Consider the following 57671-nt stretch of genomic DNA (forward strand, 5'->3'; position numbering starts at 1 on the left):
TGCCACAACGGCAAGACCGCGCAGGGCATGACCACGCCGCCGCACATCCCGACCGGGACGCTGCAGTGCTCGAACTGCCATAGCAACACCGCGGCGAGCTTCGCCACCTACACCATGAACCACGCCGCGGTATCGACCGCGCGCTGCGACAGCTGTCACAACGGCAGCTACACCGGCCAGGGCACCAAGGGGGCCATGGGCACCGCGTCGTACCCGAACCACGTCGCCACCGGCGGTGCCGACTGCGTCAGTTGTCACGCCAAGGCGGCCTCGGGCGGCTTCACCAGCTGGGGCGGTGCGGCGTTCAAGCACGCCGCGACCGACACCAATTGCGCGACCTGCCACAACGGCAAGACCGCGATGGGGATGACCACACCGCCGCACATCCCGACCGGGACGCTGCAGTGCTCGAACTGCCACAGCAACACCGCGGCGAGCTTTGCCACCTACACCATGAACCACGCCGCGGTGGCGACCGCGCGCTGCGACAGCTGTCACAACGGCTCCTACACCGGCCAGGGCACCAAGGGCGCCATGGGCACGGCGTCGTACCCGAACCACGTCGCCACCGGTGGTGCCGACTGCGTCAGCTGTCACGCCAAGGCGGCCTCGGGCGGCTTCACCAGCTGGGGCGGTGCGGCGTTCAAGCACGCGGCGACCGACACCAACTGCGCGACCTGCCACAACGGCAAGACCGCGCAGGGCATGACCACGCCGCCGCACATCCCGACCGGGACGCTGCAGTGCTCGAACTGCCACAGCAACACCGCGGCGAGCTTCGCCACCTACACCATGAACCACGCCGCGGTGGCGACGGCGCGCTGCGACAGCTGTCACAACGGCAGCTACACCGGCCAGGGCACCAAGGGCGCCATGGGCACGGCGTCGTACCCGAACCACGTCGCCACCGGCGGCGCCGACTGCGTCAGCTGCCACGCCAAGGCGGCCTCGGGCGGCTTCACCAGCTGGGGCGGTGCGGCCTTCAAGCATGCGGCCACCGACACCAATTGCGCGACCTGCCACAACGGCAAGACCGCGCAGGGGATGACCACGCCGCCGCACATCCCGACCGGCACGCTGCAGTGCTCGAACTGCCACAGCAACACCGCGGCGAGCTTCGCCACCTACACCATGAACCATGCCGCGGTGGCGACGGCGCGCTGCGACAGCTGCCACAACGGCTCCTTCACCGGCCAGGGCACCAAGGGCGCCATGGGCACGGCGTCGTACCCGAACCACGTCGCCACCGGCGGCGCCGACTGCGTCAGCTGTCACGCCAAGGCGGCGAGCGGCGGCTTCACCAGCTGGGGCGGCGCGGCGTTCAAGCATGCGGCGACCGACACCAACTGCGCGACCTGCCACAACGGCAAGACCGCGATGGGCATGACCACGCCTCCGCACATCCCGACCGGGACGCTGCAGTGCTCGAACTGCCACAGCAACACCGCGGCGAGCTTTGCCACCTACACCATGAACCACGCCGCGGTGGCGACGGCGCGCTGCGACAGCTGCCACAACGGCTCCTTCACCGGCCAGGGCACCAAGGGCGCCATGGGCACGGCGTCATATCCGAACCACGTCGCCACCGGTGGCGCCGACTGCGTCAGCTGTCACGCCAAGGCGGCCTCGGGCGGCTTCACCAGCTGGGGCGGCGCGGCGTTCAAGCACGCGGCGACCGATACCAACTGCGCGACCTGCCACAACGGCAAGACCGCGATGGGGATGACGACGCCGCCGCACATCCCGACCGGGACGCTGCAGTGCTCGAACTGCCACAGCAACACCGCGGCGAGCTTCGCGACCTACACCATGAACCATGCCGCGGTGGCGACGGCGCGCTGCGACAGCTGCCACAACGGCTCCTTCACCGGCCAGGGCACCAAGGGCGCCATGGGCACGGCGTCGTACCCGAACCACGTCGCCACCGGCGGCGCCGACTGCGTCAGCTGTCACGCCAAGGCGGCCTCGGGCGGCTTCACCAGCTGGGGCGGCGCGGCGTTCAAGCACGCGGCGACCGACACCAATTGTGCGACCTGCCACAACGGCAAGACCGCGCAGGGCATGACCACACCGCCGCACATCCCGACCGGGACGCTGCAGTGCTCGAACTGCCACAGCAACACCGCGGCGAGCTTCGCGACCTACACCATGAACCATGCCGCGGTGGCGACGGCGCGCTGCGACAGCTGCCACAACGGCTCCTTCACCGGCCAGGGCACCAAGGGCGCCATGGGCACCGCGTCGTACCCGAACCACGTCGCCACCGGTGGCGCCGACTGCGTCAGCTGTCACAGCAAGGCGGCCAGCGGCGGATATGTGAGCTGGGGCGGCGCGGCGTTCACCCACTCTGCGGCCAACACCAATTGCTCCGCCTGCCACAATGGTTCGAGCGCGAAAGGCCTGACCACCCCGCCGCATATTCCGGTGACGGGCGTGCAGTGCTCAAACTGCCACAGCAACACGGCGGCGAGCTTCGCGACCTACACGATGAGCCATGCTGCCGTGCATGCCACGCGCTGCGACAGCTGTCACAACGGCTCGTATCGCAGCCAGGGCCGCAGAGGTGCGCAGGGGCCGGATCACAGCGCCAAGACGCAGGATTGCGGATGCTGCCACGTGCGCGCCGCCGCCAACTTCTCCACCTGGGACGACGACCCGCAGAAGCCGGCAGCAGGCTGCTCCACGACGGCGCGGTCGGTGGTTCCGGCTCAGGCCCCGGCCGTCAAGGCGGTGACGCCGGCCTCGACCGCCAACCGGACGATGACGGCAGCAACGAATCCCGATGCAGCACCCGGTACGAGCGCCGCACCGGCTGCATCTCAGGCCGCTGCTGCGGCCGGCGCTGCCGCCAAGCCCGCTGCGCCATCCAGTTCGACGCTCCTGTTCAGCAGCAAGCCGCTGGCGAACACGGCTGCGACGTCGACGGCCCCGACAGCGGGGTCCGAAGCAGGGGCCTCCGCCAGTTCGTCCGGTTCCTCCAAGCCCGACAGTTCGGTCAAAGCTGGCGGCGCGACGACGTCCGTGCCGCAACCGTTGAGCACGCCGTCCCGAATGACATCCGCGACATCACCACTCTCGCCGAACGATCCCCGCGGCAGGCTCTTGCCCCCGACCGATACTGGTAGCGACTCGCCGGAAGCAAAGAATGCCGGTCGGCTTCCGTCGCTGCTGCCGACGTTCAATCCAAGGGCAGGACTTGCCGGATCGAGCACCACGGAGGCCGGCTCCAGATTCAATCACATGACGGCGCAAGGGCCATGCGCATCCTGCCATAACGGAATGACCGCGCCTGGCAAGCCGCCGAAGCACGTCGCAACCGCTGCGCCATGTGAGACCTGTCACAAGAGCACGACGACGTTCAGCGGCGCCCGGTTCAGCCATACTGGAACGACGGCGGCCTGCGCGAGCTGTCACACCGGCATGGCCGCGACCGGCAAGCCGCCGAAGCACGTCGCAACCACTGCGCCGTGTGAGACCTGTCACAAGAGCACGACGACGTTCAGCGGCGCCCGGTTCAGCCACACCGGCACGACGGCGGCCTGCGCGAGCTGCCACAACGGCATGGCCGCGACGGGCAAGCCGCAGAAGCACGTCGCGACCAGCGCGCCGTGCGAGACCTGCCACAAGAGCACGACGACGTTCAGCGGCGCCCGGTTCAGCCACACCGGCACGATGGCGGCCTGCGCGAGCTGCCACAACGGCATGGCCGCGACGGGCAAGCCGCAGAAGCACGTCGCGACCAGCGCGCCGTGCGAGACCTGCCACAAGAGCACGACGACGTTCAGCGGCGCCCGGTTCAGCCACACCGGCACGATGGCGGCCTGCGCGAGCTGTCACAACGGCATGGCCGCGACCGGCAAGCCGCAGAAGCACGTCGCGACCAGCGCGCCATGCGAGAGCTGCCACAAGAACACCGTGTCGTTCTCGGGCGCGCGGATGGATCACACCAGCCTGACTGCGCCGTGCGCCAGCTGTCACAACGGCTCCAATGCCACCGGCAAGTCGCCGAAGCACTTCGTGACCAACGTCCCCTGCGAGAGCTGCCACCGGACGGTGAGCTGGAGCTCGGTCAATTACCGGCATATGTCGGCAAGCTATCCGAACCATAGCGCGGCCATTGGCTGCACCGCCTGCCACAGCGGCAATTCGCAAGCCGTCGTGTTCAAGTTCGCGGCCTACAAGCCCGACTGCGCCGCCTGCCACGCCAGTGATTTCCGCCCGCAGCAGCACGCCAAGCTCGTGAAGCCGGCGCCGATGGACTACACCGTCGCCGAGCTCAAGGACTGCACCGGCGCATGCCATATCTATGCTGACAAATCGCAAACCACCATCATCACCCGCCGCCAGCGGCAGCACCGGGTCAATGGAGGCGGCTGGTGATGCGCGGCTGCTTCGGACAAGCAGCGGCGGCGAGGTCGGCGGGATGGCTGATCAGTCTGCTGGCCGGCCTGCTCGCAATCCTGCTCGACGGAGCCTTTGGCGTTGCACCGGCCCAGCCGGTCATCGATCAGTTCGTCGCCAATGCAACTGCCACGACGATCGGAAACTGCAGCCTTCTGCGGGTCAACTTTCACGTTCGTGTCCGCTACACCGGGCATTTCCCGCTCGACCAGGGCAGCCAGCTCAGCGTCTCGCTGCAATTGGTCGATCGGGACGCAATCATGGCGCGCCGCCTGGTCAGGCGCGAAGGCGTGCGTGTCGACAACGCCCAGGGCTCCGGCATCCAGGACGTCTATCTGACGCTCGATCAGAACAGAGGACCAATCCTCGTCGTCCAGTTTGCCGGCGAGTTCACCTATCAGATCGTCCAATCCGGCAGCTTCGAGCAGGTGGCGATCGTGGTGGCCCGAAAGGGCCCGGTGTCGGCGTGCAAGGTGAAAGCCCTGGTGCCGAGCGTAGCCGCTCCGGATGCGCCGAAACCGGTTGCGATCCCCGGCGCGGCGGCGTCGGTCCGCAACGACAATCGCACGATGCAGCAGGCGTCCGCGGCGGACATCCGGTTTGCGGAGGCCTCGATGGACGAGGCTCGCGCGTCGATCAAGAAAGGCAATTTCAGCGCCGCGATCGATCTCCTGCGAAAGGTGCTGAAACTCCCCGAGAACGGCTCGAGCGCCGAGGCGCAGGAGCTGCTCGGCGTGGCGCGGCAGAAGGCCGGCCAGACCGCTGCCGCGCAGGCGGAGTATGAAGACTATCTGCGCCGCTATCCGAGCGGCGAGGGCGCCGAGCGGGTGAGGCAGCGGCTCGCTGCGCTTCTCACCGCGACCAGCAGTGCACCGGCGCGGCCGCGCGACATGTCTTCTGTCACGCCCGAGGGCGGAGACATGGGGACAGGCATGCCGACCAAGGCGGCAGGGCCGAACGGCGACACCCGCTGGTCGATGTCGGGCAGCCTCTCGACCACCTTCATCACGAACGACACGACCAGCGCCGTCAAGGACAGGGCGATTGCGCCGAACCCGAATGCGGATCCCGACGCGCACCGGGTGCATCAGAACACGCTGCTGACCAATTTCGACTTTCTCGGCACCGCCGACAACGATCGCATCAGGACCAAGTTCAGGCTGGCGTTCACCCATGAGCGCCAGTTCGATACCGGAAACGACAAATACGGCGTCTCGACCGCCCAGGTTGACTACACGCTGAAGGAGGCCGACGTGACGCTGCGCGTCGGACGGCAGTCCCGCAACACAGGCGGCGTGATCGGCCGCTTCGACGGCGCGGTGCTGAGCTGGCAGAAGAGCCCCGGGCTGCGCCTGAACGTGCTCGCGGGCTCGCCGAACTGGAGCCGTTTCGACGCACCGTTCAAGGATGGCAAGACGCTCTATGGCGCGAGCATCGATTTCGGCAAGATCCTCGGCGGCCTCGAGACCACGGTCTATCTGATCACGCAATACGACCGCAACATCGTCGACCGCCAGGCCATCGGAGCCGAATTCCGCTATTTCGACACCAACAAGTCGCTGCTCGGCCTGATCGACTACGACACGCATTTCCGCGCGCTCAATGCCGCCGTGTTCTCGGGAACCTATACGTTCGAGGACAAGTCGGTCGTCAACGCCTCGTTCGATTATCGAAGGGTGCCATTTCTCTCGACGTGGAATGCGCTGCAGGGGCAGCCGTTCCTCACGCTCTACGACATGATGAAGTTCAATACGGCCGGCGAGATCAGGCAGCTCGCGATCGACCGCACGCCGACGTTCCAGTCGGCGATGGTGAGCTATTCGCGGCCCCTGAACGAGACCTGGCAGGTCGCGGCCGATGCCACGGTGACCAATCTGACCGGCACGCTGCCCTCCGGGGGCGTCGACGGCACGCCGGCGAGCGGCCTCGAATATTATCTGTCGGCTCAACTGACCGGGAACGGCATCATCAAGCCGGGCGATCTGTTCATGGGCGCGCTGCGGTACGCGAGCCTGGCGGATTCGAAGTTCTACGTGCTCGATCTCGCCACGCGCTATCCGATCACGCCCGATCTCGCCATCAGCCCGCGGCTGCGGGCGGGGTACAGGTCCGGGACGAAGACCGACTTGAAGGAGTACACGATTCTGCCGTCGCTGCTGGTCAGCTATCTCTGGTCGAAGGAGATCAGCCTGGAAACGGAGATCGGCTACCGGTTCGTCGACAGCACGCTGGCCAACGTCAAGACGACGACCAAGGACTTGTTCGCGACGGTCACGTTGCGGCGCGATTTCAACGCCGACGGTGTCACGAAGTGCAACGCCTCGATTGTCAGTTGCGCCTGGGCCAGGCCTGCGGCGCTGCAGGGCGGCCAGGGGGCGGGCTCGGGCGATATGCCGCTGCGGTCGCGCGCGTCGATCCTGCCGTCCTACATGCTGGAGACCGGAGTGCGCTACTGGTTCAGCTCCGGGCAGAATCGATACCGCTATTTCGCCGATCAGGCTGCGACGCTTCAGGTCTCCCGGCTCGCCTATGGCGGCATGACCGGGCACAGCGGCGAGATGTTCTTCAGGGTCGATGCGCTCGACGGCCCGTTCACCAACATGTTTCTGAAGGGCTATTTCGGAGCGGGCAAGATCAGCTCGGGCACGCTCGTCGACGAGGACTTTGCGCCCTTCGTCAATCCGTCGTCCAAGACCGTCAGCAGCGTGGGCGGGCGGCTGCAATACGCAAATCTCGATGTCGGTTTCAACCTGCTGGAGACGGACCGCTTCCGGCTCGGCGCCTTCGTCGGCTATCAATATTGGACAGAAACGGTCGACGCGCGGGGCTGCACCCAGGTGGGTGGCAATCCGACGATCTGCAGTCCGGCGCTTGGGGCAGGCGTGAAGGTTGTGACCGAGCAGGATCGCTGGCATAGCGGACGGGCCGGTGTCTCACTCGACACGCGGCTGTCGGACCGGCTGAGCTGGCAGGCGGAGGCCGCCTATGTCTGGACTTCGCAGAATGCGATCGACACGCACTATTTCACCTTCGGGCGCGATCCCGCCTCGGGACAAGGATCCGGATTCCAGGCCGAGACCGTGCTGAACTACCAGTTGACCGACAATTTCCGCATCGGCATCGGTGGGCGCTGGTGGCATCTCAGCACCAATGCGGTCGATTCGTTCAATCAGGTGCTGCGATATACGACGGAGCGTTATGGCGTGTTTCTCCAGGGCTCCTACCAGTTCAATCGGGCAAGATAGTCTGCTGGAGTCGTCCAATCATGAACTACCAGATGCGGCCGTTCGGCCTTCTCCCTGAATATGACGCGATGTTCCGCGGTGCATTGGATCGACTGCATCAGGAACGGCGCTACCGTGTCTTTGCGGACCTCGAACGCCTGGCGGGGCGCTATCCGTATGCGATCTGGCATTCGGAGGAAGGCAAGCGTGAGGTCGTGATCTGGTGCTCCAACGACTATCTGGGCATGAGCCAGCACCCGAATGTCATAGGAGCCATGATCGATGCCGCAGCGCGCATGGGCACAGGCGCGGGCGGCACCCGTAACATCGCGGGAACGAACCATCCGCTCGTCGCCCTCGAGCAGGAGCTGGCTGATCTCCACGGCAAGGAAGCCGCGCTGGTGTTTACCTCCGGCTACGTCTCCAACGAGGCGGGGATATCGACGATCGCCAAGCTGCTGCCTGGGTGTTTGCTGCTTTCCGACGAGCTGAACCACAACTCCATGATCGAGGGGGTTCGCAAGGCCGGTGCTGAGAAGCAGATCTGGCAGCACAATGATCCTGAGCATCTCGAACGGCTGCTGCGGGCGGCAGATCCCGAAAGGCCCAAGCTCATCGTGTGCGAGAGCCTGTACTCGATGGACGGGGATGTCGCGCCTCTGCATCGAATTTGTGACTTGGCCGAGCGCTACGGCGCTCTGACCTATGTCGACGAGGTGCACGCGGTCGGGATGTATGGCCCGCGCGGCGGCGGCATAGCTGAGCGCGACGGGGTCATGGAAAGGATCGACATTGTTGAGGGCACGCTGGCAAAGGCCTATGGCTGTCTCGGCGGCTATCTTGCGGCTGGGGCGAACCTGATCGATGCGGTGCGCTCCTACGCCCCCGGTTTCATCTTCACGACGGCATTGCCGCCTCCGGTCTGCGCAGCCGCGACCGCTGCAATCCGGCATCTGAAAGCCTCGACAGCGGAGCGCGTCCGGCATCAGGATCGCGCAGCGCGATTAAAGTCGGTCCTGACGGCAGCAGACCTGCCGGTGATGCCGAGCGAGAGCCATATCGTGCCGGTGCATGTCGGCGATCCCGAGAAGTGCAGGGCGGCTTCGGACCTGCTGATGTCGGAGCATGGCATCTACATCCAGCCGATCAATTACCCCACTGTCCGGCGAGGACTGGAACGCCTGCGTCTTACCCCGACGCCCTATCACGACGACGCGCTCATGGACCAACTGGTCCATGCGATGATGAAGGTGTGGGACAGGCTCCATCTCTGTTACCGCCGGGAGAGCGGTCTCACGCGTGGGCATGAAGCGCCATAGCGCTGCCGGCGAAAGATTGGATCAGAAATCGGCGTCCGGCCGGTGTGCGGAAAGGCGGTCGTGCTTCAGCCACTGAACGAACGCACGTGTTCTCCCTCTCCGAGCGCACCATCCAACCTCTCCCTCCTTTCCAGTCCGTTTCCGATCTGTGTGCGGATGGCCGTGTCCAGCGACGAGCCCGAGCTGTCCGACGGCCCATGTCAGGCATCCGGCCGGATCAGCGCCAGGCCCGAGTCCGGATCGTGAAACTTGCGCAGATGCGCCGGCGTTTCGCTGATGATGATCTCGAGGGTCGGGCGGATGGCCCGACCTCATATAGGCGTAACCACCGAAGAAGTCCTCACCCTTGTCCTGCACGCCGATTTGATCGTGCCCGCGATGGTTGCGCTGAATTTGACTTCCACGAAGTGGTCATCGGATCGTTGTCTTCCGCGCAATTATGCTAGGGAATGCAGCCAGAATCGGAGCGGCCCTCACCACAGCCGGAGATAGAATTGCGGCTGTCAGCCTGAATGAGAATCAACTACTTTAACGACGCAACCTGGACCATATGCAGCAATGAACCGTCGCGAGCGCCGAGCTTCACCCGCTAAAGTGAAGCTCCAACCTGTCAAGCCCGATGGTGCCGCGCTCTTCTATGACGCTGCTTTGCGCGATGTCGCCGATGGCCGACATGCGGATGCCGAACGGTGTTGCCATATGGCGCTTGCGATCGACGGAGGGCATGCGCCGACCCTCAACTTGCTGGGCATCCTTGCCCTGCAGGGGCAGCAGTATGAAGCTGCATTGCAGTGGGTATCCCGCGCGCTCCAGCAGGATGTTCAGCCGCAGTACTTCCTGAGTCTTGGCACGGTGCTGCAGGTCTTGGGACGCTCGGATGAGGTGCTGAAGGTCGTCGACAAGGCGACGGCGCTCGGTCTCGAAAGCGCCGATCTGTGGATGCTGAGGGGGAATGCCCTCGTCAACCTGCAGCAGCTCGCCGACGCCGTGTCGAGCTTCCAACGTGTGCTGGAGCTGAATTCCAGGCATTGGGATGCCGCCAACCAGTGCGGCATCACGCTTCAACGGCTGGGGCGGATCGACGACGCGCTTACCTATCTCGATCTGAGCGACGTCTTGCGGCCCAACCATGTCCCGACACTCTTGATGCGTGGCGCGCTTCTGAACGGCTTGAAGCGCTTCGACGAGGCCCTGACGATCTGCCAGCGAGCTCACGCCATCGAACCGGAAAACTCCGACATCTGTGTCAAGACCGGCATCGTGTTGCGGACGATGTGCCGAGACGAGGACGCGTTGGAATGGTTCGAGCGAGCCCTGGCTCTGCAGCCGGGTTCAAGGGATGCGCTGCACGACAAGGCCTCCGTGCTGACGAAGCTCCGTCGGTTCGACGAGGCGTTCGAGATCTACAGGCAGTTGAAGGGGGCCGATCCGAGAGACGCGCTGGCCGATCTTGGAACGGCTCATTTGAACCTGTTGTTGGGAAATCTCGACGCGGGCTGGTCTGGCCGGGAGGCCCGTTGGAGCCTGCCGAGCTCTTATCCGCGCTTCCGGCGACCCATGTGGCTCGGCCAGGATGGCATCGCGGGACAAACCATCGTCATCGCCGCCGATGAAGGACTGGGCGATACGATCCAGTTTGTCCGCTACGTGCCGATGGTCGCAGCGTTGGGCGCGCGCGTCATCCTTGCCGTTCAAAAGCCGTTGCTTCCACTGTTGTCGAACATGCCAGGCATTTCGCAATGTATTCCGGTCTCGGAGGCCGCCGACCTTGCGGGGGTGGATGTCCATTGTCCGATCATGAGCCTGCCGTTTGCCTTTCGGACGACACTGGCCACGATTCCAGCGCCGGTGTCCTATTTGCCGGCGCCTGATCCGGATCGGATCCAACTCTGGCAGGAGCGCCTTGGCACGCCCGAGAAATTGCGCGTCGGCCTGGTCTGGTCAGGCAACCCCAATCATCTCGACGACCACAATCGCTCCATCCCGTTGCGCACGTTGTCCCGCCTGCTCGGCGCGGATGCGGCGTTTGTCAGCCTGCAGAAGGAGCCGAAGGCCGAAGACAAGGCCGTGCTCCAGGAGACGAGCGGGATCGTGGACCTGACGGGTCAACTTGCCGATTTCGCCGATACCGCCGCGCTGATCTCATGTCTGGATCTCGTGATCACGGTCGATACCAGTGTCGCTCATCTCTCCGGCGCGCTTGGCTGTCCGACCTGGACGCTTCTGTCGTACACGCCGGACTATCGCTGGCTGCTCGATCGTGACGACAGCGTCTGGTATCCGCGCATGCGCCTGTTCCGTCAGCGCGAAAGGCGCGATTGGGGCGAAGTCATCGATCAGGTCGGAGATGCGCTTCACGAACTGGTTGGGGCGAGGGCGCCGTCCCCGCCGGTCTCGAGCGATGCGATCGCGTGATCCGTCGCCGCTTCAATTCGACGGCTGGCGGCTTGCCGTCAGCTGCTGCCGGTAACGTTCGGCGTCCCAGTTGAGCAGCAACTGCTCGTGCTGAGACGAGAGATAGCCGATATCGGCCGATAACGGCAGGCGGCTGGTCACGAGCGCGAGGCAGCTCAGCATGGCCTCGGCGCCCGGGCTGGCGTCGCTGCGGATGAGGGCGCCGAGACCCGGCGCGAGGGCCGCGACGGGCGCGGGCAGGCGGCTCGCGTCCGCCCGTGCGAGCAGCGTGGCGAGGCCGCCGGCGCTCTCGATCGTCGGCAGGCCCGGGCCGAGAAACACGACGTGGTCCGGATACAACGAGCCGCCGGTCGCGATGGCGCGGCTGAAAGGATCGGTGGCGATGCCGTGGCTACCAGCATCGTGCGGCAGGCGATAGGCGGTGCCGGCGCACAGACGGCGCAAGGCCGCGGCGTCGGCAGCGGGCGCCGGGCGCACCGGCAGCGCCAGCCTGCGCTCGACGTCATGGACCAGCGCCTCGGCCTGATCGCAGCTTTCGGCACCGACGACGAGGCCGTGATTGCCGAGGATCAGCACGTCGATGCGGTCGCGCGCGACGATGGTGCTTACTGCGCGCGCCAGCGGCAGTCCGGGATGAAAGTAGTCGAGATGGCGCCAGGCGAGCCCATCCAGCCGCGCTGCAAATTCATCGCGCGCATCGCGCCGCGCCGCCCAGGCGATGGTGTTGACGGCATGCACGTGTAGCACGACCCGGTGCGGCAGCAGCCCATGCAGCGCGGTCTCGATCGAGGCGCGCAGGGGGCCGGGAGCGGCCAGCGGAATGCGCTCGTCATCAGCGGCGAGCGCATCGCGCGCCGCAGGCAGGAGAACAGGCACGAAGATGTCCTTCGCGTCGGCGTCGGCAAGCCAGGTGCCGGACGCCTTCACCCACAGCACATCATCCTGCTTGAGCGAGGAGTTGCCGCCGGCGCCTTGCACCAGCTCGATGTTGCGGCCGACCCGCGCCGACATCCGGCGCAAATCATCAAGCTCGGCAGGCTCGCGCATTTCGCGTCTCCTTCTCACCACACCAGGTGCTGCATCGTCCAATTCGGCATGCGGCCGGGCGAAGCTGCGAGCTTGCGCGTTGCCGCAGCGAGGTCGGGCGCACCGGCCAGCGTCGTGCGATGCACGCCATCGCCGAGCAGCAGGCTCTGCAGGCCTGCAGCGCGGGCGCCGGCGACGTCATGGTCGAGCGAGTCGCCGATCATCAGCACGCGGTGCGGGTCCGGATCGCCGAGCTGCTCCAGCGCCGCCGCGAAGATCGGCGCATGCGGCTTGCCGACGAAGCTCACCGGGCCGCCGAGCCACTCATAGGCGCGCGCCAGCGTGCCGGGCGCCGGCACGAGGCCGGCCGCACCGAACATCATCAGGTCGGGATTGGCGCAGATCATCGGCACGCCCCGCGCGGCCGCGCCGGTGAATCGATCGCGCCAGAGGTCGGGCTCGGCGAGGTCGTCATCGAGGCCGCCGAGCAGGATGAAGTCGGCGTCACGCATATCCGTCACGAGGACGAGGTCGAGCCCGTCGATCAGCGAGCAATCGCCGCCCCGGGTGATCAGGAAGCAGGCATTGCCACAATCGGTGAAGGGTTCGCGGGTGCGGTCGCGCAGGCCGGTCCAAGTCACCTCGCCCGAGGTGAGAATGCCGTCATAGGTCGAGCGCGGCAGGCCGAGCCGGGCGAGGCGCTCGGCATTGGCGCTCGCGCGCTTGCCGGAGTTCGACAGCACCAGGATGTGCTTGCCGGCCTCGCGCAGCCTGAGGACGCAGTCATGCGCGGCGGGAAGCACCGTTCTGCCGTCATGCAACGTGCCCCATTGGTCGAGCAGGACGTGATCGAACCGGTCGGCAATGGCGGACAGGCCGCTGATCTCGCACGCCGCCGCCGTCATCGCGGCGGTCCCTGCAGCGCCAGCAGCGCTGTGCCGTAGCTCGCTTCGGTCTGCGCGGCGACGCTGACGGGCACGCCGACGATGCGCCGGCGGATATCGGTCCAGGCATCATTTCGGGCGCCGCCGCCGATGCTGATCACCCGCCGCAGCGCCGGTGCGCCGAGCGCGTGAAGACGCTGATAGGCCAGCGCTTCCACGCCGGCAATTCCTTCGAGCAGCGCCTGGTAGAAGCGATGATCCTCGACCGGCCGCGGCGCGATCCGCGGCGCCAGCGCGGGATCTGCGATCGGAAAACGTTCGCCGGGTTTGGGCAGCGGATAGTAGTCGAGCCCGGTCGGCTCGTCGGGGCGGAGCAACGGTGCCATGCGGTCCATGTCGGCGGCGGTGAAATGCGCAAGCAGTGCGGCGCCACCGGAGTTCGATGCGCCGCCGGCGAGCCATTTGTCGCCGAGGCGATGCGAGTACACGCCCTGATCGGCGGCGAAGATCGGCTGCGTCGCGATCAGCTTCACCACCAGCGTGGTGCCGAGCGAGGTCACCGCATCGCCCGGCGCATCGGCGCCGGTGGCGATGAAGGCGGCGACGCCGTCGGTGGTGCCGGCGACGATGCGCGCCGACGGCGACAGACCGAGCGCGCGCGCGGTCGACGGATCGATATCGGCGAATGGCGTGCCCGGCACGAGAACGCTCGGCAGGACGTCGCGAGGAACGCCGAGCTGATCCATCCAGCGCGGCCATTCGCGCCTGACGGGGTCATAGCCAAGCTTCAGGGCGTTGTTCTCATCGCTGACGCCGTGATGGCCGGCGAGGCGTCCGGCGATCCAGTCGGCCTGGTGCACGGCTTGTCGCGCGCCGCTCGTGGAGGCGAGCAGATGCAGCAGCTTGGCGAGCGGGCCGCTCGTGCCATGCGCACCGCTCTCGGGCGGCGCGATTGCGGCGATGCGCCTGGCCTCGTCGACGGCGCGGGCATCATTGTACATCAGGCCGAGCGAGCGGGGCCGCCCGTCGGCGTCGATCAGCAGCAAGGTGCCGGAGGTGCCGTCGACCGCGATGCGCGCGACGGCGCCGAGATCGACGATCCTGCCGAGCTTGTCGAGCGCCGCGACCGTCGCCTGCCACCACAGCTCAGGATCCTGGTCGATGGCGTTGCCGTCCTGACGCGGCGCGACCAGCGGAACGGCGGCTGCGCCCTTGATCTCGCCGCTGATATCGACGGCGCAGGCGCGCACACCGCTCGTGCCCACGTCGATGCCGACAAACAATTCCGTCATGCGACCTCATCCCGTTGCGTGCCGGCGAGCATGGCTGTGCTCGCCCGGCGCGTCATCCCTGACGCGCTGCAGCACGTTTGGGGGATTGACGGCCGGACCGGCGTCTGCAATTTTTTGCAAGGTGTGAAGAATTTTGCAAGCAGGCATTCAGGCGTGACGACAGCTTCCGACAGGGCGCCCATGGTGGACGGCGAGGCCTCGCTCGCGACGCGCGCCGCCTGGCTGTATTTCGCGGCCGGGCTGACGCAGTCGGAGGTCGCCGACCGCCTCAACATCCAGAGCACCAAGGCGCATCGCCTGATCGCGCGGGCCAGCCGCGAGGGTATGATCCGTGTCTTCGTCGAGGGTCCCGTCGCCGAATGCGTCGCACTCGAGAACGCGCTGGCCGAACGCTACGGGCTCGACTTCTGCCGTGTTGCGCCGGATCTCGGCGAGGGCGATCTGCCACTGAAGGCCCTCGCGCTGGAGGGTGCGAGCTTCCTGCGCCAGGTGCTGGAGCGCGGCGACGACAAGATCATCGGCGTCGGCCACGGTCGCACGCTTGCGGCGGTGGTGGCGCAACTGCCGCAGACGCCGGCGCGCGACGTGCAGTTCGTGTCGCTGCTCGGCGGCCTGACGCGCAAATTCGCCGCCAACCCGTTCGATGTGATCCATCGCCTGGCCGAGCGCACCGGCGCCGAAGCCTATCTGCTGCCGGTGCCGGTGTTCGCCAACTCCGTCGCCGACCGCCGCGTGCTGATGCAGCAATTCGGCATATCGGACGTGTTCGCGCTGGCGCAGCGGGCGTCGCTGCTGTTCGTCGGCATCGGCCAGATCCATGCCGACGGCTTCCTGGTGTCGAGCGGCATGATCAAGCCGGATGAGGTCGTCGAGCTGAAGCGCGCCGGCGCCTGCGCCGATCTGCTCGGGCATTTCTTCAACGCCCAGGGCGAGCTGCTCGATCTCGATCTTTCGGCGCGCGCCACCTCGATGGCCGCTGCCGATCTGAAGAAGCACCGCATCGTCGCCATCGGCGGCGGCGAGGCAAAGATCACAGCCCTGCGCGCGGTGCTGCGCAGCGGCTTCCTGAACGGTCTCATCATCGATGAGGTAACCGCTCAGGCATTGGCGACCGACAAGCCGGAGAAAACATCCGGCAACTCCAAGAACAAGAGTCGGAAGGGCAGGTAACGCGAACACGTCTCTACAAAAAACAAAGGGAGGGTTGAATGTACGATCGTGAGAAGAATCTCTTTGCGGCCTATGCCGGCAAGCGCATCAGCCGGCGTGATCTGCTCGACGGCGCTGCCAAGCTCGGCATCGCCGGTGTCGCCGCCAATGCCGCCTTTGCCTCGGCGATGTCGAGGGCGATGGCCGCTGACTTCAACTGGAAGGCCCATAGCGGCAAGACCGTCAAGCTGCTCTTGAACAAGCATCCTTACGTCGATGCGATGATCGGCGACATCGAGGCGTTCAAGAGCCTCACCGGCATGAACGTCACCTACGACATCTTCCCGGAGGACGTCTATTTCGACAAGGTGACGGCGGCGCTGTCGTCGAAGTCCGATCAGTACGACGCCTTCATGAGCGGCGCCTACATGACCTGGACCTACGGTCCGGCCGGCTGGATCGAGGACCTCAACGCCTACATCAAGGATCCGGCCAAGACCAATCCGGCGTTCGCCTGGGACGATGTGCTGCCGGGCCTGCGCTCCTCCACCGCCTGGGACGGCGTCGCCGGCTCCGAGCTCGGCTCCGGCAAGGCCAAGCAATGGTGCATCCCGTGGGGCTACGAGCTCAACAACATCACCTATAACCGCAAGATATTCGACAAGGTCGGCGTCAAGCCGCCCACCAATCTCGACGACATGCTGGAGGTCGCGGCCAAGATCACCAAGGACGCTGGCGGCCCCTATGGCGTCGGCGTGCGCGGTTCGCGCTCGTGGGCGACCATCCATCCGGGCTTCCTCTCGGCCTACGCCAATTTCGGCCAGAAGGATTTCGTGATGGAAGGCGGCAAGCTGAAGGCCGCGATGAACACCAAGGCCTCCAAGGACTTCCACGAGAAATGGGTCAGGATGATCCAGGGGTCGGGTCCGAAGAACTGGTCGACCTACACCTGGTATCAGGTCGGCACGGACCTCGGCGCCGGCGCCTCCGGCATGATCTTCGACGCCGACATTCTCGGCTACTTCATGAACGGCGGCGAGAACAAGGAGCGCGGCAATCTCGGCTATGCGCCGTTCGCGGCCAATCCGGCCGCGAAGGCGCCGACGCCGAACGTCTGGATCTGGTCGCTGGCGATGTCGAGCTTCTCCAAGCAGAAGGATGCGGCCTGGACCTTCATGCAGTGGGCGGCCTCCGTCGAGCACGGTCTGTTCGGTGCCCGCAAGATGGATTTCGTCAATCCGGTCCGCGCCTCCGTGTGGAAGGACGGCGAATTCCGCGACCGCATCGCCAAGTCCTATCCTGGCTATCTCGAGCAGCATGACCTGTCGGCACCAGGTGCGAAGATTTACTTCACGGCGCAGCCGCTGTTCTTCGACCTCACGACGGAGTGGGCGGCCTCGCTGCAGAAGATGGTGGCCAAGGAGATCAGCGTCGATGAGGGCCTCGACAAGCTTGCCGAGAGCATCAACCGTCAGCTGAAGCAGGCCGGCCTCGGCTGAGGCCGCGCCGCATCTCCCATGACCGCCTGCCGGCCCGGATGCTCCCCACAAGCGTCCGGGTCGGCCCCATCCCGCGCTGATGTGATCACGCCTGTCATGAGCATGGCCCAACTTGTCGAGACCAAGGCGACGCCGCGCCGCACGAAACGCTGGCGCGGCCGGCTGCTGCCGTATTTGCTGAGCCTGCCGGCGCTGCTGGTCTGCATCGCCATCCTGGTGCCGTTCGTGACCGCTGCGGTCTATTCATTGCAGCGCTACCGGCTCAATCTGCCGTATCTGCGCGGCTTCATCGGCATCGACAACTATATCGACTTTCTGTCCGATCCGGCGTTCTGGAACACGCTGCGCATCTCGCTGGTCTATACCGCGGTGACCGTCATCGCCGAGCTGCTGCTCGGCCTCGGCATAGCGCTGCTGCTGCGCCGGCCGACGCGCTTCCACAATGCCGTGTCGATCATGCTGCTGCTGCCGCTGATGACGGCGCCGGCGATCGCCGCGCTGATGTGGAAGCTGATGACCAATCCGAGCTTCGGCATCCTGTCCTATCTGGTCGGGCTGCTCGGCGTGCACGATTTCAAATGGGCGTCCGATCCGTCGACCGCGCTGTTCACCGTCGTTCTGGTCGACGTCTGGGTCTACACGCCCTTCATCATGATCCTGCTCCTGGCTGGCCTGCGCTCGCTGCCGCGGCAGCCGTTCGAGGCGGCGGCGCTCGACGGCGTGCCGGCGAGCTTCGTGTTCTTCCGCATCACCCTGCCGATGCTCGCGCCCTACATCATCACCGCCTCGCTGTTCCGGCTGCTCGATTCGATCCAGCAGTTCGACATCGTCTATGCGATGACGCAAGGCGGCCCCGGCGACCGGCTGATGGTGTTCCAGGTCCAGGCCTATCTCGAGTTCTTCCAGTACACCAATGTCGGACGCTCGGCGGCGCTGCTGATGATCCTGTGGCTGATCACCAACATCCTGTCGAACATCTTCATCAAGAACTGGCTCCGGCTGCGCGAACGCGCCCACGGCCACGCCTGAGGAGAGAGGTCATGGATCACTCCAGCCCGGCTGGTCGCATCTTCCGTGGCATCGCGCTTGCGCTGGTGCTCGTGTTCTTCATGTTCCCGATCGTCTGGATCCTCCTGATGTCGTTCCAGACCAATGAGCAGATCCTGCGCATCCCGCCGCGTGTGTTCTTCGAGCCGACGTTCGCCAATTACGAGGCGCTGATCTCGGGCCAGCTCAAGACCGCCGCCGGCAATCTGCAGCTCACCTTCATGCGCAATCTGATGAACAGCTTCGTGCTGTCGAGCGCGTCGGTGATCCTGGCGCTGCTGCTCGGCGTCCCCGCGGCCTATGCGTTCGCGCGCTTCAAGTTCCGGCTCGGCGAGACCATCGCCTTCACGCTGCTGTCGTTCCGCTTCGCGCCGCCGCTCCTGGTGCTGCTTCCGCTGTCGCTGTACTACCAGCAGCTTGGCCTCAACGACACCTATTTTGGCATCGTCTGGGTCTACCAGCTGATCGCGCTGCCGCTGATCCTGTGGATCGTGCGCGGCTATTTCGAGGACATCAGTCCCGACATCGAGCACGCCTACCGGCTCGCGGGGCATTCCTGGCGCGAGGCGTTCACCCGCATTGCCGTGCCGCTGGCCGGGCCCGGCATCGCCGCGGCGGGCCTGCTGTCCTTCATCTTCTGCTGGAACAACTTCGTCTTTGCGCTGATCCTGGCCTCGGCCGACAAGCAGCCGGTAACGGTCGGCGCATTGGCCTTCGTGACGGCGTCCGGTATCCAATACGGCCAGATCGCCGCCGCGATCGTGCTGTCGGTCACCCCGACATTGCTGCTCGCGCTCTATGCGCAGCGCTATCTGGTCGAAGGTCTCTCGCTCGGTGCAGTGAAGGGTTGAGGATACATGGCGCGTCTCGAACTCCAATCGGTCGACAAGAGCTTCGGCGCCGCAAGCTGCGCCAAGGGCGTGTCGCTGACGGTCGAGCCCGGCGAGATCGTCGCGGTGTTCGGCCCGTCCGGCGGCGGCAAGACCGTGCTGCTGCGGATGATTGCCGGCATGTTCGAGCCTGACGGCGGCGACATCCTGGTCGGCGGCCGCTCGATCGTCGACGCGCCGCCGGAGCAGCGCGGCATCGGCATGGCGTTCCAGAATTTTGCCCTGTTTCCGCACATGAGCGCGCGCGACAACATCGCCAGCGGGCTCCGCGCGACGGGCGCGGCCGACATTGCGGCCAAGGTTGCGGCAATGAGCCGGCTGTTGAAGATCGAGCACGTGCTCGGCCACAAGCCTCGTGAACTGTCCAACGGCCAGAAGCAGCGCACCGCGCTGGCGCGCGCGCTGATCGGCAATCCCGGGGTGCTGTTGCTCGACGATCCCTTGCGCAACGTCGATGCCAAGCTGCGCTATGAGATGCGGTTGGAGCTGCCGAGCCTGCTGCGCAGGAGCTCTGCGGCGGTGCTCTACGTGACGCAGGATTATCGTGAGGCGATGGCAATCGCCGATCGCATTGCCGTGCTGATCAATGGCCGCCTGGTGCAGGTGGCGCGTCCGGAGGAGATCTATGCGCGGCCGGCGTCGGTCGCCGTGGCCCGACTGTTCGGCGATCCCAGCATCAATCTTGCCGAGGTCACGCCGGTGGCGGAGCAGGGGCGGCTGACCGCATCTGTTGCCGGGACGCTGATCCGGCTCGATGCGGACGGCGTGCCGTCCAATATGCGTGAGCGTTGCTGGCTTGGCGTCCGGCCCGACGATGTCGTGGTGACGCGTGATGGCGGCGAGGGTGTGATCCCGGCGCGGATCGTCGCGGTCACGCCGATCCACGAGCGCGCCGTGGTGCTGCTGCGCTTCGCCGACGGATCCGAGTGGCTGGCGGCGCAGGCGCCCGAGGCGCTGGAGGCGCATGCCGACGAGGACGTGTTCGTGCGGTTCGCGCCGGAAGCGGCGCTGCTGTTCGACCACGCCACGGGCGAGCGCATCGGCCTGGCGCCGCGGCGGCAGGCGGCGTGAGGATCGGGGATGGGCATGCTCGAAATCCGCAACGTCGACAAGGTCTATCACAGCCGGGGCAAGCCGCCGGTTCATGCCGTGCGCGCGCTCGATATGGAGGTGAAGGCCGGCGAGATCGTCGCGCTGCTCGGCTCTTCCGGCTGCGGCAAGACCTCGACGCTGCGCATGATCGCCGGCTTCGAGAGCGTCAGTTCCGGGTCGATCGCGCTGGCGCAGCGGACGATCCATGATCTGGCGCCGGCGAAGCGCAAGGTGGCGATGGCGTTCGAGGGCTATTCGTTGTACCCGCCGCTCACGGTGCGTGAGAACATTGCGTTCGCGCTGAAGGCGCGGCAATTGTCGCGCGCCGAGATTGCGCAACGCGTTGTCAGCATTGCCCGCCTGGTGGAGATCGAGGACATTCTCGATCATCATCCCCACGCGCTTTCCGGCGGACAGCAGCAGCGGGTGTCGCTGGCCCGAGCGCTGGTGCGTGATGCCGACCTCTATCTGCTCGACGAGCCGATGGGTCAACTGGAGCCGCAGCTGCGTGCCGTGCTGCGCGGCCGCATCAAGGGTCTGCTCGCCGAGCGCGGCATGACGGCGATCTTCGTCACCCATGACCAGACCGAGGCGAGCGCACTTGCCGATCGCATCGCCGTCATGGAAGACGGCGTGCTTCAGCAGTTCGCCAGCGAGCGGGAGCTGAAGAACCGCCCGGCCAATCTGTTCGTCGCGAGCTTCATTGGCGAGCCGCCGATGAACCTGATGGAGACTGTGGTGACGCAGGAGGAAGGCGGGTTCCGCCTGTCTGTGGGCTCCGATGTTGCCTTTCACATTCCCGGGCAGACGTTGGACGCGGCGGGACAGCGGACGCTGGTGCGGGCCGATCGGATCAAGGTCGGCATCCGGCCGCAGCGGATCGCGATCGGCAGCGGCGAGGCGAGGCTGCGCGTGGTCTCCAACCAGTGGCTCGGCGATCAGTCGCATATTGCGGGCGAGTGCGCCGGTCATCTGCTGGTCGGCGTGACATCCAGCAAGGTCGCGGCGCGACCGGGCGACGTCGTGCCCTGCGCGCTGGAGTCACGCCATCTCCATATTTTCGGCGCCGACGGCGTTTGCGTCCGCCACGCGGAGGCGCGCTGAACATGACCTCGGCTGCGATCCGCAACGTGATCATCGGCATCGACGCCGGGACCTCGGTGATCAAGGCGGTGGCGTTTGCGCGGGATGGACGCCAGCTCGGGGATTTCGCGATTCCCAACAGCTACGCGACGTTGCCGGGCGGCCGCGTCGAGCAGGACATGGCGCGGACCTGGACCGACACCGTCGCGGCCTTGCGCGGCCTGGGCGGCACGCTGCCGGATCTGTCCCGTCGCGTCGCCGCGATCGCCGTGACCGGGCAGGGCGACGGCACCTGGCTGATCGATGCGGACGGCCGTCCCGTCGCGCCCGCGCTGCTGTGGCTCGACTCGCGCGCGGCAGGGTTCGTCGAAGCCTTCCGCGGCGGCGAGCGCAATGCCTCGCACTATCAGCGCACCGGATCGGGGCTCAACGCCTGCCAGCAGGGGGCGCAACTGGCCTGGCTGCAGGCGCATGACGCAGAGATGCTGGGACGCGCGGGTACGGCGTTCCACTGCAAGGACTGGCTCTACTTCAAGCTGACCGGCGAGCGGGCCACGGACCCGTCCGAGGCGACGTTCTCCTGCGGCGACTTTCGCAAGCGCGGCTTCGACGGCGAGGCGGCGCGTCTCATCGGCATCGCTGGTTCCGCGCGCCTGTTTCCAGATGTCGTCGATGGTGTCACGACGACGCATGGCTTGACCGCGGCGGCCGCGGCGGAGACGGGCTTGCCCGAGGGCGTGCCGGTGTCGCTCGGCTATGTCGACGTGATCTGCAATGCGCTCGGTGGTGGGCTATATGATCCCACACCCGACGTCGGCTGCACCATCATCGGCTCGACCGGCATGCACATGCGGCTGGCGAACAGCGCCGACGCGGTCAAGCTGAATGCCGAGGCGACCGGCTATACGATGCCGTTCCCGGTGCCGGACCACTATGCCCAGATGCAGTCGACCATGGCTGCGACCTTGAACATCGACTGGTTGCTCGATGTCGCGCGAGGCGTGCTCGCCATGGAAGGCATCGCCCGGTCGCGCAATGATCTGATCCGGCGGCTGGACGAGCGCGTGCTCGCGGCGAAGGCGGGCGAGCTACTCTATCATCCCTTCATCTCCGATGCTGGCGAGCGCGGACCATTCGTGTCCCACGAGGCGTCTGCGCAACTGGTCGGCCTGCGTACCCGTCACGGCTACTGGGATCTGATGCGCGCCGTGATGGAGGGACTGGCCTTCGCCGCACGCGACTGCTACGCGGCGATGGGACCGCTGCCGACGGAAATTCGCCTGACCGGCGGCGCCGCGCGCAGCCGCGCGCTGGGCAGCATTCTCGGCGCGGCGCTCGGCAGCACGATCCGGGTCTGCCGACGCGAGGAGGCCGGCGCGTCCGGCGCGGCCATGATCGCGGCGGTCGCCACCGGACTCTATTCGGACATGATGGGCTGCGCGGAGGAATGGGTGAGACCGTATCTCGATGAACCGCAGGCGCCGGATGCGGCGCTGACGGAACGCTATGCGCAGCTGTTCCCGGCCTATGTCGAGGCCCGCCTCGCGGCGCGGCCGGTGTGGAAGCAGCTCGCGGCCCAGCGTGCGGGAGCCAATCATGTCTAGCTCCATCGCCATCATCGGCGACCGCTTCATGCTGCCCTCGGTGTTCGCCGAACGCATCACCGCCATCTGCGGCGACGGCGTCGACATCCGCATGCTCGAACAGCCCTGGCCGGACGAGCCGATGGAGCATGGCTATGCCGGCTCCAAGCTCGATGGTCTCAAGGAGTTCATGGGCGATCCGGATGAGCTCGCCGAATTCATCGGCGAAGCGCCGCTGCTGGTGACGCATCTCGCGCCGATCTCGCGCGCGATGCTGCAGCGGCTGCCAAGGCTCAAGTTCATCGCGGTGTCGCGCGGCGGTCCGGTCAATGTCGACATGCAGGCGGCGCGCGATCATGGCGTGCTGGTCGTCAACACGCCCGGACGAAATGCCAGCGCGGTGGCGGAGTTCACCATCGGCGCGATGCTCGCGGAGACCCGTCTGATCAGGAGCGGTCACGAGTCGATGCGGGGCGGGGAGTGGCGCGGCGATCTTTATCGCGCCGACCGGACCGGACGCGAACTCGGGGAGATGACCGTCGGCATCGTCGGCTATGGCGCGATCGGCACGCGCGTCGTGAAGCTGCTCAAGGCGTTCGGCTGCAGGATCCTTGTGACCGACCCTTACGTCCAGCTCAGCGCACAGGACCGCAACGACGGTGTCGAGCACGTCGCGCTTGCCGATCTTCTGGCGCGCGCCGACGTCATCAGCCTGCATGCCCGCGTGACGCCGGAGACCACCGGCTTCATCGATCGCGAGGCGCTGGCGAAGATCAAGCCGGGGGCGATCCTGATCAACACCGCGCGCGGTCCGCTGGTCGACTACAAGGCGCTGTTCGAGGTGCTCAGCTCGGGACGGTTGGCCGGCGCGATGCTCGACACTTTTGCGGTCGAGCCGGTGCCGCCGGACTGGCCGCTGTTGCAGCTCCCGAATGTCACGCTGACGCCGCACATCGCCGGCGCGTCCGTGCGCACCGTCACCTTTGCCGCCGACCAGGCGGCCGAAGAGGTTCGCCGCTATCTGGCCGGCGAGCCGCCGCTCAATCCCTGCTGACGACGAAAGGTTTTCGACATGAATCGCGAGGAACGGCTGATCCGCGAGAACATCATCGCCAAATGCCGATGGATGAATGCGTCGGGGCTGAACCAGGGCACTTCGGGCAACATTTCCGCCCGCTACAAGGACCGCATGCTGATCACGCCCTCGGCGACGCCCTATGACTCGATGAAGCCGGAGATGATCGCCTCGATGCCGCTCGAGGGTGAATACGGTTCCTGGGAGGGGCCGTTGAAGCCCTCGACGGAATGGCGCTTTCATCTCGACATCATGCGCGGCCGTCCGGATGTCGGCGGCGTCGTTCACACGCATTCCACCTATGCCACCGTGCTCGCCATCGCGCGCAAGCCGATCCCGGCCTGCCACTACATGATGGCGGCGTTCGGCGGCACCGACATCCGCTGCGCCGGCTATGCGCGGTTCGGCACGGCCGAATTGTCCGAGCTTGCGCTGGAGGCGCTGGAAGGCCGCAACGGCTGCCTGCTGGCCAATCACGGCATGATCGCGGTCGGCGCCAATCTCGACAAGGCGATGTGGCTTGCGGTCGAGCTCGAGACCATCGCGAAGCAATACTACCTGTCGCTCGCCCTCGGCCAGCCGCACATACTGGGTGACGCCGAGATCGCCGAGACGGCGCAGGGCTTTTCGACCTATGGCCTGCAGGAGCCGAAGGCGAAAGCGGCAAAGCCGGCCAAGGCTGCGACGAAGGCGCGTGCCGCTGCGCGCAGCAAGCCAGAGAAGAAGCGCAGCAGCAAGCGATGAATGCGACGGTCTCACGCAGCGGAACCGATCACGGTCTGTTGGACCTCGCCGTGATCGGCGGCGGCATCAATGGCGCTGGTATCGCCCGAGATGCCGCCGGCCGCGGCCTGAAGGTGCTGCTGTGCGAGAAGGACGATTTTGCGCAAGGCACCTCGTCGCGATCGGGCAAGCTGATCCATGGCGGCTTGCGCTATCTGGAGTACTACGAATTCCGCCTGGTGCGCGAAGCGCTGATCGAGCGCGAGGTGCTGTTGGCCTCGGCGCCTCACATCATCTGGCCGATGCGCTTCGTGCTGCCGCACTCGCCGGAGCAGCGTCCCGCCTGGCTGGTGCGCACAGGGCTGTTCCTCTACGACCATCTCGGCGGCCGCAAGCAGCTGCCGGCGAGCCGCAACGTCGATCTCGCGCACGAGCCGGAGGGCGCGCCGCTGCGCCCCGAGTTCCGGCGCGGCTTCGAATATTCCGACTGCTGGGTCGACGATGCCCGGCTGGTGATCCTCAATCTCGTCGATGCCGCGCAAAAGGGAGCCATCATCCTGCCGCGCACCCGCGCCGTGAGCGCACGGCGTGAGGGCGATGCCTGGCGTCTGGAGATGCGCTCCGAAGACGGCGAGGTTCAGATCGTCCGAACGAAGGCGCTGGTGAATGCCGCAGGTCCCTGGGTGCAGGACGTGGTTCAGGGTGTCGCCGGGCTCAACTCCGCGCACAATGTGCGGCTTGTCAAAGGCAGCCATCTCGTGGTGCCAAAATTCTGGAGCGGATCGCAGGCCTATCTGCTGCAGAACACCGACCGCCGCGTGATCTTCGTCAATCCTTATGAGACCGACCTGGCGCTGATCGGGACCACCGACATCGTGCATGACGGCCGCGCAGACGACGTCGCTGTCGATGGTGCCGAGATCGACTATCTGCTCGCCGTGCTCAAGCGCTATTTCCGGGCCGCGCCGGGCAAGGGGGATATCATTCACGCCTTCTCCGGGGTGCGGCCGCTCTACGATGACAACGCCGACAATCCGTCGGCGGTGACGCGCGACTACGTGTTCGAGATGCATGGTGCGCCCGGACAGCCGCCGTTGCTGTCGATCTTCGGCGGCAAGATCACGACGTTTCGCCGGCTCGCCGAGCAGGCAATGGAACGTCTCGCGCCGTGGTTTCCGCAGATGGCGCCGGCATGGACGGCGGGCGCGCGTCTTCCGGGCGGCGATTTCGGCGTGCCGTTCGATCAGTTCCTCGCCGATCTCGCAGGCGCCTATCCGGGATTGCCGCGCGATGTAGTGGCGCACTATGCGCGGCTCTACGGCACCCGTGCGCGCGATCTGCTCGGAGCGTCCCGCAACGTCGGCGATCTCGGCCGCCATTTCGGTGCCTCGTTCTATGAGCGCGAGCTCGTTTTCCTGCGCGAGCAGGAGTGGGCCGTCACGGCCGCCGACGTCCTGGACCGGCGCACCAAGCATGGCCTGCATCTGAGCCGCGCCGAGCGCGAGGCGTTCGAGCACCAGCTTTGATCGCGCCTTGACGCGTCGAGCCCCTCCGCGACCGCCGCAGCGCTTGGCGGGCGCCGATGACACGCCCCGGCAAACCGTGCTATCGAGCGCCCGCGATATGGATCGCGACGCGCCAGGAGACGCGGAATTCGGCACAATCCGGACCTTCGCCGATGCCCCCTGCGCCGATCGATTCACAATCAAACCGCCCGACGACCTCCTGAATTCGACGCCATGCCGGACCAGATCAAAGCGAGAGCCGACCATCGGCGCGGTCCGCGGCAGGAAGGCATCGTCGACGCCTGGACGAGGTTCGCGTCCGGCTCCTGGATGGACCGGCGCTGGACTCCGTGGATCATCGTGCTGAGTGGCCTCGTGCTGGCGCTGCTGTGTGATGCCTTCGTGGCCCACATGCTTTCCGTCAACTATCGGGAGACCTATCGGACCACCGAGGCGGCCAACGGAGATCTCGCCCGCGCGCTCGAAGAATACATGTTGCGCAACATCCAGGGCGTCGACGTGCTCTTGAACACGACGATCGACAGTCTCAAGCAGGACCCATCGCTGCTCACTGCCGGCAACCCGGCCCTGATCGGCGAGTTGAAGCGCAGGGTGGTGCCGTACCCCGCCGCGGGCGGCATCGTCGTGCTGGACGCGGACGGCAATCTGCTCGGCGACAGCGCCGGCAACGGAGTTCCCGGCCGTGAAAACAATTTCGCCGATCGGGCCTATTACAAGGTCCAGCGCGATGACCCCGGCCGCGGTCTCTTCATCGACGTGCCGGTGGCCTCGCGCGTGAACAGGGGTCGGTTCATCGCGGTCAGCCGCGCCTTGATGATGCCGGACGGACGATTTGCCGGCGTGATCGTCGTGGCGGTGGACTACGAGAATCTGCGGCAGTTCTTCCTGTCGCTGAACGTGGGGCAGCGCGGAACGGTGACGCTCTATCGCGACGACGGCACGATCCTGCTGCGCTCGCCGCATGCCGACGATTTCGCCGGCCGCAACGTCGGGTCCAATCGCCTGTTTAGCCTCTATCTCCCGCAGGCGCCTCACGGCAGCTTCGAGGGCAGCGGCATGACGGACGGGACGTCGCGGAGCATCAGCTATCGGCGCGTCGCCGGCCTGCCGCTGGTGGTGACCGTGGCGCGCGACCCGGTCGAGTATCTGGCCGGCTGGAAGAACAATGCGCTGTACTACAGCGCCATCGCCGCCGGCCTCAATCTGCTGATCGCCGGATTCGGCCTCGTCCTGGCGCGGCAATGGCGGCTGCGCGCGGCCTCCGAGCAGGCGCTGCGCGACAGTTTCGAGCAGCATCTGCTGGTCACGGAGAACGTGCCCGCGCTGATCGTCCAGGTCGGCGCCGATGGTGACATCCGCTATGCCAACCGCGTCGCGCGCGAATGGTATGCGCAGCCGTCCAGCGGGGTCGGTCGCAGCCGGCGGATCGACGACTACATCGACCCCGCGCGGCGAGACGAGGTGAGGCCGAAGATCGAGGCCGCGCTGGCCGGCCGAACCGCGGGCGGTGAGGAGAAGATCGCGTTTCCCGACGGCCGTGAACGCTGGTGCGAGACCATTCGCGTGCCGGATCGCAGCCAGGATGGCACGGTGCGCGGCTATTTCGTGCTGTCGGTCGACATCACCGAGCGCAAGCGCATCGAGGACGAACTGCGTCAGGCGCAGAAGATGGAGGCCATCGGCCAGTTGGCGGGAGGCATCGCGCACGACTCCAACAACATGCTGGCGGCGACGCTCGGCAATCTCGATCTGCTGCTCGACGCGCTCACGCCCGGCGAAAGCTCCCGTCGCAGCATGGTCGAGCGGGCGATCGAGGCGGCGGAGCGGGTCGCCGATCTCAACCGCCGGCTGCTCGCCTTCGCCCGCAAGCAGGCGCTGCAGCCGCAGGTCACCGACGTGAACCAGCTCGTCAACGGCATGACGACCATCCTGCAGCGGACGCTCGGCGAGAACATCGAGATCGAATTGGCGCAGGACCCGATGCTGTGGCACTGCCTGATCGATCCGACGCAATTGCAGAACGCGCTGCTCAATTTGGCGCTCAATGCGCGGGACGCGATGGACGGCGGCGGGCGCCTGACGATCGCGACGACGAATGCCGTGCTCGACCAGCCGCTCGACGACGGCGACGAGCGCATCATGCCCGGCGACTACGTGACGATCGCGGTGTCGGACCTGGGGGCCGGCATGCCGCCCGAGATCGCGCGCCGCGCCTTCGAGCCGTTTTTCACCACCAAGGAATTCGGCAAGGGCAGCGGCCTCGGCCTCAGCATGGTCTATGGCTTTGCGCGGCAATCGGGCGGCACGGTGCTGATCGACAGCCGGGTGGCGGAAGGCACCTGCGTCACGCTGTATCTGCCGAGCGCGGGGCCGGGCGCCACGGGCCGCGCGCGCGCCGGCGCGGCGCGGCTGGCGCGGCCGCAGACCGGCGAGCGGATCCTGGTGGTCGAGGACAATCCGCTGGTCGGCGCGATGGCATCGACCATGCTGACGTCGATGGGCTACAGCCCGGTCGTCGTCACCCATGCGGCAGCCGCGATCGCCGCGCTGGACCGGCCGGACCCGTTCGCGCTGCTGCTGACCGACATTCTGCTGCCGGATGCCATGACCGGCATCGACCTGGCGCGCGAGGTGCGCCGCCGATGGCCGGAGCTGCCGATCGTCTTCATGTCCGGCTTCGCCGACCCCTCGCTGGTGCCGGAAGATTTCCGCGCGACGAGCAGGCTGCTCGCCAAGCCGTTCCGGCTCGGCCAATTGTCGGAGGCGATCGTCTCGGCCCTGGCCGGCAGGAAGGCGACGTGAGCCCTCAGCGATCATGCGGTGAGCGATCCCGTGTTCGCCCCGATCGACAGCGCCGTCCGGGCAAGTCCTTTCCGCCTCGCGGCGCGCAGGGCGCCCGAGCTGTGCCGGTCGTTTCGCCCTCTCGACGACGAGGGCGCGGGGAATGCCGGGTGCTGGCCGCACCCATGGCCCGCCTGCGAACAAGAATGCAGGCGGCAGGAACCACAGGTTCAGCCGAGCCATCCCGGCATTCCCCGCGCGATGGTTTTCCGGCTTATACGTCCTCTCCCCGGGGACCGGCTGTCTTGCCCCCGTCACCCGCGCAACGCGAAAGCATTGTCGCGAGCTTGGCCTCAGCATCGGGAGGCCAGGACCCTACGATTTCGCCGGCGCAACGGCTTCGTTCGTCCGCATGACCTTCGTCATGCTGCGAACCGCTGCGCCCACCGCATCCCACCCCGCGTGCCGTGACGATCGCGATACGCCCCTCGTGCCGGGGCGGGACGGCTGCACTCAATCATGATTTCTGAAAATGAGAAAGCGGAATATTTTCGCCGGACGGACTGGACAGGTGTGATGTGCTTGAGGCGTCTCGTGAAATGAGAATCTCCGCGCATCGACCTTGGCCCATGATTGGGGGCCCAGGGCGTGGGGAGGCAAGGGCCGAGTCGCCCGTCGGGTCGGGACTTGGGCTTGAGACAGTCGTCCATCGGATGATTGCAGCGCTTCGGAGGTCGAGTCCGTCGGTATATCGAGAGACGAGACGGGCGCGTTCTACGTGCGGGTCGATGTCGAGCCGGGCGCTGACAAGGCGCGCATCAGTCGCTTGTGGAAAGAGATCGGCGCACCGGTTGTGGTGCGAACGGTTTCTGGCAGGCTCGTGAGCCACTCGCGATCGTTTGGACCCAATGACAGGTCCCGCGAACGAGCCGGTGCCGACCGGCTTAGTAGCTGTGGTCTTTCGCACCTCCGCTGCTCGGTGGGAGTGGAGAAGCATCAGCCGTCTGTCGTGAGCTTGCGGAAGTCGCTCTGCTGCTGAGGGCACTTTCAGTTGTGGGCCCCAGCGAGTGCGCTGGGTTACGCCGGAGGCTTCACCTCACTCCACCGCATCCTTCTTCGCAATCCGGTGCAGCTGCTCGAACAGATCGGCCTGCTCACTGGTGCAGAGACACACGCCCTGCGCGGAGTCGGCATCGCCGGCGTTGAGGTAGGCGTGGCCCATGGTGCTGTCGAGATACATGCCGTCGCCTTCGTGCAGGATCTCCGGCGCGTAGAACTCGGTGTGGACGGCGATGGTGCCGCGGGTGACCAGGAAGTATTCCTCGCCGCTGTGGCGGAGCAGGGGGCCGAACTCGTCGAGCGTGCGGGCGCGCACCTCGGCGATCATCGGCACCATGCGCTTTCCGATCAGGTCGGTGCATTGATAGGTGTAGGTGTAGAACCTGGTGTTGACGATCTGGCCCTGGCCGGCGCGGCTGACGCTGCGGCGGGCGGTCACCGGGCGACCCGCCTCGGGGCGCGGCGTCGTCGGGCTGAATAGCTCGGCGATGTCCATCTGCAGGCCCGAGGTGAGCTGCAGCAGCTTGTCATAGGTCAGCGACATCAGGCCGTTCTCGACCTTGGACAAGGTCGACAGCGCCATGCCGGTCTTTTCGGCGACCTGCTTCAGGGTCAGGCCGCGCGCCTGCCGGGCCGCCTTCAGGCACTGGCCGAGCTGGGAGTGGGGGCCTTCGGTCGACGCGCTGATGGCGGTGTCTGTCAAAGCGATCTCCGGAAAATCCATTAGCGGATCAGGCGTGTCGAGAGCCGAGCAGCCCGGACAATCTCGGCCCATAGAGCAGGAAATTCAATCGGGTGCTCCAATGTCCGAAGGTCATGCGTGGACAGCGGTGGAACAATGCGTTTTCGGGTCGTGCATTCGATTTCCTATATGCTAAATAGTTTTCCGAAACGGAAAAGAGAAGCCCCGTGGAATCGATTTGCGACAAGACCGCCGTCGAGCTGGTCAAGCTGCTGAAAACAAAGGCGATCTCGCCGGTCGCGCTGCTCGACTCGTGCCTGGAGCGGATTGCGGCGGTGAACCCGGCCGTCAACGCGGTGGTGACCCTGGACGAGCCGGCCGCCCGCGCTACAGCCAAGGTCGCCGAGGCCGAGATCGTGAGGGGCGAGGACCGGGGGGCGCTGCACGGCCTGCCGGTGCTGATCAAGGATACCCAGGACACCGCCGGGATGCGCTCCACCTATGGCAGCCCGATCCTGGCCGACAACGTCCCGGCCGTCGACCAGGCCTCGGTGGGCCGGCTGCGCGCCGCCGGCGCAATCATCTTCGGCAAGACCAACACGCCGGAATGGGCGGCGGGCGGCAACACCCGCAATCCCGTGTTCGGCGCCACCGGCAACCCGTTCGATCCCGCGCGCTCGGCCGCCGGCTCCTCCGGCGGCTCGGCGGTCGCGCTCGCCTGCGGCATGGCCCCGCTCGCCTCGGGGTCAGACACTGGCGGCAGCTTGCGCAATCCGGCCGGCTTTTCCGGCATCGTCGGCATGCGCCCCTCCTACGGCCTCGTCGCCAGCGAGAAGCGCGCCCATGGCTGGTCGTGCCTGTCGACCGACGGGCCGATGGCGCGCGATGTCGCCGACACCGCGCTGATGCTGTCGGTGATGGCGAGCGACGATGCGCGCGATCCGCTCGCCTACACCCTGCCGGGCGAGGCCGTGCGCGGCGCGCCATCGCGCTGGGCCGTGCCGCCGGCGGTCGAACTCAACAAGCTCAGGCTCGCCTTCACCGAGGATTTCGGCTTTGCGCCGACCGAACAACTGATCCGCCGCGCCTTCCGCGCGCGGGTGTCGCGCATCGCGCCGCTGTTTGCCGACGCGCAGGAAGGCGCACCGGATTGCAGCGGCGCCGACGAGACCTTTGCGGTGCTGCGCGCCTCGCTGTTCCTCACCCAGCACGGCAAGAATTTTCGCGAGCGGCCCGACATGCTCGGGCCGAACGTGCGCGCCAATGTCGAGGAGGGGCTCGGCTACAGCCTCGAGGATTTTTCGCGTGCGAGCGCCAACCAGACCCGCATCTATCGCGCCTATCAGGGCTTCTTCGCACGCCACGACGTGCTGATCAGCCCGACCATCACCTTGAGCCCGCGGCCGTGGGCGGAGCTGTATCCGGCGGAGATCGACGGCGTGCCGACGCGGTCGTACTTCCACTGGTTGGCGCTCGCCTACGCGGTGACCCTCGCCGGACATCCCGCGCTGAGCCTGCCGCTCGGCCTCGACGACAACGGCCTGCCGTTCGGCCTGCAGATCGTCGGTCCCCGCGGCGGCGACGCGCTGGTGCTCGGCGTTGCCGCGGCGCTGGAGGCCGCGTTCGCCGACGATGCCGAGCTGCGCCGTCCCCGGCCCGATCTCGAAAGGCTCGCGTCGCTGCCGCCGCTGGCGCAGACGCCCGGCTTCTTGGCGTGGGATTGAGGCGGCACTCATGATCACTACATCTTGGAGCGACTAACGATGTCCGACGCCCCCTCATGGCCGTTCTCGCTGGTGCGCCGCGCCGGCGGCCTGGTGTTCCTGTCCGGCGAGATTCCGGTCGCCGATGACGGCAGCATCCCCGAGGGCATCGCGGCGCAGACCGACCTCGTCTTCAAGCACATCGCGGAAACGCTGGCCGGCGAGGGGCTGACGCTCGACGATATCGTGTCCTGCATGGTGCACCTCGCCGACAAGGCGGATTTCGCCGCCTACAACGAGGCCTATCGCAGGCACTTCAAGGACCCGATGCCGGTCCGCACCACGGTGCAGGCGCAGATGATCGCGGATGTGAAGATCGAGGTCACCGTCGTCGCGGCGGCGCGGACCTAAGCAGGAGTGATGATGATGCAAAGCGCGATCGTTCTCGGTGGCGGCATGGTCGGCGTCGGCACGGCGCTGCACCTGCAGAGCCGTGGCTGGTCAGTGGCGCTGGTCGACCGCAGGGAGCCTGGACGCGAGACCAGCTACGGCAATGCCGGCATCATCCAGAGCGAGGCCGTCAGGCCCTACGCGATGCCCTATGATATCGCCGGCGTGCTCGACATCGCGCTCGCGCGCACCAACGACGTGCACTACAGCCTCGCGGCGCTGCCCTATCACGTGCGGCCGCTGCTGCAATACTGGTGGAATTCGTTCCCGGCGCGCCACGAGGTGCTGACGCGCACCTATGCGCAACTGATCGCGCGCGCCGCGCCCGAGCACGAGCCGCTGATCCTCGCGGCCGGGGCCGGCAACCTCGTGCGCCGCGACGGCTTTCGCGTGCTGCACCGGACGCAGGCGCAGTTCGACAAGGAGGCGAGGGAGGCCGAAGCCGTCGGCAAGGCGTTCGGCGTCAAGTTCAAGCTGCTCAGCGCCCAGCAGCTCAAGCAGGCCGAGCCCGCGCTGATCGACAGCGGCATCGGCGGCCTGCACTGGCAGGAGCCGTGGACCGTGTCGGATCCCGGCAGCCTGGTCGCCTCCTATGCCGAGCTGTTCACGCGCCGCGGCGGCAAGCTGCTGCGCGGCGATGCGACCACGCTGGCGCAGGCGGGCAGCGGCTGGGCCGTCACCACCGCGGAGGGACGCATCGAGGCCGAGGCCGTGGTGGTCGCGCTCGGGCCGTGGTCGCCGGAGTTCCTGACGCGGTTCGGCTACGACATCCCGATGGTGCGCAAGCGCGGCTATCACCGTCACTACACCGGCGGCGCGCCGCTCGATTTGCCGCTGCGCGATGCGGCGCGCGGCTATCTGATGAACCCGATGGCGCTCGGCGTGCGCATCACGACCGGTGCCGAGCTGTCATCCCCGAATGCGAAATCGACCCCGGTTCAGCTCGGCAAGGCCGAGGCTGCCGCGCGCCAGCTCATCGATCTCGGCAAGCCGGTCGAGCCCGAGCCGTGGATCGGCACGCGGCCGTGCATGCCCGACATGCTGCCGGTCGTCGGCCAGGCGGCGCGTCACAAGGGCATGTGGCTGCATTTCGGCCACGGCCACCAGGGCTTCACGCTGGGGCCTGCGACGGGACGCATCCTCGCCGAGCTGATGAGCGGCGAAGCGCCGAGCGTCGACGTCGCCGCCTGCGCACCGGCGCGATTCGGCGCATAGCTGCGAGAGCTGCTGCCGCCCTGCAATTGCAGGCTGCAGCTCCGCTCTCCGGGCAGTCCCTTGTTTACCAAGCGGGCCTGTTCTGGGCCGTTCTGGCGCTGCAAAATTTCCACTTCACGAATTCGCAAGCCCGCTCTCCTAGGGTGACGCCGGTTGGACCAGGACGCGGGGGCGAAACGCGTTTCGTGAGTTCTGTCGTCGGCCAGTGATCCGAACATCATGTGGGGGAGCAGATGAACTTCACGGGCCTCATGTACCGCTTCATCTCGAATTTCGTATTTCTCGCGGCCGTCTATCTCAGCCTGAACTACGTCGAGAAGTATCAGAACCGCGCCGTCCTGGCGCTGGTGGTGCTGATCTATGCCGGCATGCGCGCCGTCACGGTGGTGCGCACCTTCCACTTCTTCGGACGGATCGAGAAGATGGAGTCGGACGTTCGCCGTCTGGCCGGCATGCTGGGCGACGGGCCGGTGGGGCAGGTGGTCTCTAGGCAGGTGGTGTCCGACGTCGGATCGCTGCGCAAGGACGGCGAGAAGAAGTCCTACATGGACCTGTTCTTCCTGGCGGCCACCGTCATCCTCTGCGTCAGCAAGCTGGTCTCGAGCTGATCGCGCGCGGCGCGGGCGAATTGTCCCGCGTCCTCACCTGCAACATCTGCGAATGTTCAGCGCCGCCTGAGGCTGGCGAGGCGCACCGGGCGCGGCGCCGGCTTGGCGGCCACAGCCTTCGGGGCCGGGCTCTCGAGCCGGGCCAGCTGGCGCCGCTGCGCCGACAGCGGCGCGACAGGCGGCCATGCGAACAGATCGGACGCCGGCGCTGCCAAGGCCGGCGCCGCAAGCCGCGGCGCGAGCGGCGGACGCGGCCATGCAGGCTTCTGCACGACACGCGCGACGGCCGCCGGCACGTTGAGAATCCCGAAATCGTCCAGCCTGGCCCGGGCCCCGGTATCGGCGCCAGCGAGATCGACGGGCGCGATCTTGGGCCAATGCGCCACCGGGGTCTCGTCCGACGGGCGGTGCACCAGCCAGTCCTCGGGCTCGGTCGGCGTCGCCGGCCGGTCCGGTGTCGCCGCCACGACGTGGACGATGCGGTAGTTCTTGGCCTTGAGCTCGGCGAGGATCTTCGGCAGCGCCGTGGCGGTGCGCGCATGGATGTCGTGCAGCAGCAGGATGCCCTTGCCGCGCGCCTCCAGCCGCTTCATCGCGAGCTCGTAGACCTTGGCGCCGGAGATGTTGCGCCAGTCGTCGGCGAGGAAATCGGCGCTCCAGACCTGCAGGCCGAGCGAGGCGGCGTAGCTCTCCACGGCGTCGCCGCGCAGCAGGCCGGGCACGCGGAAGAATGGCGACAGCGCCGACGGATCGGTGAGCGCCGCTGTCGTCCAGGCGATCCCCTGGTCGACCTCGGGCTTGACCTGGTCGAGCGTCATCTTGTTGAAGCTCAGCGGATGGTTCTGGCTGTGGGTGCCGATGGTGTGGCCGGCGGCCGCAAGCTTCCTCACGCCCTCGGGATCGGCCTTGGCCTGGCGGCCGATGGTGAAGAACGTCGCCTTGACGCATTGATCGGCAAGGATCTGCAGCACCTGATTGCTGTATTTCGGCAGCGGGCCGTCGTCGAAGGTGATGACGACCTCGTGATCTTTCAGCGGCAGCGTCTCCTTGTACTGCATCGCGCCGATGCGCGGATGCTCGCGCGGATCGACCACCAGGACGCGCGACGTGCCGAGCGCGTTGGGATGTCCGGGGCAATCGGCTGCCGATGCCGCCGATGATCCGACACTGGAGGCGAAGCAGGCGACGGTGCCCAACAGCACTGCGAGCCATGTTGGCCGTCCGACGCAAGCCCACCGACGATCACGCATCACGCTGCTCACATTCCCTTCACCGTCCCGACGCCTTCGGCCAGGGTCTTCGACGCTCGATGATGTGTCGCAGCCGCGCGGAAGGCGCAAGCGACCGCCAAGACATAGCAGGGATGTTCGGCTGTCGCGAGATGACATCGTTCCGGGTTCCGGTTTGCGCGCGGCTGTTGCCGGATTGCAAGCGGCAGAAATCGCCGCGATCACGGCCGTCGAGCGTAGACAGCTGCCCTGAACGACGGATTAACCACCTTCGTGCGGCGGCGTCGGCGCAGGTGAAGGGCGCTCGCTATGCTGCTCGTGATGCACATCCGCCGGCTGCTTCGGAACCACATGGACCACGCGATAGCCGTGGTTCTTCAGGTAGCGCAGGAACGCGGGCAACATGGCGACCGTGCGCGGCTGAGGATCGTGCAGCAGGATGATGCCCTTGCGCGCCTGGCTCAGCCGGGCGGTCAGCAGCTTCAGCGTCTGCTGCGGTGACATCGGGTTCCAGTCGCTGGCCCAGAGATCGGCCCCGAACACGACGATGCCGCGCGACTGCAGCAGGTCGAGCGTCGCCGGTGTCGATTCGAAATAGGGGAAGCGGAAGAATGGCGTCGACGGCGTGGTCGTCTCCGCGCCGTTGAGCGCCTTCTCGTCGGCGGCGATGCCGCGATCGATCTCATCGACGGCCTGTTCCGGCGTGATGTGCGCGAGATTCGCATGCGTGAAGCTGTGATGGCCTATGGTGTGGCCTTCGGCCGCGATCTTCCGCACCCACGCGGCGCGGCGCGACGCAGGCTCGCCGACCAGGAAGAAGGTCGCGCGCACGCATTCCCTGGCGAGCGCGGCCAGCACCTTGTCGGTCATCGGCGGCGACGGGCCGTCGTCGAAGGTCAGAACCACTTCGCCGTCATGCAGCGGCAGCGTGTCCGGGAAGCTCTTCAGTCCGACGCGCGGATGTGTCGCGGCGTCGACGGTGAGAATGCGCGACGTGCCGAGCGTACCTTCGCGCGGGCATGCGGCAGGCGCGGCCGCGGTGACGTCAGCCGCGAGCAGCGCCGCCACGACGCCGGCCGCGTTTACCCATCCTGTCATCGATCGCCAAGGCCGCATCTTTTCCCGTTGCGCTCGCTGTTGCCGATTATGTAATGCGTGAAAGCACAAATCAGACCATTTGCTCTGAAATCAAGCGCGTGAGGCACGTCATGAACGAGACATCGGACGTTGCCCATGCTGATGCAACTCTACGCGATCGTGCGCCGATGCGCACGGAATCCGGCGAGATTCGCGCCGAATTCATCGCGGCCATCACGGCGGCCATCGCCGCCGAGGACGAGGCGTTCCTGCGCGCCGAGGTCGCCGAGCTGCACGAGGCCGACCTCGGCGACCTGATCGCGGCGCTCGCACCGGACGACCGTGTCCGGCTGGTCGAGCTGACCGGCACCGATTTCGACTTCTCCGCGCTGAACGAGGTCGACGACGCGGTCCGCGAGGAGATCCTCGAGGAGCTCGAGCCCGCGACCGTCGCCGAGGGCGTGCGCGAGCTCGAATCCGATGACGCCGTCGAGCTGTTGGAAAGCCTCGACGAGGAGGACAAGGAGGAGATCCTCGAACGCCTGCCGCCGTCCGAGCGCGACGCGCTCGCGCGCAGCCTCGACTATCCCGAGGGCTCGGCCGGCCGCCGCATGCAGAGGGAGTTCATCGCGGTTCCGCTGGGTTGGACGGTCGGCGAGGCCATCGACTACATGCGCGAGACGCGGGATCTGCCCGAGCGGTTCTACGAGATCTATGCGGTCGACGACGCTCGGCATTGGCAGGGTGCGGTGTCGCTCGATACGCTGCTGCGCGCCCGCCGTCCGGTTCCGCTGGCCGATCTGATCGACGAGGACCGCCGTCGCGTCACCGTCACCGACGATCTGGCCGAGGTGGCGCGGCTGTTCGGCAAGTACAATCTGGTCGCGGCCCCCGTGGTCGATGCCGAGAACCGGCTGGCCGGCGTCATCACCATCGACGACGTGGTCGATGTCATCGAGGAGGAGGCCGACGAGGATTTCAAGGCGCTCGGCGGCGTGTCGGGCGACGAGGAACTGTCCGACAGCGTCTGGACCATCGCCAAGGGCCGCTTCAACTGGCTGCTGATCAATCTCGCCACCGCGTTCCTGGCGTCATCGGTGCTCGGCCTGTTCGAGGACCAGTTGCAGCAGATGGTGGCGCTCGCCGTGCTCGCGCCGATCGTCGCCAGTCAGGGCGGCAATGCCGCGACCCAGACCATGACGGTGGCGGTGCGCGCGCTGGCGACGCGGGAGCTCGGGGCGAACAATGCGATGCGGGTGGTGATGCGCGAGGGGCTGGTCGGGCTCGTCAATGGCCTGGCCTTTGCGCTCGTCACTGGCATCGCCGCCGTGGCGTGGTTCAAGATGCCCGGGCTCGGCATCGTCATCGGGCTTGCAATGATCTCGAATCTCGTCGCGGGTGCGCTGGGCGGCATTCTGATCCCGATGGTGCTCGAACGGGTCCGCGCCGACCCCGCCGTCGCCTCCGGAACCTTCGTCACGACGGTGACCGATGTGGTCGGTTTCTTCTCGTTTCTCGGCATCGCCACGCTCTGGTTCGGCCTGAAATAACCCCGGCGCCTGAACGACTTATATCGTTAATCCGGCCTTAACGTGGTTCGGCGAGACTGTTGCTCGACACGGAGTCGGACGATGCAACGCTTGCGGCTGAAGGCAGATGGACGGATCGTGGAGCTGCGCGACGGGGAGGAGATTCCGCTGGCGCCCGCGGCTCCGCTCGAAGTGCGCGATCTCAGGCGGCGGGTGCATCTGACCCAACAGGAATTCGCCGCCAAGCTCGGTGTGCCCGTCGAGACCATCCGCAATTGGGAGCAGGGCAAGCGCATGCCGCGCGGCCCGGCGCGCGCGCTGCTCACCGTCATCGCGCACGCGCCCGAGACGGTGTTCGCGGCTTTAGCCAAGACTTAAGCCCACCACGGGTCGTGCGTTGGCAACGCCCAGCGTGTGCCTACATAATGTTGCACGCGCGCTGGAGTGCACGGCCATGCTGATGATCGAGGCCAATGGTGCCAGGATTCCCGCCTTGGGTCTCGGAACCTGGGAGCTGCGTGGCCGCACCTGCAGCCGCATCGTCGAGCAGGCGCTCACTCTCGGCTACCGGCACATCGACACCGCGCAGGTCTATGAGAACGAGCACGAGGTCGGCGAGGGCCTGCGTGCGTCCCGCGTCCGGCGCAACGAGGTGTTCCTGACGACCAAGGTGTGGACCACGCATTTTGCGCCGCACGATCTCGAGCGCTCGGCCAAAGAGAGCCTGGTCCGGCTGCGCGTCTCCGAGGTCGACCTGTTGCTGCTGCACTGGCCCAATCCGCACGTGCCGCTGACCGAGACGCTCGGCGCGCTGGCCCATGCCAAGACGCTCGGGCTCGCACGCCATATCGGCGTGTCCAATTTCACGGTCGGTCTGCTCGACGAGGCAGTGGCGGCATCGCCGGAGCCGCTGGTGTGCAATCAGGTCGAGTATCATCCCTATCTCGATCAGACCAAGGTCCGCGAGGCCTGCGCGCGCCATGGCATCGCGCTCGTCGCCTACAGCCCGATCGCCAAGGGCAAGATCAAGAACGATCCGACCTTGACGCGGATCGGCCGCGCCCATGGCAAGAGCCCGGCGCAGATCTGCCTGCGCTGGCTGGTGCAGCAGAACGTCGTGGCGATCCCGCGGACCTCCAAGGTCGAACGGCTGTCCGAGAACCTCGACGTGTTCGATTTCGAGCTCTCGGAGCAGGACATGGCCGACATCTTCGCGATGGGCAGCCCCGAAGGACGGATGACCAACTTCGCCTTTGCGCCGAAATGGGATTGAGGGCGGCGCCCGCGCATTTGTGCTACAGCCTGACATGACAGGGAGCGGCCGGCGGGCCGCACGACGGCGGCTGCCGCATTCCCTGCCGATGATCAGAGCGATGGCGCACCGCGCGCCTTCGCTCATGCGCGGGCGTAGTGAAGCAGCATGGAACGTTGGCAGTTCATCCGTTGGGGCATCGCCGCGTCCGTGCTCGCGCATCTCCTGATCGCCGGTGGGGTCGTGGTCTCGACCTCGGTCCGGCCTTACGAGCTGCCCAAGAGCGACGAGATCGAGGTCAACATCGTCGACGCTGACGAGCCGCAGAAGACGCCCGAGCCCATCGCCACGCCATCGCCATCCCCGACGCCGGATCTGGTGCTGCCGCAGCCGGACCCGAGCGCCTTGCCCGCGACCGCCGCACCGCCACCGCCCAGTCCCCCGCAGGACGCCAGGGAGACCCCCAATCCTCCGATGCAGCCTGCGCCGGCGGCAAAACAGCCGGCGCAGGCTGCATCGCCCAAGGCGGTGAAGACGGCCGCAAAGGCGGAGAGCAAATCCGCCGTCAGGCCGGCGCCGCCGCCCGTGCCGGCACCCGCGCCGACCTATGTGCCTCCCGAACCGGATCTCACGGTGAAGTATGGGGTCATGCTCGGTCTCCCCGAGCCGCTGTCACCGTTGCCGCGTCCCGGCGGCCCGGAGGACGGCAAGGACGCCGGACCGACCGCGACGACGAACCTCGCCGCCAATCTGGAAGCGGCCCTGCGGCAGAAGGTCAGGAGCTGCGCGCGGCTGCCGGCGTCGCTGTCGCTGTCGGACAACGTGCTCATCAGGCTGCGCTTCGGCATGACACCGGATGGACGGCTGGCGACGGAGCCGGAGGTGATAGAGGTCGTCGCAGCCTCCAAGGCGATCCAGCTCAAGGAGAGCGCGGTCCAGGCGTTGAATGCCTGCCAGCCCTACGCGATGTTGCCTCCCGATCGCTACAACGAGTGGAAGGTGATCGAGATGTCGTTCACGCCGCAGGATTTCGCCCGCTGATCTGCCCTGCGGCCGGCGACGGCACGGGGGCGGGCGCGTGGTCTGGGGCGTAGCGCTTGTGTGTCGACGCAACGGCCGATCATCCTGTATGCGTCGCCCATAGCATGAGCGTCGACGGCGCGGCTGCGCGGGCCGTCCACGCCCAACACGGAGACGGTGCGACATGACGCTGAAGCTGGTGATCGGCAACAAGAACTATTCCTCATGGTCGATGCGGCCGTGGCTGGCGCTGCGCGGCTGCGACATCGCCTTCGATGAGATCGTGATCCCGCTCTACACCGCCGATCCCGCCGACAAGGCGCGCATCCTTGAGCATTCCCCGGCCGGCAAGGTGCCGATCCTGATCGATGGCGCGATCAGCGTGTGGGATTCGCTCGCGATCATCGAATATCTCGCCGAGCGCTTCCCGCAGGCGGGGCTGTGGCCCGCCGATGCCGCTGCGCGCGCCCATGCCCGATCCGTCTGCGCGGAGATGCACTCCGGCTTTCCGGCCTTGCGCAACGAATGCCCGATGAACCTGCACCGGCCGGTGCGGCCGGTGGAGCTGTCTGCCGATGCCAGGGCCAACATCGCCCGGATCGAGGACATCTGGCGCGACTGCCGTGCCCGCTACAGCCATGGCGGGCCGTTCCTGTTCGGCCGCTTCGGCGCCGCCGACGCCATGTTCGCGCCGGTGGTCACGCGCTTCCACAGTTTCGCCATTCCGGTCGCCGCCGAAACCCGCGCCTACATGGACATGATGATGGCGATGCCGGCCTTCGCGGCCTGGGTGAAGGACGGCCTGGCGGAGGACTGGGTCATCGAGCGGGTCGAGAACATCTGAGCGGTCTCGTCCGTTCGCGATTTGGTCCGTGGTGGACGAGCGAACCCCGACCCGCTCGTCCAAGAATACCGTTTGCGGGTCCATCCCGTTGAAGACTCTCGCAATCTCCGCGTTTGCCATGTCGTGAGGTCGCTGGTCAGGGCGGGCGGCGGCGTGATATAAGCGCGATATTTATAAAGACACGCCGGCCCGGGCAGCGGGACCAGGGGCTCTTGCCGGCATGCGAGCAGGAGAGGGCGTTGAAACACAAGTTCCCCATTGGGGCGACCGTCTATTTCACCGCGAGCAACGTCTCGCGTCCGGCCGCCACAGGCACCTACGAGATCATCCGCCAGCTTCCGACGGAAGACGACGACTGCCAGTATCGGATCAAAAGCTCGACGGAAGCCTTCGAGCGGGTTGCCAGAGAGAGCCAATTGGCCTTGTCTTGAAGATGACGTGCCGCGTCGGCGGACGCGGCCGCCGGAGACATGGCCGAAGCGAGAGGGGGAGTTGCCACGCGTTCGGGAGCCGTGGCGCGAGGTGATGACGATTGCTGCGCGATCCCTTTGGGGATAGCGGGTAGCTCCACACCATCCGGCGCCCGCAGGCGTATGGAATCGTCTTATTGTCTTGGTGGGGCCGCAATCGATCGGGTGATCATTTGAATTTGATGATCGTTTCACGGCCGTCCCATGTAGGGACGCCATCGGGGCCGTTTTCGCTGGCCCGCGTCAGGAACAAGCGCGCATGAACTCGACCTGGCCTTCCTCGTTGGATCAGCTCTTGAACTCACCGGCGTTCCCGATGTGGCTCACCGTTGCCGCGGCGGGTTTCTTTGCACTGGTCGTGCTGATGACGCTGCTCAGGGCCGAGAAATCGGTCGCCAACGGCGCGCTGACGGTGATCACGCTGCTGGCGGTCGGGATTGCGGTGGCGTCGATGATGCGGAGCCAGGATGCGACCCCGCGTGGCGCCAATGGCGATCCTGCGGTGACCGCCTCCGTCGGCCTCTCGGCACCCGCCCTGGCCTGCGTGGATGATCTCGCCGGCGATCTGGTGCTCGCGAATTGCGAGAAGAGCCTGTTCGGATCGGCCGAGATGACCGCCGCGGCCGTCAGTTATGCGGCGGGCATGCTGAGCCGGCTGTCCCAGGTGGGCGACGTCGCCAGCGCCAACAAGGTGATGACCGCGGAGCTGCTGGCGCTGCGCCGCGCCGTCGAGCGCGATCGTTATGGCCTGATGGCCTATGTGCTGCTGACACGCGACCGCTGCACGCCGAGCGATTGCGTGATGTTCCGTGCCGTGGGTGATCGCCAGCAACTGATGAACAACATGGAAGGGCGGACCTATGAGGGGCTGGTGACGCGCTACGCCTCGCAGTGGAATGCGGCGCCGGGCCAACCGGCCGCTGGGACCTTTGCGGGATTGGCGCCTCCAGGGCTGGCGCCGTCGGCGCCGAACGGCAAGCCGACGACCGCCGAATTTCCCAGCTCGGCGAACACCCCGCCGGTCAGCATCATGAATCCCGAGCCGACGGCCTCGACGCGCTCGGTCGCCCCGGCAGCCGCCGCGCCGAAACCGCCGACGCAGCTTGCGCCGCCCGCAGCCCCACCGACCGTGGCTGCCAGCCACGCCCAGGCGCCGCCGGCGGCCAAGAAGGCCGCGCCGAAGCCGAAGCCGGCCGCTGCGGCGCCTCAAGCGGCGCCTGAGGCCGCCGAGCCGGCCGCCAACAACGAATAGATCCCGCTGGTCGAACCGCCATCATGCCTCTGCACCTGATCAAGCTCGCCGTCGGCTGCGAGTCCGTGAAAGAGCTGAAGGAGTGGATCGCCGAGCGCATGCTCGCGGCCAAGAAGAAGGGCCTGCCGCAGCAGCACGTCCATGTCACGCGGATGACGCCGAAACGGGTCGAGGACATCCTCGCCGGCGGCTCGCTGTATTGGGTGATTCGCGGTGAGGTCGCCGCGCGCGAGAAGATCGTCGGCATCGAGCCGTTCCGCGACGGCGACGGCATCGGGCGGTGCCGCATCATCATGCAGCCGAAGGTGATCGCGGTGTCGCCGCGGCCGATGCGTCCGTTCCAGGGCTGGCGCTATCTGACCGCCGAGGATGCGCCGGCCGATCTCGGAAAGTCCGGTGCGGCGGGCGTCGAAGCCATGCCCGAGCCGCTGCGCCGCGAGCTGCGCGATCTCGGCCTGCTGTAGGACTTCGATGAGCCGGTGGTGTTGCGCGTGAGCATCTCACGCGCGGCGGCCTCTGCCTTGCGGGCGAGGGCGCGCTCACGGTGTTGGCGGACGGCTGGTCTCCCGGCGGCTCACGCGGCGATATTGTCGATCAGTCGCGTGGTTCCGATCTTGGCCGCGACCAGGATGCGTTTCGGTCCTGACTCGTTCGGGGCGATGGGCGCCAGCGTCTCGGCGTGGCGGACCTCGAGATAGTCCAAGGCAAAGCCGGCTTCGGTGATCGCGGCGGCGCCATCCCCAATGGCCGCCTGCATGTCGTCGCCGGCGCGCAGCCGGGCCGCCAGCTCCTTCAGGACACGGTGCAGCGTCGGCGCCGCCCGCCGCTCGTCTGCCGTGAGGTAGACATTGCGCGACGACATCGCGAGTCCGTCGCGTTCGCGCACCGTACGGGATCCGACGACACGGACGCCGAGATCGAGGTCGCGCGCCATCTGGGCGACGACGCGGAGCTGCTGATAGTCCTTCTCGCCGAAGATCGCGACGTCCGGCCGGCATTGCGTGAACAGCTTGGCGACCACGGTCGCGACCCCGCCGAAGAAATGCGGACGGAAGCGATCCTCCAGCCCGGCCAATGCCGCGCCCTCCGGCACGATCCGCGTCGCGAAGCCGTCCGGATACATCGCCTTCGCGTCGGGATGCCAGATCAGATCGACGCGCTCGGCCGCGAGTTTCGCAACATCCTCCTTCCAGGTCCGGGGGTAGGACCCGAAATCCTCCGTCGGCGCGAACTGAGTCGGGTTGACGAAGATCGAGACGACCACCTTGTCGGCGCGGCGCTTCGCCAGCCGGACCAGCGAGATGTGCCCTTCATGCAGGGCGCCCATGGTCGGCACGAGCGCGATGCTGGCTTTTCTCGCGCGCAAGCTGTCGAGCTCGCGGCGGAGGGCGGAAACGGTGCGGGCGACGCGCGGGCTTCGTGACATTTTTGCTCGATCTCACAGCGAAAAATTGCGGTTGCACTGTTCGGCCTTGACGCTCGGGCGACTGCCCTTAACAAGAACGCGACACGCCGCTCAGCATACTTGAATACGCCTGTTAGCACGTCTCCGCGTCCGATGCGGAGTTGGTAAACGCGCGCGTCAAGTAGTAGCGGAGGATGCGTCCCCCGTGGGATTCACGATGACGATGCATTTCACTTGACCGCAGACGACCGTGACTCGAAGATGATCGTAAGAGGTCGACAACATGCTGGTGCAAACTAGCCAAGGACAATCGGGCTCGGCCCACGTGGTTGTGCTTGGAAACGAGAAGGGCGGGTCGGGCAAGTCGACCACCGCCCTGCACATTGCCGTGGCACTCCTGAAGGCCGGCCAGCGTGTCGCCACGATCGATCTCGATTGCCGCCAGCAGAGCTTCACCCATTACATCAACAACCGGAGCGCCTGGGCGCGCCGCACCGGCCTGCGCCTCGAACTGCCGACGCACTACTGCATCCAGCTCGGCCGGACGTTGCAGATCGACGAGAACGAGAACACCGAGTTCCAGCAGTTCATGGAGGCCGTGAGCGCCGTCGAACGCTCGTTCGATTTCATCGTCATCGATACGCCCGGCAACGACAGCTACCTGATGCGCCTGGCGCATTCGATGGCGGATACGCTGGTCACGCCGATCAACGACAGCTTCCTCGACTTCGACGTGCTGGGAACGGTCGATCCCGCGACATATGCCGTGACCGGCGAGAGCCACTATGCGGAGATGGTGCGTGACGTCCGGCGCAAGCGCCGCCAGGTGGACGGTGCGATGACCGACTGGATCGTGGTCCGCAACCGGCTGTCGATGCTCGGCTCCCGCAACAAGCAACTGGTCGCCGACGGCCTCAAGGACCTGTCGCTGCGGCTCGGCTTTCGCGCCATCGACGGCTTTGCCGAACGCGTCGTCTACCGTGAGTTCTTCCCGCGCGGACTGACCGCGCTCGACGACATCGACGAGGCGACCCTGGGCACCCGCCCCAATCTCGGCCACGTCACGGCCCGGGAGGAGGTCACCAGCCTGCTGCGCCAGCTCAAGCTGCCGCTGGACGAGCGCGGCCGCCGCCGCGCCGCGAACCGCGCCGAATGGTTCGCCCAGGTCGACAAGCCACTCGACCTGCACGACATCATCAGCGCCTGAATACCGTCCGCACTCGGGCGAGACCTCGCCTGAGACATTGTGCGCGTTGAACGTGCGCCCGGCTTGGTTAAACAATCTGCGGACAGCGGTGGCGGGTAACGGCGCGTCCGGCCTGTTTTGGGGGCGGACAGAGGAAGATTTGTCTCAGGTCAACGCCGCAGCCGCCAATTTCGCTAGATTACCGTCAAATTCATGACTGATTTGAACCTGACGTTCAGGGCTCAAGTCGCAAGAGACGGGCGGCGGAACCCAGCTATGCTGCACAGCAACTAGGTGCGACGCACAACGAACGGGCGACGGATACACAACATTTGGTCTTCCTGTCACAGCGCCGTTACATATATTAAACAGAACGGGTCGCGAGAGTCTTACAGGTTCAAAACTACCTTTGATTGTGCTCCCGAGGGACGAACATGAAGCGTGGAATAACCGTTCTTGTGTCTGTCAGCGTGCTGGCGGCGGTCGGCTACTTCACCGCGAGCAAGTGGGCTATCCGGCACGAGACCATCAGGTTCTATGACGCCTCGCGCGACAACCGGCTGGTCGAGGTCGCCGTGGCCGTCCGGCGCGACAAGGAGATGCAGGCCGAAGCCGGCATGATCAAGCTGCCGGTCGCGATCCTCAATCACGGCAACACCGTCAAGTTCACCGAGTACTCGTTCCTGGCCAACGTATTTGCTGCGCGCGGCTACATGGCGGTCAGCATCCAGCACGACCTGCCGACCGATGCGCCGATGGTGACGAAGGTCGGCGAGCCCTATGTCGGCCGGCTGCCGCAGATCCAGCGCGGTGTCGCCAACATCCGGTTCGCCGTCGAGCAGATGCACCAGGTGCAGCCGAATGCCGACTATGATCATCTGACGATGGTTGGTCATTCGATGGGCGGCGACATCTCGATGTATTTCGCCAAGCAGTATCCCGAAGACGTCCGGAAGGTCGTCACGCTCGACAACCTCCGCGTCCCGTTCGTCACCGACGGCAAGTTCAAGATCCTGTCGTTCCGCTCGAAGGACCCGCAATTCAAGACCGATCCCGGCGTGATCCCGAGCGACGACATCTGCGAGAAGGAAGGCATCACCGTCGTCAAGACGGACTTCCAGCACAACGACATGCGCGACACCGGACCTGACGACGCCAAGTCGTCGATCCAGGCCATGCTGGACAAGTTCCTCGCCGATAGCGACAGCACCAGCGACATCGGGCCGGTCGAGACCAAGACCCCGTTGCTCGATCCGGGTCCCGTCGCGCCTTATGCGCCGGTTGGCAAGACCGCGACGCCGGCCAAGCCGCTGACGCATTGAGCGCGCAAGCCGCCGGGGCGCGCGCCAGCCTCGCCTGATCCTTGCCTGCCACGTCGGCGGGCAGATGCGTTGCCGTTGTTGAAGCCGTCCGTCCGCCTGCCCACATGATGCGCGTCCGAGCAAGGTGCGTGCATGGTCGATGATCGTTCGAAGCCCGGTTCTGCCCCGTTGACCTCGGCCGAAGAGGGATCGCGCCAGCAGCGGTTGCCCGACAATGAGCGTTCCACGGCAGACGCCGTTGCGGCGTTCGTTGCGCAGGCCAAGGCCATGGCTCCTGCCGCTCAGGGAACCAGAGGCCGTCTCGTCTTTGCGCTTGATGCGACCCTGAGCCGCCAGCCAACCTGGGACATGGCCTGTGCCCTGCAGGCCGACATGTTTCGCGAGGCCGCCGCACTCGGCAGCCTCGATATCCGGTTGGTGTACTATCGTGGCTTCGATGAATGCCGCGCCACTGGCTGGATATCCGACAGCGCTGAGCTCGCCCGGCTGATGGGCAAGATCGATTGCCGCGGCGGCCAGACCCAGATCGGCAAGGTTCTTGCCGAGGCGCGGCGCCATGCGACAGCATCCGGAATCCGCGCCGTCGTGTTCGTTGGCGACGCGATGGAGGAGAATGTCGACGTGCTCTGCGCAAAGGCCGGCGAGCTCGGCCTGCTGAAGGTTCCGCTGTTCATGTTCCAGGAGGGCAATGAGCCCGCGGCCGAGCAGGCGTTTCGCGAGATGGCGCGGCTGTCGGGGGGAGCATGGTGCCGTTTCGATCCCGGCGCATCCGCGCAGTTGCGCGACCTTCTGCGCGCCGCCGCGGCCTACGCGGCGGGTGGCCGGGCGGCGCTGCTCCGGCTGGCCGGCTCCGAAGCGGGCGCGGCACGCCTGATCGGGCAGATGAAGTAGAGATCGATTTCGGCGGCCGCCAACGTCAAGCCCGGCGCAGCGGCTCGAGCCTGCCGGTCGCGGACGCAGCCGATCATGCTTTTTGTCCCGGCACGCCCTATATTCGGGTCATGACACTGATCGCTGGCGCCGTCGCCGTCATCACCCTTTATCTGTTGCTGCAGATGTTCCGGAACGCGAATCCGGCGGCGCTGGCGCGCGCGATCAAGGTTGCCGGCGGTATCGGCTGCCTTGCGGTGGCAGCCTTCACCGGCCTCCGCGGCGAGCTTGTGGTGGCGATCCCGATCGGGTTGTTCGGGGCGGGGCTGCTCGGCTGGTCACCCGGTGGTCTCGGCAATGTCGGCAGCATGTTCGGGCTGGGTGGGCAGCGCTCGTCCGGTCAGAGCTCGCGGGTGCGCTCGCATTTCATCGAGATGGTGCTCGATCATGACAGCGGGCAGATGCAGGGCCGCTTTGTCGCCGGCGCCCATGCCGGCCGGTCGCTGGACGAGTTCGATCTGCCGCAGCTCGCCGCGATGACGCCGAGCCTCGATGCCGACAGCGTCGCTCTACTTGAAACTTATCTGGACCGCCGGTTTCCCGCTTGGCGTCAGCACGCGCAGGGCGATGCGGCAGGGCGGCAGGGCCGCGCGGCGTCGAGCTCCAAAATGACGGAAGAGGAGGCCTATCAGATCCTTGGCCTGCAGCCGGGCGCGGGGCGAGACGAGATCGGGCGTGCCCACCGCGCGCTCATGAAGAAACTGCATCCCGACCAAGGGGGGTCGACGTACCTCGCCGCCCGGGTGAACGAGGCCAAGGATACTCTGCTTCGTACGCATCACGGCTAACTCCGGCAACGCCACCAACGCCACAACACCGAACCCGCTTTCAACGCAACTTTGTCGACGCCGGCGGCTCTCGCCCTTGCCAGGCACGATCGTTCGTCATGGTGAAAAAGTTCTAGCGGGAAATCCTTGACGAGTGGTTTGCACCCGTGCGTCCCGCCGTCGATCGCGTGGTCCGCAAACGAAAAGGCCCGCGCTGTGTCGCGCGGGCCTCATCGGAACAGGATCAGTGCCGGCGTTAGTTGTGCACGGTCATGCAGGAGATGTCGGCGCGCTTCAGCTTCTTGCAGACGGCCTCGGCCTGATCACGATCGAGCCCGGCGAAGCGGGCGCGGATGAGGGTCTTGTCGCCCTTCGCAACCGTCTCGGTGAAGGGATCGGCCTTGCTGAGGAGACCTTGTGCCGAGCTGCGGGCCGCCTCGATCCGCTTCTGGGCCTCGGCCTCGTTGTCCAGCGCTCCCACCTGGATGATCCAGCCGCTGCGCGTGACGGAAGGCTTGCTCGGAAGCTCCGGCGCAGCGCTCGCGGAGGCGATCTGCGTCGGCGCCGGCTGGGCCGGAGGCGCCGCATAGGCCATGGCCTGCGACGAGCCTGCCGGCAGGCTGGAGGCGGGCAGCACGCCGAGAATGCCGTTGCCGGTGCCATGGCCCGGCGGCTGCGGCGGCATGTCGGGACGGGGGGCCTCGGTACGGGCGATCGGCGGCGCCGGCTCGATGGCCTCGACACGCTGAGCGAAGGGTGCGGGAGCAGGGGCGGCCGGCTGCGGCGCGGCGGTCGCGAGCTTGACCGCGCCGGCCTTGACCTGGACCGTCCTGACCTTGACCGGCTTCATCGGCTCGGTCGAGCCGGGAACGATCGACATCGGCTGGCTCTGGATCACGCCGGAGGTCATCGGCGCCGGCTCGACCTTGGCCTCTCTCGGTGCCGCCGGCGGCAGGGCCGCGGTGGCTTCCGAGAGGGTTGAGATGATCTTGGAGGCGCGGCTCGGGGCCGGCGTCTCCGGCGCCGCCGAGGCGAGCTGCATCGTGCCCTGATCGGCATCGCCGCTGTCGGAGCCGCCGCGCTCGCCGATCGCCGCCACGGTGCGCCGGGTCGCGCCCTTGTCGAGATTTTCGGCGAGCAGGTTGCGCATGATGGCGTCACGCGAGCCGCCGCTGCGGCCGCCGAGTACGACGCCGATCAGATGGCGGTTGCCGCGGCGCAGCGAGGTCACGATGTTGAAGCCGGAGGCGCGGGTGTAGCCGGTCTTGATGCCGTCGATGCCCTCGACATTGCCGAGCAGATGATTGTGGTTGCGGATCGACTGGCCGCGATAATTGAACACCACCGTCGAGAAGTAGCGGTAGTACCGCGGGAAGCGGTCCTGGATCGCGCGGCCGAGGATCGACTGGTCACGCGCCGTCGTGATCTGCGCGTCGGCGGGGAGGCCGGAGGCGTTCACATAGGTGGTGCGGCTCATGCCGAGCGAGCGCGCCTTGCGCGTCATCATCTTGGCGAACTCGTCCTCGTCGCCGCCGATCGCTTCTGCGATGACCACGGCGGCGTCGTTGGCCGAGCGCGTCACGAGGCCCTTGATCGCGTCCTCGACGCGGATGCTCTGGCCGGGGCGCAAGCCGAGCTTGGTCGGCGACTGCTCGGAGGCGTGCTCGGACACCGGCATCTCGGTATCGAGCTTCATCTTGCCGGAATCGAGCCGCTCGAACAGCAAATAGAGCGTCATGATCTTGGTGAGCGAGGCGGGGTGCCGCAAGGCGTCGGGATTGGTCGCCGTCAGCGTCGCGCCGGAATTGCCGTCGACGACGATCGACGCGAACGCCGGGCTGTAGCTGCCCTCGTCATTATGGGGGGAGTGACGCGCGTGATGCTGCCGATGGCGCCGACGCGCCTCCGCGCTGTCGACCGTGACCACTGCTGCCGTCGCGAGGGTGATCAGTCCGTAGACGCCAACTCGCAACAGGCGCGAGGAAGCCATTTTTTTGCGAAGCATGAAATCCCCGTCCAATTTCTGACGTGATCACCGGCTCGTAAGGCGAAATTGTGCCGAACGCCCCCGTAACCGTGCCTGTCGGACCTCCCGATCGCGCCGTGACGCTGCCAAGCATCGAAGGCCTCGAACTGAGGTTTTGTTAAGACGCTGTTTTAGAACAGCTTTACGGTTCGGCCGACGCTGGCCGGGACCACCGGAGAGGTTAGGACGGTCGAGTTGCCAAAGGATTAAAGAAACCTTGCGGCGATGGCTGGTATTTCTGCCGAACTGCCCCGGCTTGGGGCGTCCGACGGTGCGTCGAGACCGCAATGCCCGGGATGGTGCATTGCACAAAATTCTTGATTTTTTTGTGCGATGCACTATATTATGAATGCGTCAGGGAGCCGGGGCTTCCCTGAGGGCGCTCAAAATCAGGGAAAGGAATGCCACATGTTTAAGGTTGAAGACTTTCAGAACTACGGCAAAGAGCAGTTCGAGACCGTCGTGAACTCCGCGACCACCGTGCAGAACGGCCTTCAGGCCATCGCCACCGCGTATGGCGACTACACCAAGAAGTCGTTCGAGGACACCAAGTCGTTCGTCGAGAAGCTCCAGGGCGTGAAGTCGCTCGACAAGGTGCTCGAGGTGCAGACCGAGTTCGCCAAGTCGGCCTACGAGACCTTCGTCGCCGATTCGCAGAAGATCGCCGGGCTGTATTCGGATCTCGCCAAGCAGGCGTTCAAGCCGCTGGAAGGCATCGCTGCCAAGTTCACCCCGCCGGCCGCGCACTGACCGTTCGCGCCCGCAGGGAGCACAAAGCCCGGCTTGCGCCGGGCTTTTTTGTTGGCTGAAGGTGGAGCGCTGTCGGTGCCCGGCGCTTCTGTTATTTGGCGACGCGCAGCTTCGACAATGCGGTGCCGATCGAGTTGAACGTGGTCACGATCTGGCTCGAGCTCGTCAGCATGTAGAACTTGTCGGGACTGCTGGCGCAGTTCTGCAGCACGGCCGAGGTCGGATCGGCGGGCGAGCTCGTGTTCACCTGGATCGTGTAGATCGTGTACATCGCGTTGCCCTTCGAATCCTTGGTGTTCTTCAGGTTCGAGCAGAGCAGGGCCTGGCGCGCGTCGATCGGGTTGCCCGAGGCTTGCGACGAGCCGTTGCCGTATTCGGGCCAGCGGTCCTCGGTGTTCAGGCCGTCCGACAGCAGGATGATGACACGGTTATAGGTGGTGTTGACGTCCTCCGCCGGCGCGCCCAGCACGCCGTTTGGAATCAGCGACTGCACGGCCCAGGCAAGTCCGATCGCCTGGTTGGTGCCGCCGGTCGGCTGCATGGCGTTGACCGCGCTCTTCAGCGAGCTCCAGCTGTAGCTGAGCGGCACGATTTCCGCGAGTTTCGTGGAGGCCGTGCTGCTGCAGTACTGGATGTTGTTCTCCATGTGCTGGTTGGCCGGGAACAGCGTCGTCACGTCGGAGGTCGCCGGTGACACGGCATTTGCGTCGTTCGGCTGGGTGCGGTCGGCGACGCATCCGGTCCAGGTGCTCTTGGTGTTGGCGACCCAGGTGTGGGTGAAGGTGTTGACCTTGCACACCGTGCTGGATCCGCTTCCCGTGCAACTACACGTGTTGTTCGGAAGATTGCTGCCGCTGGTCGGGCAACTGCAATAGCTGCCGGTGCACCAGTTCACCCGCGTGCTGGTCTGAACGCTGTTCCAGCAGCCGTTGTAATAGCTGTGCGAGGCGGAATCGTAGCCCGGGCAGATGTAGCCCGTGTAGCTCCCACTCGTCGGAATCCGCGAGGCGCTCGAACTCCCGGTCGCCGGGTCGCTGGTGCAGGAGAAGTAGGGAAAGCCGTTGCCGGACTTGAACGGACAGGAGGATCCCGGTCCCACCATGTCCCATTGCGATTGCGTGTAGCTGCCGTTCGGGATTGCGGCCTGATAGGAGCCATTGGCAGGCTGGATCGTGGGCGGATTCTGCCAGTCGGTCCAGTCGATCCAGTCCTTGGCGTAATTGCTGGCGCCGACGTTCACGACCTTGGCGAATGGAACGACCGAGATGTAGACGTCGCCCGGGGTCTTGGCCAGCGCGCTGAGCTGGTCGATCAGCCCGCCGCTGCCGGCCACGGCGTTCTGCAGCGCGGACATCTTGCCGCTGGATGCCATCGAGCCGGTATTGTCGAGCGCGAGCGCCACCCGCATCTTCACGTCGCCCCAGGTCGATGTCGTTTTGGCGCCGAAGTCCATGGTCGGAAAGCCGGCAATCCTCATGAACTGGGTGACGATCTGACCGTTGGCCGACAATTGGATGTTGGAGGCCGACGAGCTGGTCGAGGCGGTATAGCTGGCCGTGACGGTGACGTTCTGTGCGTCCGTGCTGGTGTAGAGCGCCTTGAAATAGGCGCTTGCCTTGGTTCCGATGTCGGCTGCGCTGATCGTGCCCTGCGCCAGGTCGCGCGACAGCATCAGCGAGGTGGAGTCGAGCGCCGCCTGCATCGACGACCGCGCGGCGTTCAGCCGGCTGTAGTCGACGCCTGCCCCGACGAAGGCCAGGATGGGGACGAGCGCGATGGCGAACAGCATGGAGATATTGCCACCGCGGTCGCAGGCGAACCGTCGGACGAAGCGGCGGCAGAGTCGAATGAAGGAGACATCGGTCATGTCGCTCACCAATTATGGTTTTCTGCAGGTGTTTTCGGTTCGGCTTCGTCAAGGACGGGTAAATCGAAACCGCGAAACACCGGGCCAATGCCCGCAGCGTGGCGCCGCGCCCGCAACCGGGCTGGTTCCCTGTCAATGCCCGCTGAATGGGCTTTGTAAAATGCGACCGGTTTGATTAACCTTGCGCCTCATCGCCGGGGCAGGGAATCGGTCCTGCCGGAGCGTCGGTCCGTCCTGGGCCTGCGCTTGCGGCAAACCGGGCGCTGACCCATATTCCCGGTGTCGGTCCGACCGGACCGGTCGGCTGGGACAGGCGATCTGGAAAGCAGGACCGGGTGGCGGAAAGCGGCCCGGCAGGGGACAGGTCGGGGGGCACCCCTTATTGAGAGCAACCCTCCGAGGGAAACTCTTTATTGGGAGCCTCGCAGCCATATCTAACGCGTGCAAGATGTCGCAGCCAACTTCCAGATTGAACCGATCCGCGCCCAGGATGAGCAATAACGACAACAAGTCCGGTGGCACCGGTGGCCCGGTCACGTCCGTGATCACCAAGGTCAAGCCGAAGACCAAGCGCCCCAACCTCTACCGCGTCCTGATCCTGAACGACGATTACACACCGATGGAATTCGTCGTTCACGTCCTGGAGAAGTTCTTCAACAAGGACGTCGAGGCCGCGACCAAGATCATGCTCCACGTGCATCATCACGGCATCGGGGAGTGCGGCGTCTTCACCTACGAGATCGCCGAGACCAAGGTGACGCAGGTGATGGACTTCGCCCGCAAGCACCAGCACCCGTTGCAGTGTGTGATGGAGAAGAAATAGCCGGCTCCCTCCGCGAAGGGGGCCGCCGACGCGCGCATCTGCAAGCCAGGGGCGGGGGCTGGGGCGCTGCGCGATTGATCACCGCGAATCGGCATCGGACGAAGGGCATCGAAAGCCGCAAATTGCCGCAGACGAGGTCAGCGCAATCCGGGCAGGTTTCACTTCTCGTCCGAAGAATTACGGCCGCTCTGGTCCTTATCTCTCCCCGCTCGGCGGCGTGCGCCGTTCGGTTGTCGCAGCCGGATTTGCCGCAATCGGAACGGGTTTTGCATTGACGATCCGGTGAACCCGTAATCGAGCGGCTCGGCCGGTCTTTTGTCGCACTCGGTTATAACTATATTTGACGAAGGTTGTTGTTGCCTGACCGGGCGGCGGCGATCATGATGGCAAGGGGCCACAGAGGACGCGCATGCCGACTTTTTCTCAAAGCCTTGAACAATCCCTGCATCGTGCGCTGGCGATCGCCAACGAGCGTCATCATCAATACGCGACACTGGAACACCTCCTTCTGTCCTTGATCGATGACTCCGATGCAGCGGCCGTGATGCGCGCATGCAGCGTCGACCTCGACAAGCTGCGCGGCAGTCTCGTGAACTACCTCGAAACCGAATTCGAAAATCTGGTCACGGACGGCAGCGACGACGCCAAGCCGACCGCAGGTTTCCAGCGCGTGATCCAGCGCGCCGTGATCCACGTTCAGTCGTCGGGCCGCGAAGAGGTCACCGGCGCCAACGTGCTGATCGCAATCTTCGCCGAGCGTGAGAGCCACGCCGCGTACTTCCTGCAGGAGCAGGACATGACGCGTTACGATGCCGTGAACTACATCAGCCACGGCATCGCCAAGCGCCCTGGTGTCTCCGAAGCGCGCCCGGTTCGCGGCGTCGACGAGGAGACCGAAGCCAAGGGCAACGAGGACTCCAAGAAAAAGGGCGAGGCGCTGGAAACCTATTGCGTCAATCTCAACAAGAAGGCGCGTGACGGCAAGATCGATCCGGTGATCGGCCGAAACTCCGAGATCAACCGCGCCATCCAGGTGCTGTGCCGGCGCCAGAAGAACAACCCGCTGTTCGTCGGCGAAGCCGGCGTCGGCAAGACGGCGATCGCCGAGGGCCTCGCCAAGCGCATCGTCGACAGCGAGGTTCCGGAGGTGCTGTCGGCCGCGACCGTGTTCTCGCTCGACATGGGCACCTTGCTCGCGGGCACGCGCTATCGCGGCGACTTCGAGGAGCGCCTGAAGCAGGTGCTCAAGGAACTCGAGGCGCATCCTAACGCGATCCTGTTCATCGACGAGATCCACACCGTGATCGGTGCCGGTGCGACGTCGGGCGGCGCGATGGATGCGTCCAACCTGCTCAAGCCGGCGCTGGCCTCGGGCTCGATCCGCTGCATGGGCTCGACGACCTACAAGGAGTATCGCCAGCATTTCGAGAAGGACCGCGCGCTGGTGCGCCGGTTCCAGAAGATCGACGTCAACGAGCCGTCGGTCGAGGATGCGATCGCGATCCTGAAGGGGCTGAAGCCGTACTTCGAGGACTATCACCGGCTGAAATACACCAACGAGGCCATCGAGGCCGCGGTGCAGTTGTCGTCGCGCTACATCCATGACCGCAAGCTGCCGGACAAGGCGATCGACGTGATCGACGAATCCGGTGCGGCGCAGATGCTGCTGGCCGAGAACAAGCGCAAGAAGACGATCGGCATCAAGGAGATCGAGACCACGATCGCCACGATGGCGCGGATCCCGCCGAAGAGCGTGTCGAAGGACGATGCCGAGGTGCTCAAGCATCTCGAGCAGACCCTCAAGCGCGTGGTGTTCGGCCAGGACAAGGCGATCGATTCGCTGTCGGCCTCGATCAAGCTGGCCCGTGCCGGCCTGCGCGAGCCGGAGAAGCCGATCGGCTGCTACCTGTTCTCGGGTCCGACCGGCGTCGGCAAGACCGAGGTCGCCAAGCAGCTCGCCTCGACCCTGGGCGTCGAGCTGCTGCGCTTCGACATGTCGGAGTACATGGAGCGGCACACGGTGTCGCGCCTGATCGGCGCGCCTCCTGGCTATGTCGGCTTCGACCAGGGCGGCCTCCTGACCGATGGCGTCGACCAGCATCCGCACTGCGTGGTGCTGCTGGACGAGATCGAGAAGGCGCATCCGGACCTGTACAATGTGCTGTTGCAGATCATGGATCACGGCCGGCTCACCGACCACAACGGCAAGCAGGTCAACTTCCGCAACGTGATCCTGATCATGACCACGAATGCGGGCGCGGCCGACATGGCCAAGCAGGCGTTCGGCTTCCATCGCTCGAAGCGGGAAGGTGACGACCACGAGGCGATCAACAGGCAGTTCGCGCCGGAATTCCGCAATCGGCTCGACTCCATCGTCTCGTTCGCGCACCTCAACGTCGAGGTGATCGGAATGGTCGTCGAGAAGTTCGTGCTGCAGCTCGAGGCCCAGCTCGCCGACCGCGACGTCACGATCGAGCTGTCGGAACCGGCCAAGGCCTGGCTGATCCAGCACGGCTATGACGAGCAGATGGGCGCGCGGCCGATGGGTCGTGTGATTCAGGAGCACATCAAGAAGCCGCTGGCCGACGAGGTGCTGTTCGGCAAGCTGAAGGGCGGCGGTCACGTCCGTGTCGTTCTCGTCAAGGACGAATCCGGCGTCGAGGAGAAGATCGGCTTCGAGTTCGTCGAGGGCCCGGTCACGCCGAAGTCCGAAGTTCCGGCCGCGCGCAAGCGCAAGCCGAAGTCCGGCGGCGGCTCGAAGGGGCCGGCGCCGAAGGGACCGCTGGTCAAGGCGTAGGCCTGACGCTACGAGATGACTACGAAAGGCCGGCCATCGCGCCGGCCTTTTTCGTTTGACGCGAGGTTCTTTGATGCGACGTCCGGCTCAGGCCGGCTTGACGAAGAAATACACCGTCAGGCCGCAGCCGACGGCAATGATGAAGCGGCGCACATGGGCCGGCGGGATGATCTGGCCAAGCCGCGCGCCGACGAAGCCGCCGACCATGGCAGCGCCCATCATCGTCAGCGTCTCCAGCCAATGCACGCGGCCTGAGAACGCAAAGATGGCGGAGGCCGTCATATTCATGAGCGCAGCGAGCAGCACCTTCATGCCGTTCATGGCGCGAATGTCGCGCATGCCGTAGAACACCAGGGCCGCCAGCATCAGGATGCCGATGCCGCCGCCGAAGTAGCCGCC

At 66.2% G+C, this 57671-nt stretch carries 43 protein-coding genes and 1 pseudogene (1 of these 44 running past the window's edge); 34 read left to right on the forward strand and 10 right to left on the reverse strand.

The features are described 5' to 3' along the window. The 4 genes and pseudogenes from QX048_RS04970 to QX048_RS04985 all read left to right on the forward strand — a co-directional run. Nucleotides 1-4380 (forward strand): annotated as a pseudogene (locus QX048_RS04970) (hypothetical protein); the annotation flags it as partial. After that, nucleotides 4380-7646, forward strand: a complete 3267-nt coding sequence (locus QX048_RS04975; protein ID WP_315827302.1) for a hypothetical protein — start codon at nt 4380-4382, stop codon at nt 7644-7646. The pseudogene QX048_RS04970 and the gene QX048_RS04975, both read left to right, overlap by 1 nt. A gap of 20 nt (nt 7647-7666) precedes the next feature. Then, nucleotides 7667-8944 (forward strand): 5-aminolevulinate synthase, encoded by a 1278-nt coding sequence (gene hemA, locus QX048_RS04980; RefSeq protein WP_315827292.1) that lies wholly within the window; start codon nt 7667-7669, stop codon nt 8942-8944. Nucleotides 8945-9502: 558 nt separating this feature from the next. Then, nucleotides 9503-11359: a tetratricopeptide repeat-containing glycosyltransferase family protein gene (locus tag QX048_RS04985; protein WP_315827291.1), complete on the forward strand. Its 1857-nt coding sequence runs from the start codon at nt 9503-9505 to the stop codon at nt 11357-11359. Nucleotides 11360-11371: 12 nt separating this feature from the next. Here the strand turns inward: QX048_RS04985 and QX048_RS04990 are convergent, their stop codons facing one another. From QX048_RS04990 to QX048_RS05000, 3 genes are read right to left on the reverse strand one after another with little or no spacing between them, the layout of a single operon-like run. Further along, nucleotides 11372-12406 carry a class II aldolase/adducin family protein gene (locus QX048_RS04990; protein WP_315827290.1) on the reverse strand — a complete coding sequence of 345 codons (1035 nt, stop codon included), beginning with the start codon at nt 12404-12406 and terminating at the stop codon, nt 11372-11374. A gap of 14 nt (nt 12407-12420) precedes the next feature. Beyond that, a complete protein-coding gene (locus tag QX048_RS04995; protein WP_315718342.1) occupies nt 12421-13290 on the reverse strand; it encodes a TIGR01459 family HAD-type hydrolase in 870 nt (289 codons plus the stop codon). Next, nucleotides 13287-14561 carry an FGGY-family carbohydrate kinase gene (locus tag QX048_RS05000; RefSeq protein ID WP_315827289.1) on the reverse strand — a complete coding sequence of 425 codons (1275 nt, stop codon included), beginning with the start codon at nt 14559-14561 and terminating at the stop codon, nt 13287-13289. The genes QX048_RS04995 and QX048_RS05000 overlap by 4 nt, the downstream gene beginning before the upstream one ends. A 180-nt stretch (nt 14562-14741) precedes the next feature. Between QX048_RS05000 and QX048_RS05005 the strand changes: the two genes are divergently transcribed. The 11 genes from QX048_RS05005 (at nt 14742) to QX048_RS05055 (ending at nt 29030) form a co-directional block, all read left to right on the forward strand. After that, on the forward strand, nt 14742-15731 hold the full coding sequence (locus QX048_RS05005; protein ID WP_315718398.1) for a sugar-binding transcriptional regulator: 990 nt from the start codon (nt 14742-14744) through the stop codon (nt 15729-15731). Nucleotides 15732-15769: 38 nt separating this feature from the next. Continuing rightward, a complete protein-coding gene (locus QX048_RS05010; protein ID WP_316200377.1) occupies nt 15770-17209 on the forward strand; it encodes an extracellular solute-binding protein in 1440 nt (479 codons plus the stop codon). Nucleotides 17210-17311: 102 nt separating this feature from the next. Next, nucleotides 17312-18238: a sugar ABC transporter permease gene (locus QX048_RS05015; RefSeq protein WP_315718399.1), complete on the forward strand. Its 927-nt coding sequence runs from the start codon at nt 17312-17314 to the stop codon at nt 18236-18238. An 11-nt stretch (nt 18239-18249) separates the two neighbouring features. Next, nucleotides 18250-19107 (forward strand): carbohydrate ABC transporter permease, encoded by an 858-nt coding sequence (locus QX048_RS05020; RefSeq protein WP_316192198.1) that lies wholly within the window; start codon nt 18250-18252, stop codon nt 19105-19107. 6 nt (nt 19108-19113) lie between these two features. Further along, complete coding sequence (locus QX048_RS05025) at nt 19114-20217, forward strand: ABC transporter ATP-binding protein (protein ID WP_316200378.1); 1104 nt, start codon at nt 19114-19116, stop codon at nt 20215-20217. A gap of 15 nt (nt 20218-20232) precedes the next feature. Further along, on the forward strand, nt 20233-21342 hold the full coding sequence (locus QX048_RS05030; protein ID WP_316192211.1) for an ABC transporter ATP-binding protein: 1110 nt from the start codon (nt 20233-20235) through the stop codon (nt 21340-21342). 2 nt (nt 21343-21344) lie between these two features. Next, entirely contained in the window at nt 21345-22925 is a 1581-nt protein-coding gene (locus tag QX048_RS05035; RefSeq protein ID WP_316192196.1) for an FGGY-family carbohydrate kinase, read from the forward strand. After that, the gene (locus QX048_RS05040) at nt 22918-23958 is read left to right on the forward strand and encodes a 2-hydroxyacid dehydrogenase (protein ID WP_315718348.1); all 1041 of its coding nucleotides are present in this window, start codon (nt 22918-22920) and stop codon (nt 23956-23958) included. Before QX048_RS05035 ends, QX048_RS05040 begins: the two co-directional genes overlap by 8 nt. Before the next feature lie 18 nt (nt 23959-23976). Further along, nucleotides 23977-24723, forward strand: a complete 747-nt coding sequence (locus QX048_RS05045; RefSeq protein ID WP_315827284.1) for a class II aldolase/adducin family protein — start codon at nt 23977-23979, stop codon at nt 24721-24723. Next, entirely contained in the window at nt 24720-26228 is a 1509-nt protein-coding gene (locus QX048_RS05050; protein ID WP_315827283.1) for a glycerol-3-phosphate dehydrogenase, read from the forward strand. Before QX048_RS05045 ends, QX048_RS05050 begins: the two co-directional genes overlap by 4 nt. A gap of 213 nt (nt 26229-26441) precedes the next feature. Then, entirely contained in the window at nt 26442-29030 is a 2589-nt protein-coding gene (locus tag QX048_RS05055; protein WP_315827282.1) for an ATP-binding protein, read from the forward strand. A gap of 1075 nt (nt 29031-30105) precedes the next feature. Here QX048_RS05055 and QX048_RS05060 read toward each other — a convergent pair. Continuing rightward, nucleotides 30106-30771 carry an XRE family transcriptional regulator gene (locus tag QX048_RS05060; RefSeq protein ID WP_315827281.1) on the reverse strand — a complete coding sequence of 222 codons (666 nt, stop codon included), beginning with the start codon at nt 30769-30771 and terminating at the stop codon, nt 30106-30108. A gap of 206 nt (nt 30772-30977) precedes the next feature. Here QX048_RS05060 and QX048_RS05065 point away from each other — a divergent pair, with 206 nt between their 5' ends. The 4 genes from QX048_RS05065 to QX048_RS05080 all read left to right on the forward strand — a co-directional run bounded on the left by QX048_RS05065 (nt 30978) and on the right by QX048_RS05080 (nt 34726). Beyond that, complete coding sequence (locus QX048_RS05065; RefSeq protein ID WP_315827280.1) at nt 30978-32474, forward strand: amidase; 1497 nt, start codon at nt 30978-30980, stop codon at nt 32472-32474. Nucleotides 32475-32513: 39 nt separating this feature from the next. Continuing rightward, the gene (locus tag QX048_RS05070) at nt 32514-32864 is read left to right on the forward strand and encodes a RidA family protein (protein ID WP_315753009.1); all 351 of its coding nucleotides are present in this window, start codon (nt 32514-32516) and stop codon (nt 32862-32864) included. A gap of 15 nt (nt 32865-32879) precedes the next feature. Beyond that, nucleotides 32880-34118, forward strand: coding sequence for an FAD-binding oxidoreductase (locus QX048_RS05075; RefSeq protein WP_315827301.1), 1239 nt, complete (start codon nt 32880-32882; stop codon nt 34116-34118). 233 nt (nt 34119-34351) lie between these two features. Next, nucleotides 34352-34726, forward strand: a complete 375-nt coding sequence (locus tag QX048_RS05080) for a hypothetical protein (protein ID WP_315718356.1) — start codon at nt 34352-34354, stop codon at nt 34724-34726. 56 nt (nt 34727-34782) lie between these two features. On the opposite strand, the gene QX048_RS05085 is transcribed toward QX048_RS05080, so the two are convergent. Further along, nucleotides 34783-35976: a polysaccharide deacetylase family protein gene (locus tag QX048_RS05085; protein WP_315718357.1), complete on the reverse strand. Its 1194-nt coding sequence runs from the start codon at nt 35974-35976 to the stop codon at nt 34783-34785. Nucleotides 35977-36216: 240 nt separating this feature from the next. Further along, complete coding sequence (locus QX048_RS05090) at nt 36217-37053, reverse strand: polysaccharide deacetylase family protein (protein WP_315753006.1); 837 nt, start codon at nt 37051-37053, stop codon at nt 36217-36219. A gap of 110 nt (nt 37054-37163) precedes the next feature. Here QX048_RS05090 and mgtE point away from each other — a divergent pair, with 110 nt between their 5' ends. The 8 genes from mgtE (at nt 37164) to QX048_RS05130 (ending at nt 43863) form a co-directional block, all read left to right on the forward strand. Continuing rightward, nucleotides 37164-38582, forward strand: a complete 1419-nt coding sequence (gene mgtE, locus QX048_RS05095; RefSeq protein ID WP_315718359.1) for a magnesium transporter — start codon at nt 37164-37166, stop codon at nt 38580-38582. Nucleotides 38583-38663: 81 nt separating this feature from the next. Next, nucleotides 38664-38939, forward strand: a complete 276-nt coding sequence (locus QX048_RS05100; protein WP_315718360.1) for a helix-turn-helix domain-containing protein — start codon at nt 38664-38666, stop codon at nt 38937-38939. Between the two features lie 76 nt (nt 38940-39015). Next, complete coding sequence (locus QX048_RS05105) at nt 39016-39834, forward strand: aldo/keto reductase (protein WP_315827279.1); 819 nt, start codon at nt 39016-39018, stop codon at nt 39832-39834. 147 nt (nt 39835-39981) lie between these two features. After that, on the forward strand, nt 39982-40854 hold the full coding sequence (locus tag QX048_RS05110) for a hypothetical protein (RefSeq protein ID WP_315827278.1): 873 nt from the start codon (nt 39982-39984) through the stop codon (nt 40852-40854). 163 nt (nt 40855-41017) lie between these two features. Then, nucleotides 41018-41677 (forward strand): glutathione S-transferase family protein, encoded by a 660-nt coding sequence (locus tag QX048_RS05115; protein WP_315718363.1) that lies wholly within the window; start codon nt 41018-41020, stop codon nt 41675-41677. 239 nt (nt 41678-41916) lie between these two features. Continuing rightward, a complete protein-coding gene (locus tag QX048_RS05120; RefSeq protein ID WP_315718364.1) occupies nt 41917-42108 on the forward strand; it encodes a hypothetical protein in 192 nt (63 codons plus the stop codon). A gap of 298 nt (nt 42109-42406) precedes the next feature. Further along, entirely contained in the window at nt 42407-43399 is a 993-nt protein-coding gene (locus QX048_RS05125; protein ID WP_315827277.1) for a hypothetical protein, read from the forward strand. 23 nt (nt 43400-43422) lie between these two features. Then, entirely contained in the window at nt 43423-43863 is a 441-nt protein-coding gene (locus QX048_RS05130; protein WP_315718366.1) for a DUF1489 domain-containing protein, read from the forward strand. A 110-nt stretch (nt 43864-43973) separates the two neighbouring features. Here the strand turns inward: QX048_RS05130 and panC are convergent, their stop codons facing one another. After that, the gene (gene panC, locus QX048_RS05135; RefSeq protein ID WP_315753003.1) at nt 43974-44825 is read right to left on the reverse strand and encodes a pantoate--beta-alanine ligase; all 852 of its coding nucleotides are present in this window, start codon (nt 44823-44825) and stop codon (nt 43974-43976) included. Between the two features lie 262 nt (nt 44826-45087). On the opposite strand from panC, the gene QX048_RS05140 reads away from it, so the two are divergent. The 4 genes from QX048_RS05140 (at nt 45088) to QX048_RS05155 (ending at nt 49030) form a co-directional block, all read left to right on the forward strand. After that, complete coding sequence (locus QX048_RS05140) at nt 45088-46011, forward strand: division plane positioning ATPase MipZ (RefSeq protein WP_315718368.1); 924 nt, start codon at nt 45088-45090, stop codon at nt 46009-46011. Nucleotides 46012-46424: 413 nt separating this feature from the next. Next, on the forward strand, nt 46425-47312 hold the full coding sequence (locus tag QX048_RS05145) for an alpha/beta fold hydrolase (RefSeq protein ID WP_315718369.1): 888 nt from the start codon (nt 46425-46427) through the stop codon (nt 47310-47312). A gap of 132 nt (nt 47313-47444) precedes the next feature. Continuing rightward, the gene (locus tag QX048_RS05150) at nt 47445-48203 is read left to right on the forward strand and encodes a VWA domain-containing protein (protein ID WP_315718370.1); all 759 of its coding nucleotides are present in this window, start codon (nt 47445-47447) and stop codon (nt 48201-48203) included. Nucleotides 48204-48313: 110 nt separating this feature from the next. Beyond that, nucleotides 48314-49030, forward strand: coding sequence for a DnaJ domain-containing protein (locus tag QX048_RS05155; RefSeq protein ID WP_315827300.1), 717 nt, complete (start codon nt 48314-48316; stop codon nt 49028-49030). 235 nt (nt 49031-49265) lie between these two features. Here the strand turns inward: QX048_RS05155 and QX048_RS05160 are convergent, their stop codons facing one another. Continuing rightward, entirely contained in the window at nt 49266-51014 is a 1749-nt protein-coding gene (locus QX048_RS05160; protein ID WP_315827276.1) for a D-alanyl-D-alanine carboxypeptidase, read from the reverse strand. 429 nt (nt 51015-51443) lie between these two features. Here QX048_RS05160 and QX048_RS05165 point away from each other — a divergent pair, with 429 nt between their 5' ends. After that, nucleotides 51444-51785, forward strand: a complete 342-nt coding sequence (locus QX048_RS05165) for a phasin family protein (protein WP_315718372.1) — start codon at nt 51444-51446, stop codon at nt 51783-51785. A gap of 91 nt (nt 51786-51876) precedes the next feature. On the opposite strand, the gene QX048_RS05170 is transcribed toward QX048_RS05165, so the two are convergent. Further along, a complete protein-coding gene (locus QX048_RS05170) occupies nt 51877-53652 on the reverse strand; it encodes a pilus assembly protein (protein ID WP_315827275.1) in 1776 nt (591 codons plus the stop codon). A 490-nt stretch (nt 53653-54142) separates the two neighbouring features. On the opposite strand from QX048_RS05170, the gene clpS reads away from it, so the two are divergent. Both clpS and clpA read left to right on the forward strand, forming a co-directional pair. Then, nucleotides 54143-54475 (forward strand): ATP-dependent Clp protease adapter ClpS, encoded by a 333-nt coding sequence (clpS, locus tag QX048_RS05175; protein WP_008960690.1) that lies wholly within the window; start codon nt 54143-54145, stop codon nt 54473-54475. Between the two features lie 409 nt (nt 54476-54884). Beyond that, nucleotides 54885-57272, forward strand: coding sequence for an ATP-dependent Clp protease ATP-binding subunit ClpA (gene clpA, locus QX048_RS05180; RefSeq protein WP_315718374.1), 2388 nt, complete (start codon nt 54885-54887; stop codon nt 57270-57272). 87 nt (nt 57273-57359) lie between these two features. On the opposite strand, the gene QX048_RS05185 is transcribed toward clpA, so the two are convergent. Next, on the reverse strand, nt 57360-57671 hold the end of the coding sequence (locus tag QX048_RS05185) for a sulfite exporter TauE/SafE family protein (RefSeq protein ID WP_315827299.1). Its footprint extends 450 nt past the window's final position; the window shows 312 of its 762 coding nt (coding positions 451-762); the start codon falls outside the window, past its right edge — the gene reads right to left on this strand; the stop codon is at nt 57360-57362.

It is taken from the genome of Bradyrhizobium sp. SZCCHNS30572, assembly GCF_032484415.1.
Taxonomy (GTDB): domain Bacteria; phylum Pseudomonadota; class Alphaproteobacteria; order Rhizobiales; family Xanthobacteraceae; genus Bradyrhizobium.

Bases quoted from the DNA above. Each gene is read 5' to 3' on its own strand.
- QX048_RS05155 (WP_315827300.1), top strand. From the start codon at position 48,314: ATGACACTGATCGCTGGCGCCGTCGCCGTCATCACCCTTTATCTGTTG.
- QX048_RS05025 (WP_316200378.1), top strand. From the start codon at position 19,114: ATGGCGCGTCTCGAACTCCAATCGGTCGACAAGAGCTTCGGCGCCGCA.
- QX048_RS05035 (WP_316192196.1), top strand. From the start codon at position 21,345: ATGACCTCGGCTGCGATCCGCAACGTGATCATCGGCATCGACGCCGGG.
- QX048_RS05010 (WP_316200377.1), top strand. From the start codon at position 15,770: ATGTACGATCGTGAGAAGAATCTCTTTGCGGCCTATGCCGGCAAGCGC.
- QX048_RS05170 (WP_315827275.1), bottom strand. From the start codon at position 53,652: ATGACCGATGTCTCCTTCATTCGACTCTGCCGCCGCTTCGTCCGACGG.
- QX048_RS05140 (WP_315718368.1), top strand. From the start codon at position 45,088: ATGCTGGTGCAAACTAGCCAAGGACAATCGGGCTCGGCCCACGTGGTT.
- QX048_RS05075 (WP_315827301.1), top strand. From the start codon at position 32,880: ATGCAAAGCGCGATCGTTCTCGGTGGCGGCATGGTCGGCGTCGGCACG.
- QX048_RS05005 (WP_315718398.1), top strand. From the start codon at position 14,742: ATGGTGGACGGCGAGGCCTCGCTCGCGACGCGCGCCGCCTGGCTGTAT.
- QX048_RS05040 (WP_315718348.1), top strand. From the start codon at position 22,918: ATGTCTAGCTCCATCGCCATCATCGGCGACCGCTTCATGCTGCCCTCG.
- clpA (WP_315718374.1), top strand. From the start codon at position 54,885: ATGCCGACTTTTTCTCAAAGCCTTGAACAATCCCTGCATCGTGCGCTG.
- QX048_RS05090 (WP_315753006.1), bottom strand. From the start codon at position 37,053: ATGACAGGATGGGTAAACGCGGCCGGCGTCGTGGCGGCGCTGCTCGCG.
- QX048_RS04985 (WP_315827291.1), top strand. From the start codon at position 9,503: ATGAACCGTCGCGAGCGCCGAGCTTCACCCGCTAAAGTGAAGCTCCAA.
- mgtE (WP_315718359.1), top strand. From the start codon at position 37,164: ATGAACGAGACATCGGACGTTGCCCATGCTGATGCAACTCTACGCGAT.
- QX048_RS05145 (WP_315718369.1), top strand. From the start codon at position 46,425: ATGAAGCGTGGAATAACCGTTCTTGTGTCTGTCAGCGTGCTGGCGGCG.
- QX048_RS05160 (WP_315827276.1), bottom strand. From the start codon at position 51,014: ATGCTTCGCAAAAAAATGGCTTCCTCGCGCCTGTTGCGAGTTGGCGTC.
- QX048_RS05055 (WP_315827282.1), top strand. From the start codon at position 26,442: ATGCCGGACCAGATCAAAGCGAGAGCCGACCATCGGCGCGGTCCGCGG.
- QX048_RS05050 (WP_315827283.1), top strand. From the start codon at position 24,720: ATGAATGCGACGGTCTCACGCAGCGGAACCGATCACGGTCTGTTGGAC.
- QX048_RS05045 (WP_315827284.1), top strand. From the start codon at position 23,977: ATGAATCGCGAGGAACGGCTGATCCGCGAGAACATCATCGCCAAATGC.
- QX048_RS05165 (WP_315718372.1), top strand. From the start codon at position 51,444: ATGTTTAAGGTTGAAGACTTTCAGAACTACGGCAAAGAGCAGTTCGAG.
- QX048_RS05115 (WP_315718363.1), top strand. From the start codon at position 41,018: ATGACGCTGAAGCTGGTGATCGGCAACAAGAACTATTCCTCATGGTCG.
- hemA (WP_315827292.1), top strand. From the start codon at position 7,667: ATGAACTACCAGATGCGGCCGTTCGGCCTTCTCCCTGAATATGACGCG.
- panC (WP_315753003.1), bottom strand. From the start codon at position 44,825: ATGTCACGAAGCCCGCGCGTCGCCCGCACCGTTTCCGCCCTCCGCCGC.
- QX048_RS04975 (WP_315827302.1), top strand. From the start codon at position 4,380: ATGCGCGGCTGCTTCGGACAAGCAGCGGCGGCGAGGTCGGCGGGATGG.
- QX048_RS04990 (WP_315827290.1), bottom strand. From the start codon at position 12,406: ATGCGCGAGCCTGCCGAGCTTGATGATTTGCGCCGGATGTCGGCGCGG.
- QX048_RS05085 (WP_315718357.1), bottom strand. From the start codon at position 35,976: ATGCGTGATCGTCGGTGGGCTTGCGTCGGACGGCCAACATGGCTCGCA.
- QX048_RS05015 (WP_315718399.1), top strand. From the start codon at position 17,312: ATGGCCCAACTTGTCGAGACCAAGGCGACGCCGCGCCGCACGAAACGC.
- QX048_RS05080 (WP_315718356.1), top strand. From the start codon at position 34,352: ATGAACTTCACGGGCCTCATGTACCGCTTCATCTCGAATTTCGTATTT.
- QX048_RS05030 (WP_316192211.1), top strand. From the start codon at position 20,233: ATGCTCGAAATCCGCAACGTCGACAAGGTCTATCACAGCCGGGGCAAG.
- QX048_RS05130 (WP_315718366.1), top strand. From the start codon at position 43,423: ATGCCTCTGCACCTGATCAAGCTCGCCGTCGGCTGCGAGTCCGTGAAA.
- QX048_RS04995 (WP_315718342.1), bottom strand. From the start codon at position 13,290: ATGACGGCGGCGGCGTGCGAGATCAGCGGCCTGTCCGCCATTGCCGAC.
- QX048_RS05100 (WP_315718360.1), top strand. From the start codon at position 38,664: ATGCAACGCTTGCGGCTGAAGGCAGATGGACGGATCGTGGAGCTGCGC.
- QX048_RS05125 (WP_315827277.1), top strand. From the start codon at position 42,407: ATGAACTCGACCTGGCCTTCCTCGTTGGATCAGCTCTTGAACTCACCG.
- QX048_RS05150 (WP_315718370.1), top strand. From the start codon at position 47,445: ATGGTCGATGATCGTTCGAAGCCCGGTTCTGCCCCGTTGACCTCGGCC.
- clpS (WP_008960690.1), top strand. From the start codon at position 54,143: ATGAGCAATAACGACAACAAGTCCGGTGGCACCGGTGGCCCGGTCACG.
- QX048_RS05105 (WP_315827279.1), top strand. From the start codon at position 39,016: ATGCTGATGATCGAGGCCAATGGTGCCAGGATTCCCGCCTTGGGTCTC.
- QX048_RS05070 (WP_315753009.1), top strand. From the start codon at position 32,514: ATGTCCGACGCCCCCTCATGGCCGTTCTCGCTGGTGCGCCGCGCCGGC.
- QX048_RS05000 (WP_315827289.1), bottom strand. From the start codon at position 14,561: ATGACGGAATTGTTTGTCGGCATCGACGTGGGCACGAGCGGTGTGCGC.
- QX048_RS05020 (WP_316192198.1), top strand. From the start codon at position 18,250: ATGGATCACTCCAGCCCGGCTGGTCGCATCTTCCGTGGCATCGCGCTT.
- QX048_RS05110 (WP_315827278.1), top strand. From the start codon at position 39,982: ATGGAACGTTGGCAGTTCATCCGTTGGGGCATCGCCGCGTCCGTGCTC.